Annotated in this window: 38 protein-coding genes; 17 read left to right on the plus strand and 21 right to left on the minus strand. The window is 69.8% G+C overall.

Annotated features, from left to right (window positions below):
- Positions 1-30: 30 nt before the first annotated feature.
- Positions 31-804, minus strand: a complete 774-nt coding sequence (locus ACWGDX_RS33425) for a ribosome-inactivating family protein (RefSeq protein ID WP_453631722.1) — start codon at positions 802-804, stop codon at positions 31-33.
- A 494-nt stretch (positions 805-1,298) separates the two neighbouring features.
- On the minus strand, positions 1,299-1,727 hold the full coding sequence (locus ACWGDX_RS33430) for a hypothetical protein (protein WP_453631723.1): 429 nt from the start codon (positions 1,725-1,727) through the stop codon (positions 1,299-1,301).
- Positions 1,728-2,129: 402 nt separating this feature from the next.
- On the opposite strand from ACWGDX_RS33430, the gene ACWGDX_RS33435 reads away from it, so the two are divergent.
- Together ACWGDX_RS33435 and ACWGDX_RS33440 are read left to right on the plus strand one after the other, a co-directional pair.
- The gene (locus ACWGDX_RS33435; RefSeq protein WP_453631785.1) at positions 2,130-2,366 is read left to right on the plus strand and encodes a hypothetical protein; all 237 of its coding nucleotides are present in this window, start codon (positions 2,130-2,132) and stop codon (positions 2,364-2,366) included.
- A gap of 266 nt (positions 2,367-2,632) precedes the next feature.
- Entirely contained in the window at positions 2,633-4,666 is a 2,034-nt protein-coding gene (locus ACWGDX_RS33440) for a serine/threonine-protein kinase (protein ID WP_453631725.1), read from the plus strand.
- 288 nt (positions 4,667-4,954) lie between these two features.
- Here ACWGDX_RS33440 and ACWGDX_RS33445 read toward each other — a convergent pair whose 3' ends face one another.
- A complete protein-coding gene (locus tag ACWGDX_RS33445) occupies positions 4,955-5,350 on the minus strand; it encodes an Imm7 family immunity protein (protein WP_453631727.1) in 396 nt (131 codons plus the stop codon).
- Positions 5,351-5,435: 85 nt separating this feature from the next.
- Positions 5,436-5,867 (minus strand): DUF4240 domain-containing protein, encoded by a 432-nt coding sequence (locus ACWGDX_RS33450; protein WP_383032668.1) that lies wholly within the window; start codon positions 5,865-5,867, stop codon positions 5,436-5,438.
- An 835-nt stretch (positions 5,868-6,702) separates the two neighbouring features.
- Between ACWGDX_RS33450 and ACWGDX_RS33455 the strand changes: the two genes are divergently transcribed.
- The 3 genes from ACWGDX_RS33455 (at position 6,703) to ACWGDX_RS33465 (ending at position 8,762) form a co-directional block, all read left to right on the plus strand.
- Positions 6,703-7,839: a PQQ-dependent sugar dehydrogenase gene (locus ACWGDX_RS33455; RefSeq protein ID WP_453631729.1), complete on the plus strand. Its 1,137-nt coding sequence runs from the start codon at positions 6,703-6,705 to the stop codon at positions 7,837-7,839.
- A 216-nt stretch (positions 7,840-8,055) separates the two neighbouring features.
- Positions 8,056-8,364 (plus strand): winged helix-turn-helix transcriptional regulator, encoded by a 309-nt coding sequence (locus ACWGDX_RS33460; protein WP_453631731.1) that lies wholly within the window; start codon positions 8,056-8,058, stop codon positions 8,362-8,364.
- Positions 8,365-8,492: 128 nt separating this feature from the next.
- Positions 8,493-8,762, plus strand: a complete 270-nt coding sequence (locus ACWGDX_RS33465) for a hypothetical protein (RefSeq protein WP_363083595.1) — start codon at positions 8,493-8,495, stop codon at positions 8,760-8,762.
- Positions 8,763-8,936: 174 nt separating this feature from the next.
- Here ACWGDX_RS33465 and ACWGDX_RS33470 read toward each other — a convergent pair whose 3' ends face one another.
- From ACWGDX_RS33470 to ACWGDX_RS33520, 11 genes are all read right to left on the minus strand, one after another.
- Complete coding sequence (locus ACWGDX_RS33470) at positions 8,937-9,692, minus strand: endo alpha-1,4 polygalactosaminidase (protein WP_453631781.1); 756 nt, start codon at positions 9,690-9,692, stop codon at positions 8,937-8,939.
- A gap of 186 nt (positions 9,693-9,878) precedes the next feature.
- The gene (locus ACWGDX_RS33475) at positions 9,879-10,541 is read right to left on the minus strand and encodes a spherulation-specific family 4 protein (protein ID WP_453631733.1); all 663 of its coding nucleotides are present in this window, start codon (positions 10,539-10,541) and stop codon (positions 9,879-9,881) included.
- Positions 10,538-11,464 carry an NAD-dependent epimerase/dehydratase family protein gene (locus ACWGDX_RS33480; RefSeq protein WP_453631735.1) on the minus strand — a complete coding sequence of 309 codons (927 nt, stop codon included), beginning with the start codon at positions 11,462-11,464 and terminating at the stop codon, positions 10,538-10,540. Before ACWGDX_RS33480 ends, ACWGDX_RS33475 begins: the two co-directional genes overlap by 4 nt.
- Positions 11,465-11,471: 7 nt before the next feature.
- The gene (locus ACWGDX_RS33485; RefSeq protein ID WP_453631737.1) at positions 11,472-12,185 is read right to left on the minus strand and encodes a nucleotidyltransferase family protein; all 714 of its coding nucleotides are present in this window, start codon (positions 12,183-12,185) and stop codon (positions 11,472-11,474) included.
- Positions 12,186-12,422: 237 nt separating this feature from the next.
- A complete protein-coding gene (locus tag ACWGDX_RS33490; RefSeq protein ID WP_365901071.1) occupies positions 12,423-13,424 on the minus strand; it encodes a GDP-mannose 4,6-dehydratase in 1,002 nt (333 codons plus the stop codon).
- Positions 13,425-13,653: 229 nt separating this feature from the next.
- The gene (locus tag ACWGDX_RS33495; protein WP_453631739.1) at positions 13,654-15,048 is read right to left on the minus strand and encodes a hypothetical protein; all 1,395 of its coding nucleotides are present in this window, start codon (positions 15,046-15,048) and stop codon (positions 13,654-13,656) included.
- Positions 15,045-16,667, minus strand: coding sequence for a GT4 family glycosyltransferase PelF (gene pelF / locus ACWGDX_RS33500; RefSeq protein ID WP_453631741.1), 1,623 nt, complete (start codon positions 16,665-16,667; stop codon positions 15,045-15,047). Before pelF ends, ACWGDX_RS33495 begins: the two co-directional genes overlap by 4 nt.
- A 94-nt stretch (positions 16,668-16,761) precedes the next feature.
- Entirely contained in the window at positions 16,762-18,996 is a 2,235-nt protein-coding gene (locus ACWGDX_RS33505) for a hypothetical protein (RefSeq protein ID WP_453631743.1), read from the minus strand.
- A gap of 424 nt (positions 18,997-19,420) precedes the next feature.
- The gene (locus ACWGDX_RS33510; RefSeq protein ID WP_453631745.1) at positions 19,421-19,957 is read right to left on the minus strand and encodes a hypothetical protein; all 537 of its coding nucleotides are present in this window, start codon (positions 19,955-19,957) and stop codon (positions 19,421-19,423) included.
- A 293-nt stretch (positions 19,958-20,250) separates the two neighbouring features.
- Positions 20,251-20,724, minus strand: coding sequence for a hypothetical protein (locus tag ACWGDX_RS33515; protein WP_453631747.1), 474 nt, complete (start codon positions 20,722-20,724; stop codon positions 20,251-20,253).
- 214 nt (positions 20,725-20,938) lie between these two features.
- A complete protein-coding gene (locus ACWGDX_RS33520; protein ID WP_453631749.1) occupies positions 20,939-21,364 on the minus strand; it encodes a peptidoglycan-binding domain-containing protein in 426 nt (141 codons plus the stop codon).
- A gap of 400 nt (positions 21,365-21,764) precedes the next feature.
- Here ACWGDX_RS33520 and ACWGDX_RS33525 point away from each other — a divergent pair, with 400 nt between their 5' ends.
- The gene (locus ACWGDX_RS33525) at positions 21,765-22,664 is read left to right on the plus strand and encodes an alpha/beta fold hydrolase (protein WP_453631751.1); all 900 of its coding nucleotides are present in this window, start codon (positions 21,765-21,767) and stop codon (positions 22,662-22,664) included.
- Positions 22,665-22,809: 145 nt separating this feature from the next.
- On the opposite strand, the gene ACWGDX_RS33530 is transcribed toward ACWGDX_RS33525, so the two are convergent.
- Positions 22,810-23,763 (minus strand): SMP-30/gluconolactonase/LRE family protein, encoded by a 954-nt coding sequence (locus ACWGDX_RS33530; RefSeq protein ID WP_453631753.1) that lies wholly within the window; start codon positions 23,761-23,763, stop codon positions 22,810-22,812.
- A 289-nt stretch (positions 23,764-24,052) separates the two neighbouring features.
- Here ACWGDX_RS33530 and ACWGDX_RS33535 point away from each other — a divergent pair, with 289 nt between their 5' ends.
- From ACWGDX_RS33535 to ACWGDX_RS33550, 4 genes are all read left to right on the plus strand, one after another.
- A complete protein-coding gene (locus tag ACWGDX_RS33535; protein WP_453631755.1) occupies positions 24,053-24,547 on the plus strand; it encodes a MarR family winged helix-turn-helix transcriptional regulator in 495 nt (164 codons plus the stop codon).
- Between the two features lie 382 nt (positions 24,548-24,929).
- A complete protein-coding gene (locus ACWGDX_RS33540; RefSeq protein WP_453631757.1) occupies positions 24,930-25,658 on the plus strand; it encodes an SDR family NAD(P)-dependent oxidoreductase in 729 nt (242 codons plus the stop codon).
- A 115-nt stretch (positions 25,659-25,773) separates the two neighbouring features.
- Positions 25,774-27,024, plus strand: a complete 1,251-nt coding sequence (locus ACWGDX_RS33545; RefSeq protein WP_453631759.1) for an MFS transporter — start codon at positions 25,774-25,776, stop codon at positions 27,022-27,024.
- Between the two features lie 99 nt (positions 27,025-27,123).
- The gene (locus ACWGDX_RS33550) at positions 27,124-28,938 is read left to right on the plus strand and encodes an ABC transporter ATP-binding protein (protein ID WP_453631761.1); all 1,815 of its coding nucleotides are present in this window, start codon (positions 27,124-27,126) and stop codon (positions 28,936-28,938) included.
- 15 nt (positions 28,939-28,953) lie between these two features.
- Here ACWGDX_RS33550 and ACWGDX_RS33555 read toward each other — a convergent pair whose 3' ends face one another.
- A complete protein-coding gene (locus tag ACWGDX_RS33555; protein WP_453631783.1) occupies positions 28,954-30,087 on the minus strand; it encodes a M20/M25/M40 family metallo-hydrolase in 1,134 nt (377 codons plus the stop codon).
- Positions 30,088-30,390: 303 nt separating this feature from the next.
- On the opposite strand from ACWGDX_RS33555, the gene ACWGDX_RS33560 reads away from it, so the two are divergent.
- Positions 30,391-31,275: a LysR family transcriptional regulator gene (locus ACWGDX_RS33560; RefSeq protein WP_453631763.1), complete on the plus strand. Its 885-nt coding sequence runs from the start codon at positions 30,391-30,393 to the stop codon at positions 31,273-31,275.
- A 129-nt stretch (positions 31,276-31,404) separates the two neighbouring features.
- Here ACWGDX_RS33560 and ACWGDX_RS33565 read toward each other — a convergent pair whose 3' ends face one another.
- A complete protein-coding gene (locus tag ACWGDX_RS33565) occupies positions 31,405-33,915 on the minus strand; it encodes a SpoIIE family protein phosphatase (protein WP_453631764.1) in 2,511 nt (836 codons plus the stop codon).
- Positions 33,916-34,187: 272 nt separating this feature from the next.
- Between ACWGDX_RS33565 and ACWGDX_RS33570 the strand changes: the two genes are divergently transcribed.
- Positions 34,188-36,686, plus strand: a complete 2,499-nt coding sequence (locus ACWGDX_RS33570) for a SpoIIE family protein phosphatase (protein WP_453631766.1) — start codon at positions 34,188-34,190, stop codon at positions 36,684-36,686.
- A 105-nt stretch (positions 36,687-36,791) separates the two neighbouring features.
- Here the strand turns inward: ACWGDX_RS33570 and ACWGDX_RS33575 are convergent, their stop codons facing one another.
- Entirely contained in the window at positions 36,792-37,673 is an 882-nt protein-coding gene (locus tag ACWGDX_RS33575) for a helix-turn-helix domain-containing protein (RefSeq protein ID WP_453631768.1), read from the minus strand.
- Positions 37,674-37,918: 245 nt separating this feature from the next.
- Here ACWGDX_RS33575 and ACWGDX_RS33580 point away from each other — a divergent pair, with 245 nt between their 5' ends.
- The 3 genes from ACWGDX_RS33580 (at position 37,919) to ACWGDX_RS33590 (ending at position 40,808) form a co-directional block, all read left to right on the plus strand.
- Positions 37,919-38,548 carry a hypothetical protein gene (locus tag ACWGDX_RS33580; protein WP_453631770.1) on the plus strand — a complete coding sequence of 210 codons (630 nt, stop codon included), beginning with the start codon at positions 37,919-37,921 and terminating at the stop codon, positions 38,546-38,548.
- Positions 38,549-38,562: 14 nt separating this feature from the next.
- Positions 38,563-39,399, plus strand: coding sequence for a L,D-transpeptidase family protein (locus ACWGDX_RS33585; RefSeq protein WP_453631772.1), 837 nt, complete (start codon positions 38,563-38,565; stop codon positions 39,397-39,399).
- Positions 39,400-39,575: 176 nt separating this feature from the next.
- Positions 39,576-40,808, plus strand: a complete 1,233-nt coding sequence (locus tag ACWGDX_RS33590) for an FAD-dependent oxidoreductase (protein ID WP_453631774.1) — start codon at positions 39,576-39,578, stop codon at positions 40,806-40,808.
- A 123-nt stretch (positions 40,809-40,931) separates the two neighbouring features.
- Here the strand turns inward: ACWGDX_RS33590 and ACWGDX_RS33595 are convergent, their stop codons facing one another.
- The gene (locus ACWGDX_RS33595; RefSeq protein ID WP_453631776.1) at positions 40,932-41,375 is read right to left on the minus strand and encodes a hypothetical protein; all 444 of its coding nucleotides are present in this window, start codon (positions 41,373-41,375) and stop codon (positions 40,932-40,934) included.
- Between the two features lie 176 nt (positions 41,376-41,551).
- Between ACWGDX_RS33595 and ACWGDX_RS33600 the strand changes: the two genes are divergently transcribed.
- A complete protein-coding gene (locus ACWGDX_RS33600; RefSeq protein WP_453631777.1) occupies positions 41,552-42,088 on the plus strand; it encodes a hypothetical protein in 537 nt (178 codons plus the stop codon).
- A 173-nt stretch (positions 42,089-42,261) separates the two neighbouring features.
- Positions 42,262-42,705, plus strand: a complete 444-nt coding sequence (locus ACWGDX_RS33605) for a PAS domain-containing protein (RefSeq protein ID WP_363085383.1) — start codon at positions 42,262-42,264, stop codon at positions 42,703-42,705.
- A 78-nt stretch (positions 42,706-42,783) separates the two neighbouring features.
- On the opposite strand, the gene ACWGDX_RS33610 is transcribed toward ACWGDX_RS33605, so the two are convergent.
- Positions 42,784-43,155, minus strand: coding sequence for a MerR family transcriptional regulator (locus ACWGDX_RS33610; protein WP_453631779.1), 372 nt, complete (start codon positions 43,153-43,155; stop codon positions 42,784-42,786).
- Positions 43,156-43,239: the final 84 nt, after the last annotated feature.

Raw genomic sequence — 43,239 nt, forward strand, 5'->3', positions numbered from 1 at the left:
GCGGGTCAGGCGCTACTTTCGAAACACGCCCTAGGACCTCGGCTCGCCGTGCCGGGCCCCGTCCATCAGGATCAGCTCGGCTTCGGCCTGGGACACGGGACTTCCCTGATAGGTCAGGGAATCCGTTCCTCCGCGCACTTTCTTCGACAGTTTGGCCCAGTTCGTTATTGCCTCTTCGAAAGGCTGGGTCTCTTTTCTGGCGACTCCTGGAAGGTTCATCGGGAGGGGGGTCGACTGACTCCATCCACTTGACCACAACCCCAGGAAATTCCGATAGAACCCATCGAACCGGGCCATCTCCGCCGTCATCCTGGCAAGCGTATGGAATGCCTTTTCCGCCTTTGCCAGGTCCTTCTCGTCCGGGGCTTTACCTGAACGCTCCTCCGCCTTCACCACCTTGAACAGATAAGTATGGAGGACTTTCAGCTGGGCCGTCAGCTCCGCCTGCCCCAGCTTGACTTTCGAGACTTCTGTGCCATAACTGATCGAAATGGTGCCATTTCCGCTCCGCCTTGTCTCCTGGGGGACCACACCCCCTTCGGCGGCAAAGTATCTGCTTTCACCATTGTGATCGATCGCCCACCCCTGAAGGTAAAGATCCTCCTTCTGGAAATAGAGCTTGACCACAAGACTTCCCTCGTCCTCGGGCAGCTGGAAATCGACCCGAAAGAGGCGCTCATCGAATTTCTGCCTTGCGTTGTACTGACTGAATCTTTTACGCAGGAATAAGATCATGCTGTTGAAGCGAGCCCTGACAGGCACTTCCATGTCGCATTTATGTATGTCCTCGCCGCCGAGGGTCATTGCGCCCTCCCCCTCCCGCCCCACCGGTCCGCCACAGGCTCGCGGCCTCTCGGCGGGCAGCGCAAGCCCGCCGCTCAGGTGGACGGGAGTTTTCAGACATGCGCGGAGCGTGAGGCTTGCGCCAAAGGTTTTCGCCGGGTCCGATTCCCCGGACGGAAGCGAAAAGGCCGCGAGGCCGGCGCCGGGGGAGGGAGGCGAACCACCGATTCCGATTGCCCGGTGCCCGTGCGGGCCAAGGGCTCCGTACCCGTATCCGCCCTTGTTTCTCCTTCTCGCGGTCGGGTCGGCCGCGTCCGTCTCGCCGCGGGTTTTCCTCTCGCGGAGTGACTCCGGTGGGTCGGCTCCTACGGCATGACCCGCCCGGCGGTGCCCAGGCCCCAGGCCGCGCCGGTGCCGCACGGGAAACGTTTCGAAATCCCGGGAAGTGGCCGAACGGCGGTCCTTGTCCCCGCTCCTTGAATCTTGTTCAGCCGGATTGGAGTGAGCGGACTCGCTCAGCAGGCGGCGAGCCGCATGGCGCGCGTCAGGTCCCGGCGGTACGACCATTCCTCTTTGGGTGACGTTCGGAGGACACCTCGAAAGAATTCGATCGCACCCATACGCAACTCGCTCTGGAATTCCGCCCTTGCCACCACGGCGGAGCGCGGCATGTCAACCCCGCCCACCCCGATCAATATGCGACCGCCGGACATGGACCTCATGCGGACGGTATACGGGCGCTCGGGATAACTCAGCAGGGCTTCGTCGTTCCGCTCCAAGTCCTCCAATGCGGCAACGAAAAACGACCAGAGAGCATCGATGGTGTCAGTCATATCCCGGTCGAGCAGTTTCACGCCGTCCGCCTTGAGTTCGACCAGCCCATGAATATATGCATCCCGGGAAAATTCGCCATTAAAATCCTCGATGGCTACCGGACGCCCCATTGAATCAAAAACGTGCGATCGAACACATATAGCCACAATGATCCCTGATTTTGAGTTACTGATCAGAAATTTCTTAACGTTGCACCAAATAATGTACTCCTGGGGGCGGAGAGTCAGCTGGTGCTCTGAGCGGGAGGGGTCGCCGGGTTTGCGGGGAGGGCGGACGACATGCGACGACTTCCGACGACGGAGATCCGCCCCACAGGATCTTGAGCCCAGGCATTGATGTCGGAGGGCGACGATGGAACAGCCGCGGATACGCCTCGGCAGCGATGATGCGTGGCTGGAACTGGCTCGGGCCGGTGGAGCAGTTGGCAGATCACCGCAGACTGGAGCTCCTGCCTGACTGCTGACTTCGCCGTGGATCTCAGCGCTGCGGAGGCTGCGGACTTCGCAGCGAGGATGCTCTCTCACCTGCGCACTCCGTCGGGTGTGCGCTTTTCGGCGGCGGTGACTTCGGGCCGCGACAATCCGCTGACGCTGAACGCGGAGCCAGTCGGGGACGGTTTTGCCTTCTTCGTGCGCCTGACCCCCAACGGCGACGACACCGTCTGTCACTTGCAGATGGAGATCGATCCGATCGCCACGTCGGAACTCCGTGAGGCGTTCAACGCGCTGCACACGGCGCTGGCGGTGTGACCGCCCGGAGCGTTTTGGTCAGGCCGCGGTCGTGCGTGGGCGTCCGGGGTGGAGTTGGCGATGGTGAACTGCCTCAGCGGTCCGAAGCGCGCCTCGATCGGGTTCGCCCACGAGGCGTAGGCCGGGGTCTTGAGACGGCCCGCTCCAGCAGGGCGAAGTGCGGATAGCATCCGCCGTCAGACTGGAGGAACTGGCCGGGCGTATCCCGAAATGTGCTTTGTCCAGCCCCTCCTCCCAACTCAATCACATGGAAGGGAACAACCCCTGTGAGCGTTATCGGCTCCGGCGGGCGGGTCCTGCCTGCCCGTCCAGGCGACCCGAAGAAGGTGGGCCCCTACCGGATCATCGGCCGTCTCGGCTCGGGTGGTATGGGAACCGTCCATGCCGCGCTGGACCCGCAGGGTGCGCGGGTCGCGGTGAAGGTGATCCACCCGGCGCAGGCCGAAGACCTTGAGTTCCGGGCCCGGTTTCGCCGCGAAGCCGCCTTATCCTCCCGTGTCACGGGCCCCTGTCTGATACCGCTGCTGGCGGCTGATCCGGAGGCAGCGGCCCCGTGGCTGGCTACCGCGTACGCACCGGGTCCGACCTTGAACCAGCACCTGACCGCTCACGGTCCCCTCGCCGGCGGCGGCCTCTACGCCTTCGCGACCGGCACAGTCCAAGCATTGGCCGCGATCCACCAAGCCGGTGTGGTGCACCGGGACGTGAAGCCGCAGAACGTCATCCTCACCCCCGCCGGTCCCCGTGTTCTGGACTTCGGCATCGCGCACGCTGCCGACGGCACCTCCGTCACTCGCACCGGCGTGATGACCGGAACACCGGGTTGGATCAGCCCCGAGCACTACCGCACGGGCACCGCCGGACCAGCCGGAGACATGTTCGCCTGGGGCGCGCTCGTCGCGTACGCCGCCACCGGAAGGTTCCCGTTCGGCACCGGAGCCCCGGACGTGGTCGCGTACCGCGTCATGTCCGAAGCCCCCGACCTCGACCGTCTCCCTGAAACGCTGCGGGAGATCGTGGAGCAGGCTCTCGCCAAGGACCCCGACGCGCGGCCGACCGCCCAAGAGGCCGCCGAGAAGTGCGCCGGCCTGCTGGCCGCCCAGGCCACGCAAGTTCTCCCGGCGTTGGCCAGGATGGAGCCGACGCTGGTCGGCGACCTCATCGAGGCTGAGTGGGAGATGCCCACCTTGGACGATCCCACGTGGTACGTCCCTCGCCTGTCGTCCCGGAAGCGCACGGTCATCGCCGTCATCACCGCCGCGGCCGTCATCGGCGGCATCGCAGGGGGCACCCTCGCCTTCCCCTCGAAGGGCGGCAGCGCGGGCAGGACCACGACGGCCAGGCCCACACTGCCGGTCAGCGCCAGCCCCTACCCGGTCAGCGCCGACCCCCACCCCACCTCGGTCGCGCAGTCCACCGGCACTCCAACGGCCCGGTCGGTCCAAGACGCGCTCGCCTCGGTGCCCAACCCGGCCTACACCCGCTCCGACGACGAGACCCAGCCGGAGCCTGGTGAGTGGGCGATGAGCACCCGCGCTGAGACCTCGGAGGAGAAGGCCGCAGCGCAGGAGATTCGGGACCTCGCCAAAGCGATGCTCGCTACCAAAGGCTGGGAGGAGACGATTCCTGAAGTCAGCTTCGACCGCGAGGCGCAAACCGTGGTGGTCACCGCCGGTCCCATTCCGCAGATACCTGAAGATCACCAGGACGTGTTCCGTCGCGTGGGAGAGATGGCCGCCTGCACGGTCAACTCCCGCCGCCTGAGAGATCAGCCTGCTGCGTGGCCGTACGGGCGGTTCTCTGTGTACTGGCTGTACGGAGAGCAGGGAGGCGACGAGTCGATCCTCGGATTCGGGGACGCCGCCGACGGCTGCACCCGCGAGATCGCCGGAAGATGGCAGGGTGACGATTTCGGCCTGGCAACCGCCGGAATCCCGAGCAGCGACAAGGAGGAAATCCGCGTCGCAGACGCCACCGTGAAGTTCCTGTATGGCGCGTGGGATGCCAGGGCCGCCGACGCGGGGTTGGAACCTCTCGGTACAGGCACCGTCCAGCTCGGGTTCGACCCGGTGGAACAGGCGATGTACGTGTGGGCGCACGAGGACGGCTACGGGCCGCTCGGAGGCCGCGCACAGCAGTCCCACCTGACCGATGTGGTGGAGAAGACCGGCTGCGAGAAGCTGCTTGCCGAGGCGAATGCGAACAGCGGGTGGCGGTATACCCGCTACGTCGTCGCCATGTACTGGGGGAACAACGGCGAGACGCAGATCATCGACTCGGGAAGCTGCCTCAAGGACTGAGCCCCCGCACCTTGCTTGCGAAGGACTCGTACCAGGAAACGCACCTGCTTTGGCCTTGCCGTCCACTGCTGCGTCAGAACCGAGTCGCTGACCCTTGCCGGATGCCGCCCGCATCGAATGGATCAACAACGGGTGTGCCGCCCACCCGTCCAACGAGACCGCGGCGGTGGGCCTTTGCCGAGATGCCACGTCAGAGAGGTGGAGGTGCCCAGAGCGGTCCGGCCTGTACGCAAGAGCGTGCTCAGATGAGGCAGCCGATCGGCCGAGCTGACCGGGGCGGTCCTCGTGCTATCCCATGAAGGGATCTTCAAGCGTCGGGATGCATGGCGACAGCAGGGGCTCGGTGTGCTGGGTCACGCTTCCGCGGGCCAGCCTCAGGACGCGGACCTCGTTGCCATGGGCGGGATCTTCGTCGTCGCGCAGGTGGAGGAGGCCGTAGGAGCCCGGAGCGATCGTGCCGACATGGCTGAACAGGTCGAGGATCTCGGGTGAGGTGCGGTGGTTGGAGAAGCCTCCCATGTGGAGGAAGGGCTCGCCGTTCATCCATCGGAGGTCGAGAAGGTAGGGGCCGGCGATCTGCTGGATGTGGTGCTGGAGACTCTCGACGATGTCCGCCAGCCGGCCGTCGTCCTCGTCGTCCGCGGCACTGTCACGGATGGTGATCCAGCCGTGGTATTCGAACATAGCGGGAGCCTATCGGCGCGTCACGGAGCGCGGCCAAGTGTGGGCCTTGGACGTCGTTTCTCTGGTGTGATGGAGGCTGTCGGGGCTATGCGTCGGTCCATCCCGCGGTGTTTGAGTAGGACTCGTAGGAGTAGCGGGTGTTGCGGTCCCACTCTTCACCCGTGATGCGCCTGTACGCCTCGTCCGGCACGTAGAGCAGGCTCTCTGCCCAGATGAGGTCTCGGACGTAGGGAGTGAACAGTTGCGGATCACGGATCAGTGCTTCGTAGGCGTCACGGCCGGCTGCCACGACCGCTGCGCGGGTGTACAGGAAGCTGTCGCTCGACAGGTCGTGCCCGTACTCCTTGCGGTCCAGTCGGTAGAGCGCCCACGACAGCTCTTCGGCGAATCCGATGACCGTCGCCGGCGGGCCGGCTGAGAGACGGCTTGTCAGTGCCGCTGCCAGTTGTTCGGCATCCGGGTCGGGCGTTGACGAGGTGCAGTCGTCGATGAGCTGCCAGAAGGCGTTCTCGTTCATGCCGCAGAGCATGACGGATGGCTGTGACAGTGACCGGGCGGCGCCTGCTCGTCGCTCGTGGCGTCATCGTTTGTAGAATTTTGGTGGCTGATGGTGGCCGATGACCAGTTGCGTCAGGCTCGCTCGGTGACGTGGAACTCCATCCACTCGACGCCTGGGACGGCGGAGCGAGAGCCTGCGTTCGAGGCCGCGACACCTTCGAACTCGTTGCCTGGTCCTGGAGTTCCGAGGCTCCAGGGTGTCGCTGTCCTCCATGCGTACTGAAGAGTGGCGAGGAGTGCGGTCTCGGGGTGGAGCACTGAAGTGGGGAGACCAGCCGCATCTCGGCAAGCTCGGGGGACTTCCAGTACCGCTCGTAGCTCTCGATCTGAACGGCGCCGTCCAACTGAGTCCCAAGTCGCCTGGCCACACGCTCGGCACCGCGGCGGTCGGTAGCGCGCACGTGACAGCGCCACCAGATCGTTTCGAACATGCGAGAGACCATAGGCGTGTCACGCGTGGGAAGCTGCTTCATTTCATGAGGCGGCGGTGGCGGATGAGGGCTGCCTCTATGCCGGCGAAGGCGAGGAAGTTTTCGGCCTTGTGTTCGTAGCGGCGGTGGTGACGGCGGCAGCCAGCCAGGACACCGTCCTCTCGACCACGCACCGATGACGGCCGAGACGGGCAGGGTTGGAGCATTGGTCTACGCCAAGCCGCCCCTGTCCCTGTATCCTCATCCGTGGCCAGCGGCACACAATCCCCCCACCCCGGTTGCGTGCTGGCACGGGCTGACGCCCATGCAACTCCGCCCCAAGCAGCTGGGTTCCCCCCATTCGCCGCCTCCAGGAGGGTCACGGTGAAAGTTCGCACCAGAAGCTCGGCGATCATCGGCACCATCTGTCTCGTTGCTTCCCTCACCTTAGCCACGGCGTTCGCAGACGAGCCCGCCGCCCCACGTCAGGCGGCGGAGGTCACGCTTGAGCAAGTGGCCACAGCTCAGAATCCGATCGCCGGCGCGGCCGGGCCCGGTGACACGGTCTGGATAGCCGAACGCGCGGGCACCGTACGGGTCCTGGACGAGGACGGGCTCGGTGAGCCCGTCCTCGACATATCCGACGAGACCACCACCGACGGCGAACGCGGCCTGCTGGGCATCGCGTTCGACAAGGAGTTCGCGCACTTCTACATCTCGTTCACGGACCTCGAAGGCACCAGCACCGTAGACGAGTTCGCCGTGCAGTACGGCAGCATCCAGCCGGAGACCCGGCGCACCGTCATCACCCAGACGCAGCCGTACTCCAACCACAACGGCGGCGACATCAAGATCGGCCCCGACGGCTATCTCTACATCGCGCTCGGCGACGGCGGTTCGGGCGGCGACCCGCACGGCAACGGGCAGAACCTCGACACACTGCTCGGCAAGCTGCTGCGGATCGATCCGAGCGGCGGCGAGCCGTACGCGATCCCGCCGGACAACCCGTTCGTGGACGACCCGAACGCGAAGGACGAGATCTGGGCGTACGGGCTGCGCAACCCGTGGCGCTTCTCCTTCGACGCGGGCACGGGCGACCTGCTGATCGGCGATGTCGGCCAGACCGCCTGGGAGGAGATCGACTGGGCCCCGGCGGACAGCGACGGCGGCGAGAACTACGGCTGGTCCGGGATGGAGGGCAACCATCCCTTCCGGGGCGGTACGGAGCCCGCGAACCATGTGCCGCCGGTCCACGAGTACGACCGTAACGGGCTGGGCTGCTCGGTCACCGGCGGATACGTCTACCGCGGCGACGCGATCCCGGACCTCAAGGGGCAGTACGTGTTCAGCGACTACTGCGACGGCACCGTCCGTACTCTGCAAATAGAGAACGGCGAGGTGACCGGAGAGAGCGACCTCGGAGTCAACGGCGGCGAGGTCATCTCATTCGTGGAGGGCGGTGACGGCGAGCTGTACGTGCTCGCCATCGGCGGCAGCGTCTTCCGTATCGACCCGGCGTAACCACCACCACTGCTGGATGAAGGAACCACAGGTCAGGCCCGGTGCTGAGAGATCAGCACCGGGCCTGATCCGCGTCGCGGCAAGCGTCGGCACGTGTCGGCGAGCGTCGGCACGCGTCGGCCCCTGTCGGTAGGTTCGATTTGCGGACTCACCTCTCTGCGTTACCGTTGCGGGGTGAGTCGAAAAAGCGAACCAACGAACCTGGGAGCGCCCCGGGTGTGCTCCATCGCTGACGCACTTGACGTCGTGGGCGAGCGCTGGACGCTGCTCGTGCTGCGCGAGCTGGGCTTCGGCGTCCACCGGTTCAACGACATCCAGACCAACACCGGCGCCCCGCGGGAGACGCTCGTGCTGCGCCTGCGCAAGCTCGAAGACGCCGGGCTCATCGAGCGCCGTCAGTACTCGGAGCGCCCGCCCCGCGACGAGTACCTGCTCACCGCCGCCGGCAAGGACCTCTCACCCGTCCTCCGCTCCCTGCGGCAGTGGGGCGAACGCCACGTGACGCCGGTACTCCGCACTTCCTGAGCGGCCCGCCCGCCCGCCGTCAGTGCCGTCGCGCGGGGTCCGGCGTACGGCCTCGGCCTTCAGCCGGTGCTCGCTGGTCCGCCGTGATCGCCGGGGGATTGTCGGTGGCGGGTGCGATGCTGCTTGTCATGGATGAACTGCTGCGGCGGCGACGGGTGTACGGAGCCGACCACGACGATCCGGATCCGGGGCCCCGGCCGGGACATGTCTACCGGGAGCTGGTCGCCGGGCCGCTGGACGGTCTGCTGCTGGATGTCACAGGCTGGAGCGAACGACGGCTCCGGGAGGGCGCCGCACTCGACACCGAGATCGGCTCGTACGGATCCGGCGGCCATGCCCTGTACGGACCCAGACCCACCGACCCCGACCGCTGGGACTGGCAGGGCGACACCCCCTGACCGTGCCGCCCCGATCGTGCTGCCCGTGCTGCCCGTACTGCCCGTACGACCTGTCGTGCGGGGCAGTCGTACGGGCTGTGGTCCCTCTCGTCGTCCCCATGCCGTCCCTCCGCCATTGCCCTGCCATCCCTCTGCCGGGCCCCCGGCGCGGTCGGCGCGGTCGGCGGGCCCGGGTCAGCAGGGCTGTCTCCACGTGTCGAGGCTCAGGTTCTTGCGCATGGAGGAGAACCCCAGACGGCGGGTCTCCGCGCAGAACTCCCCGTTGGGCAGCGCGTATTCGACATGGAGGACGGCCTTTCCGGCCCGCACGAAGGGGGTGAGCAGTGCGCACTCGTCGTACTGCGCGCACTCCTCGTTCACGGCGAAGTCGAAGGTGCCCACGAGCGCGGGCACCTGCGGCAGATCGTTCTTCAGACCGACCGACATGCCTCGCTGGTGCGCGATCCGGGCGATCATACGGTTGTAGGCGAGCTGATGGGCGGCGCGGAGCGGGAATCCGGTGTCATTGAGATAGCCGTCGAGCAGATCGGGCTCGACGGCGTCGAAGCCCTTAGCACGGCACATGTCGAAGCGCTTCTCCATCAGCGGACCGAGGATGTCCAGCCGCCGGATGTCGAGCCAGCGCTCACCGTCCCAGCCGTTGGCCCGGCCGAGCACGGAGGCGGGGAAGGCAGCGCGGTCCGGACGGAAATCCTCCCAGGCACCGGCGTTGATGTAGCAGATGACCTTCCGCCCGTCCCGGTGGAGGCGCGCGACATCGGCGGCGGTGTTCTCGAATCCGTCGATGTCGTACACGGGCACATCGGGTCCGGGATCCACACGCCCGTCGAGCTGCCATTGCCAGGGAGTGCCGGGCCGGGGCGACCAGCGCTCCGCCGGAGTCCGCCGCTCGCCGTCCGCCGAGCAGCCGTTCACGAGCAGGAGAAGCACAAGGAGCACGGAACCCACCAGGACGTTTCGGGGAAGTCCCGTCCGACTCACGACGCCCGCCTCACAATGCCGCGCACTCGCGCACGCGCCGCGTTGTGCGAGTCGTCCAAGTACACGCGGTTCATCGACCACACCGATCCTCCGCCTCGCGATGCTCCCCCCCCCGCCGGGCGCGAGGAGGACGGGTCATGGTGCCTCCCCGAGCAGAGAGAACGGGGGAGCCGCCCACGGATTGGGCAGTTCCCCCGCGACCGGGCAGGAGACGGCCGCGCCACGCTCCCGGGCGGTGCGTACGGCGAGACGGGTCAGGGCGGGCGGCACGCCGTACACGAGATGGCAGAACCGCTCCGGCGGATAGCGGGAGGTCCAGCGCGGACGGACGAAGGAGGACAGATAGGTCGTCCAGTGCCCCTCGAACGTGACGACCAGATCGGCGGTACGGGCATAGCCGCGCGCCGGATGGACACCGGGGTTGAGGACGACCGTGGCCGCTCCCCGGCGCCGTGCGGCACGGACCAGCCGGCGGCAGCGGCGCAGATCCGCGGCCCCGGCGGGCGCGCGGTCCAGGAAGCAGCCGTCGACGCCGTACCACTCACGGTGGCGGTCGAGATCGTCCCGTACGGCGGTGCCCGGCCGCTCCCCGTAGTCGAGATCGACATATCCGAGGACGCGTGTGCCCGCCTCCCGCAGAGCGCGCGCGGCGGTGACGAAGGACGGATCGGGTGAGTCTCCGGGCCCGTCAGCGGGATTGAGCACCACACCATGGATACGGCCGGCCGCCGAGGCCAGCAGACGCCAGGCGGCCGGATCCTCGGCGGGATGGATGTAGAGCGGTACGAGCAGGGTCATCGGACCCGGTCCCCGGCCGGGGCCGCCGCCGGCCCGCCGCGCGCGGAGGCCCACAGGGCGGTGAGGGAGTCCTCCAGCGTGTACCGGGGAACCCAGCCGAGCGACGCGGCGGCGGCGGTGATGTCCGAACACTGCCAGGGCACGTCCGAGGAGCGCGGCGAACCGTCCCGCGTCTCCTCGACCCGTCCGCGGAAGCCGGCCGCCCGTACCAGACCGTGCACCAGCTCACGGACCGGCAGGGCCCGTCCGCCGCCGATGTTCAGTACGGGAGGCAGCGGCCCCGGCGCGGTGGTGGCCAGGACGACCGCGCGGGCGATGTCCCGTACGTCCACGAAGTCACGGTACGCCGAGAGATCGCCGAGACGGACAACGGCGCCGGGATCTCCGCCCGCCTGCCGGAACTGCTCGACGATACGGCCGGGCAGTCCGGCCGGCGGAGCCCCCGGCCCGACCGGGTTGCCCACGCGCAGGACGACGGAGTCCAGCCCGGAGGCGGTGACAGCGATGGTGCCCGCGAGCTTGGTGGCGCCGTAGGGTCCCGTCGGGCGGGTGGGGGACTCCTCGGTGACCAGCTCACCGTGCGCGCTCGGACCGTACTCGGCGGCGGACCCGAGGTGAACCAGCCGGGCACCGGGGGCCGCCGTACGCAGCGCCGCGCAGAGCACCGCCGGTCCCCGGGCGTTGACCTCGGCGAGTGTCACCGCGTCACCACCGACGGCTCCCGCGCAGTTGACGACCGCGTCCGGGGCGAACGAGGCGATCCGCTCCGCCAGTTGGCCGGGGCTGATGGCGGCGAGGTCGAGTGCGGGCCCCGGGACGGTGGCCCGGCCGCCGCCGAGCAGCCGCACGCCGGGCAGGGCGCGAAGCTGTTCGGCGGCGTGTCCGCCCAGGTATCCGGTGAGGCCCAGGACGAGGATGCGCATGGAGTGCTCAGGCTCCCTTGAGCAGGAGGGATTGGTAGGTGGTGAACTCGGCGTTGGCACGGTCGTAGTCGTCGGGGCGGCCGATGTCGAGCCAGTATCCGTCGAATTCGTAGGCGTGCGGTGGATTGCTCGATCTCAGCAGGTCGAGGACGAGTTCGTCGAAGCCGAGCGGCAGCCCGGGTGTGTAGGCGTCGAGGGTCTCCCGGCTGAGTCCGTACGCCCCCATCGAGACCCGGTAGTCCACGCTGGGCTTCTCGGTGAAGCCGACGACCCGTCCGGCGTCCGTGGTCAGGACGCCGAAGTCGATGTGCACCTTGCGCGCGTAGGTGGTGATCGTCAGGGGCGCGCCGGAACTCCGGTGGCGCAGCAGGACATCGCGGTAGTCGAGGTCGGTGAGGATGTCGCCGTTCATCACCAGGAAGGTCTCGGGCAGCCGGTCCCGCATCGTCAGGAGCGGGCCCATGGTGCCCAGCGGGCTCTCCTCGCTGGAGTAGTCCACATGGAGTCCCCAGCGGGAGCCGTTGCCGACATAGGCGCGGATGATCTGTCCCAGATGACCGATGGCGAGGGTGCAACTGGTGAATCCGGCGGCGGCGAGCTGGCGGAGGACGATCTCCAGAATCGCGTGCTGGTCGCCGATCGGCACCAGGGGTTTGGGCAGTGCCGTGGTGTAAGGGCGTAACCGGACGCCCTTGCCTCCGGCGAGGATCACTGCGTGCATGGGATGTCTCCCTTGTCTGGGGGCGGCCGGCGGCGGCCACCGGTGAGGGTTGTCGTCCGGAGTGGTGTGCGAGACGGACGTGTGAAGCGGGCGTGTGAAACGGACGTACGGGACGGGTCCGGGAAGCGGGCGTGTGAAATCGGCGTACGGGACGGGTGTACGAGACGGGTGTACGGAGTGCCGGGCGGAGCCGTGTACGGGACAGGGGCAGGGCCAGGGCCAGGGTCAGGGGCAGCGTCAGACGTTGTAGATCCCGGCCTTGTAGCGGGCGAGGCTCGCGGGATCCCTGAAGAAGTCGGCGGTACGGGCCAGTCCGCTCTCCAGGTCGTGCTCCGGCGCCCAGCCGGTGGCCGCACGCAGCCGGCCGGCGTCCGCGACCAGACGCATGACCTCGGAGTCGGCGGGGCGGATACGCCGCTCGTCCTCCCGTACGGCCAGTTCGGCGTCCATGACCTTGCCGATCAGCCGGACCAGATCACCGATCGAGATCTCGTCCCCCGTCCCCGCGTTGAAGGTCCGGCCCACGACGGCGGCGGCCGGGGCTGTCCCCACCGCCAGAAAGGCACGGACGGTGTCGGACACGAAGGTGAAGTCGCGGGTGGGGCGCAGATCTCCGAGTGTGACGGTCCGTGAACCGGCGGCGACCTGACCGATGACGGTGGGAATCACGGCCCGCATGGACTGACGTGGACCATAGGTGTTGAACGGACGCAGCACGACCACCGGAGTGCCGAAACTCGCGTGGTAGCTGTCGGCGAGCCGGTCACCGCCCGCCTTGGAGGCCGCGTACGGGGACTGGGTGTGGATGGGATGGTCCTCCGTGATGGGCACGGTGCGCGCGGTGCCGTACGTCTCGCTGGTGGAGGTGTGCACCAGCCGGGGCGTGCCCAGGGCGCGGACCGTCTCCAGCACATTGAGCGTGCCGGTCACATTGGTGTCCACGTAACTGTGCGGTGCCTGGTACGAGTAGGGGATCGCGATGAGCGCGGCCAGGTGGTACACGGTCTCGGCGCCCTCGGCCAGCGCCCGTACGGAGCCCGGGTCACGGACGTCTCCGAGCACGATCTCCACCTGGTCGAGGACATCGGGCGGAAGGCCGTCCAGCCAGCCGTAGGAGGAGAACGAGTTGTACTGCACCATGGCCCGGACCCGGTGTCCGGACGCCACGAGCGCCTCGGTCAGATGTGAGCCGATGAAGCCCTCGGCTCCGGTGACGGCTACGAGCGGTACGGAAGTCAACGGGTGTCTCCTCGCGTTGTCTGCGGTGGTGGACGTGGTCGTGGACGTGGTCGTGGACGGTGGGGGAGGGCGGTGGAGTCCCGGCCTCGGGTGTTTCTCACGGTGGCCCGTGCGGTGGCCGGTGGCCGGTTCCTCCTGCGTGGCGGGGGTGGCGGGCGTGGTGGGCGTGGTGGGCGTGGTGGGCGTGGTGGCGGTGAACGTGTCGGCCCGGCGGGCACGGCCGGTCGGATCAGGCGTGCGCCGTCGGTCTGCCCAGCAGCCGCAGCGCGCAGCCGACGAGCAGGAGCGCCGCGGCGCCGCAGGACAGGGAGAGCGTCAGGGGCCCCGGCGGACCGTGCAGGAGATCCGCGGCGGTGAGACCCGCCGCCACCGCGCAGCAGATCGCCGCGGGCGGCCGGCCGATTCCGAACGCCTGGAGCAGCAGGGCCGTCCACAGCGTCGCTCCCAGCGCGACCAGCGGTACGGGATCCGCCCCGGTCAGCAGCGCCCCGGGTATCAGCGGCAGCACATAGGCCGTCAGACAGACCGCCAGGACGGCCGCGGAGCGCAGCCGGAACCCGCGCGGTGTCACGGTGGCGCGCAGGGCCGCCACCGAGAGTCCCCGGTAGCGGTACAGCAGCCACTCGGCGGGGCCCATGCTCACGGTCAGGACGACCACCGCGAGGGGGTGGCCGCGCCCCACGGACAGCACCAGCACCCCGGCCGCCAGACCGAACAGACCGTACGGCAGGGAGGCCGCCGGGGAGGGCCGTCGTACGCCGGGCACAGGAGGTGCCTTGAGCGTTCCCCGTACGGCACGGGCCGCCGCCCCGGTGGCCAGTACCAGGGTGAGCAGGGGAAGTACGGTGCGCGGCAGGGGACCGGGTTCCCACCAGGGCAGCGCCGCCGCCCCCGCGGCGACCGGCACGAGCGCGGCCAGCAGGACGCGCTCCCTGCCGAGCACCAGCAGGACACCGGCCGCCGCGAGATAGCACGACTGCGCCGCGGCGAAGAGCGCCGCGGGACCGGGCCCGGCGATGGCGGCCCCCACCGCCGACGCCAGCAGCGCTCCCGCCGGGGCGCCGGTGAGCAGCACCCGGCCGGCCTCGTGGGGGCCGACGGCGAGCCGCAGATGGGTCCGGTGCCCGAGGGCCTGGCCCCATGCCCAGGAGACCAGCGCGGCGGCGATCAGCCCCTGGGCCGCGTGCCCGCCGTGCCCCAGCGGAGGCACCAGCAGATAGGCCAGGGCCGGCAGGGCGAACAGCGCTCCGCGCAGCGCGCACCGGACATGGTCGGGCGCCCAGGGATCGGGCGGCAGAGGCGGCTCGGGGAAGCTGCGGGGCACCTTGCGGAACAGGTCCTCGGCGAGCGAGAACAGATCCGGATGCCCGTACTGATGCTGTATCCGCTCGCCGGTCAGCCCCTCGGACTCGAGCAGCGCGGCCACCTCGTAGGCGTGCACGGCGGGCCCTATCCGGTCGGCCAGTTCGGCCGCCAGCCGGTCCACCGGATCGTCGGTGCGCGAGCGCCGCCCGACATGGCCGGTACGGGGCAGGCGCAGTGCCAGCGTCGTGTCCTGCGCCAGTCTCAGGGAGAGTGTGTCGTCCTGCCCGCCGTCGGGCTCCAGGGATATCGGGCCGCTCATCCCGCTCTTCCTCCGAGCTCGGCGACGGCCGGCTGTCCGGCCGGCGCGGGAGCGGTCCGGTCCGGCGCGCGGTCCGGCACTCTCCCCGCCGCCGGGTACGGGAGGGATGACACCGCACGGGGGAACGCCCCGGGCAGGGCGGGATCCGCGGCCCGCGGCGCGGCCGGGGCGGAGGCGCCGCGCGCGGACAGTTCCAGATAGATGGCGCGGAAGGTGTCCACCGTCTGCCGGAGGGTGAACTGCTCGATCACCCGCAGCCGTGCCGCCTCGCCCATCGCGGTGCGGCGGGGTGCGTCGGCCAGCAGCTCCAGCGCCGCCGCCGCCATGGCGGCGGGCTCGCGCGGGGGGACCACCAGACCGGTCGGACCCACCGCCTCGCGCACCCCGCCGACATCGGTGGAGACGGTCGCCCGCCCGCACGACATCGCTTCGATCAGGGTGAAGGGGAACCCCTCGCTGATGCTGGAGAGCATCACCACATTGCCCGCCGCGTAGGCGTCCTTGATGTCGTCGACCCGTCCCTCGAAGGTGACCGCGTCACCGTGACCGAGGGAGGCGGCGAGTTCCTCGCACCGCTCCCGGTACGCCTCACCGCCGCGCGGGGTGCCCCCGAAGAGCCGCAGCCGCGCCTGCGGCAGCTCCGCGCGGACCCGCGCGAACGCCCGTATCAGGGTCTCCAGATCCTTGATCGGGTCGACACGGCCCGCCCAGCTCAGGGTGGGCAGCGGCGGTTCCGGTCCGGCGGGCGGGAACGCCGAGGGATCGACCCCGTTGTAGACCGTGCGGATCAGCCGGGGGTCGGCTCCGCCCTGTTCCTCCCAGAGCCGGTTGTAGCGGTTCCCGGGGGTGATCAGCGCGGCCCTGCGGTACGTCTCCTCCGCCAGCAGACGGAAGAAGCCCAGCAGGACCGCCTTGACGGGCCATCGGTAGGGGGCGGTGCGGTAGCCGAGATAGCGCTCCCGCAGATAGACACCGTGTTCCGTCAGAAGCAGCGGGACACCGTGGAGTTCGGCCCCGGCCAGGCCCGGCAGTGCGGCGACGCCGCCGCTGACCGCGTGGCTCACGCCCCGCTCCGGCGGACGCGCGGCGAGAGGACGCAGCGCGTGCTCCAGGAGCCCGGTGGCGGTGACCGCGTCGTACAGCGTGGGGCGTGCTTCCCGTACGGGCAGCCCCGGCCGGTTCCACACGGCCGTCAGTATCCGTACCGCGCGGTCGTCGCGCAGGACGGGGCTGAGCGCTCCGTCCCGCGCGGCGCGCGCCATCTCGTAGAAGGCGGGCGCGAAACCGCTCTCGGCGGCCGGGTCGAGCAGCGCCGTCAGGAACCGTTCGTAGGCGGCCGTCAGCCGGCGCAGCGCACGGCCGCGTGGCATGGCTCCGTCGGGGGCGGGCCCCCACATGGGGACCGTATCGAGGCGGGTCACCTGTGCGGGCAGCTCCCACACGGCGCTCTCGCGGCCGGTTCCGGTCACCGCGACGACATGGAAGTCCATGTCGGGCATACCGCTGACGAGTTGGTCGCACCAGACGCTCACGCCACCGTGACTGTGAGGGTAGGTGCCTTCGGTGAGCAGGGTGACGCGTGCCGCGTCGGGACGCGGCGCGCGGTGACGCAGGGGCATGGAGGCGCTCCACGGCGAGAAGGATGCGGAGGCGTGACGGGTCCTGCCTGCCGTACGGCGGACAGGACCCGGTGCCGCGGGAGACGTGCCGGGATCAGCGCCCGGTGCCGGGCGTTACGGGACGCAGGACACCGGCGGGCACCGGCAGACGCGGCGCCGTCGGCAGCGGTGGCTCCGCCGCGCGTGGCGTGGTCCGTCCGGCCGGTGCGCCCGCGCGGTCCGGTGCGCCCGTGACAGCCGGTGTGTCCTCGCCGCCGGACGCGGCCGGGCCGCCTGGTGCGTCCGGGGCCGGCGCCGGAGCCTGGGCCAGTGCGAGGGTGACACGGTCCTGGCCGGCCGCCCGCGAGACCCAGCCGGAGGCGGTGCCCGCGTACGGCTGCCCGAAGCCGGTGGTCCCGGCCGGGAGGCTCTGCACGGTCCCGGACGGCATGGTGGCCGTGACGGCGACCTCTGCCGGTGCCTGTACGGACACGGTGTCGCCGATCCGATAGCCGGTGACGGTGCCGTTCGCGACGGCGGTGTTCCAGAGGGTCCGGCGGCGCAGCTCCTCGCCGATGTCACTCATCCGCAGATTCACCAGAGGCGTGTTGTCGGCGTGGAGAGCCGCGTACTGGTCGAGGACTCCGTCCAGGACCGGGAATCCGATCCGGTCCTCGGCGAGGTTGGACTGGTGCATGAAGTGCGGACGCGGGTCGTTGGCGAGGACATGCCCCAGGGCGATCCTCGTCTCCAGCGGCACGATGTACCCGCTGTAGCCGGCCGCGAGATCCAGGGGGGCGCCGAGACAGGTGGTGTTGGCGAGGTCCTCGCACAGACCGCTGCCGCCCTGCGCCCTGCTGGTGTAGAGCCAGTTGTACTCGTCGACCTGCTCGGACGTGCGGCCCGCGTTGTAGAAGATATTGATCGGGTACCGGGCCACGGTGAGGGCGGGGCCGACCGCGCGCTGCCCGGGGTCACGGGAGTTGTCGGACGCGAGCCAGGCGATGCCGTTGTCGGAGAGGGCGGGAGCGAGGTTGGGGTTGTCGTCGGGCTGCTGGGGGAGCACCTTCAACCCGGAGTGCTCACCGGTCACCAGCTCGTCGTCGCCCAGCGCGAGTCCCGCCCGTTCCCCCCACTGCCGGTTGTCGGATATCTGCTGGGATATGTCCGTACGGCTGACATAACGCGTGCTGCCGTCGGCGTTGGTGGCGCACTTCCACGGCACGACGTCGACGTTCTGCTCGCAGCCGAGGAACGCGTGGTCGTAGGTGTGGTTGAGCCAGCGGAAGTCGGCGCGCCTGGCCAGGAATTCGTCGGCGACGGGATCGGCCCCGCCGTTGTCCGCGCGGTGCTGCTCGCTGCCGCCGCCGTTGTACGCCAGATCGAGCGCGAAGCCGCGCCGCCGTGACCAGTCGGAGACGTTGCGCACATCGTCGACCGACATCCGGATGGGGTTCTGGGTGCCCTGGCCCGGCGGGCAGTCCACGTCACCGGGAGTGCAGTTGAGCAGGGGGTCCCAGCGGTCGTCGGCGCCGAAGACGTCGTCCACATGGACGGCGAAGTAGTTCCGGGAGGCGCCGAGGCGTACCTCCTGGGTCATCCAGTCCACGATGCCCCGGGCCAGCAGCCTGAACTGCTGCTGATACTGGTTGTATACAAAAGTGACCACCAGTTCCCGGCGGCCGTCGTGCCGGTACTCCCCGACGAGGGAACCCCTGGCCGTGGAACCCGGGATCGGCGCGTCGACATAGGTGGTGAAATCGGCGCCCGCGCGGGGCCTGGACAGATAGGCGTAACTCTCCCCGACGTCGGGCGCGTTGTCCTCGAAGGGGACCGCGCCGTCGAGATAGGCGAAGGGGCCCGCGCTGCCCGCGGCGGTCACCTGGGCCCGCACCCCGTCCACGGAGCCGCTGTAACCGCCGCTGGTGGGAACCTCCAGCCCGGCCTGGGGCCGCGCGTAGGTGTACGCGTCGACCTGGGGGATCGCGTACGTCTTCTCGTAGGCGGCCAGGGCGGCCATCTCGGCGGAACCGGCGGCGAACGGATTGTCGTTGGGCAGGACGACGGCCTGGAACTTCGCCCGCGGCCGGCCGTCCACCGTGTCGGCCAGGAACGCCGGTCCGATCACGGGCCGGTCGGAGCGTCCGAGATCCACGAGGGTGTACGGCGTACCGGCGGTGTCGAGTTCGGCGGCGATGGCGGCCGTGGCCGGACCGCCGTCGGTGACGACCAGGACGCGCAGATCGATACGGGGCGCCGGTTCCTCGGCCATCGCCGGCGCCCCGGGTAAGGCGAGCGCGAGCAGCAGTGCTCCGGTGGTCAGTGCGGTCGTGCGGATGCTCCGCTTCATGCGGTCGTGTCCCTCCCCGGCGGGTCCGGCCGGCTCTCCCGACCCACCGGACCCCTTCCCCCAGCACGGCGCCGGCCCTCGCGGGGAGGACCGGCGCCGCGCTCTTATGTCTCATATGGTGATGGATGCGTGCGGGTTTCGTGCGCCGGTTGTGAAACATGACGGAAAAACGCGGGCGATCTCGGCGTCCCGTCCGCCCCGCGACGGCGGTCCGGCATGACCGTGATGGTCCATTCGCCGTGCCCCGCCCGCACGGCGCACCGCGATGGCAGTACGGGCGACCGGCGCGGTGCGCCCGCGCTTCCCGGTGGAACGTTCCTTCTCCGGGCGTCTTGTTCGGCGGGATTGCGGTGGTGTTGGCGCTGTGTTACGGCGACGGCCGCGCTACCGGGTGCGGTACGGGCGGGCCGCCGGGCGGAGACGTTCAGGAGCGGGCCGCGGCCGACGCCGGGGGCGTCGCGCAGTTCACCCGCGTGGTCGGGGTGGTGTAGGTGCCGTCCTTCACATTCTGGCCGTAGTTGTACTCGTAGTACAGGTACGAATAGAAGGCGATGTCGGCGTTGCAGCCGGAGTTCGCGGCGATCTCGTAGGCGAGGGTGACGGTACGAGTCGCTCCGGGCGGCAGCGGAATCTCGTAGGTCACACCGAGTGCGGTGGTGCCGGTTCCGGTGCAGGCGACGCCGTCGGCGGTGCACGACGTGAAGGCGTACCTCAGATCCGTGCGCTGGGAGGTGGTCCAGGTGGGCTGGACGGACTGGTAGACGAACCAGATGTCGGTGGCCTGGTTGTTGGTGAGCGTCATCGTGATGTTGACCGTGGACCCCGGGACCGTGGTCGGCTGGTCGACGGAGAAGGCCAGGTCGGGGGTGTCGGCGGCGGCCGGCTGGGCCAGGCCGAACAGGGCGACGGTGAGGGCGACTAAGACGGAGAGACCGAAACGTCTCAGGTGTGTGATTCGCATGGCGGGGAGGCTAGGAGACGGTTCGGTCCCCCGTCTGCCCCACGACGCTCCGGCTGTCCCGTAGGCGGCTCGAACGACACGCCCGCGCTCCGCGCCCGGCAGCCCCCGTGCCGGCTCCCGGCTCCCGCGAACGCACCGGGTAGCGGCGTGGCGACTGTGTGTGCGGACCGCTGGAGTCCGGAACGGGGGCAAGCCGACGAGAATGGCGCATTCCGTGCGCCCGGCGGGGGGGGCAAGGCGAATGGCCCGGACAGGTCGGTCCGGGCCATTCGGGTGGTGGGGGAAAAGGTCGGTCAGTCGCCGGTGTTGGTCGCCCAGACGGGCCTGTTGGCGTTGTTGTAGACGACGACGTTGCCGTCGTCCTGCACGGCGAGGTAGTGGCCCTTGCGCCACGTTCCGGCGGCCCAGAGGGGCTGGCCGGCCTTGTTGTAGACGACGAGGTTGCCGTCGCTCTGCATGACGAGGCGGTCGGCGTTGGGGTAGACGTTCGGGGCCTGCCAGACGGGACGGTTGTTCTTGTAGAGGACGACATTGCCGTCGCTCTGCACGCGCAGGATGGCGCGGCCGTTGCCGGAGGTCCACGCCTGGTTCTTGCCGAGGGTGGCGGGCGCGTAGAAGCGCGAGTCGCTCCGCAGGGCCTCTTGGGTCTGCGTGCTCCGGACGGTATGGCTGCTTCCCGCGGCGTCGGCGGCGGGAACGGCGGCCAGGACGGGCAGTGCTGCGAGGGCGAGCGCGGGGAGGCCGCGCCGCACGAGATTTTTGATCACAAACCCGGATTTAGGCAGTTCGCATGGGTCTGCGACACCCCTGCGGCCATGAACTCACCCGTACGGCTCAGCGATTTCATCGCTGAAACGACTCTGCGTCTGCCGCACCGCCGAGGATGTCGATGATCTGGCGCCCGCCCGAAACGCGTCGCCGACGCCCGGGGGCGATGTGCGCGGCCGTACCGCGTACGTCGACCCCCGGGCGGTGATGATCTCAGCGCCTGGCGCAGCCCTGGGCGTAGCCGTGCCACTTCATCTTGGAACTGGTCTCGGGGCCGAAGACCCCGTCCTGGCCTGCTCCGGACTGCTGCTGCGCGTACAGGACGGCGGCCTTGGTCTTCGCCCCGTAGTCCCCGTCCAGGGTGAGGCGGGTCTTGTTGGCGGGCGCCAGATAGCAGTGGTTCAGCGTGTTCTGCAAGGCCACGACCGCCACGCTCTGGTTCCCCGGGCCGAGTACGCAGTTGGTGTTGTTGGTCTCGCTGCCCTTGGTCGGGACCTCCGCCCATCCTCCGTTGGTCAGCCGGAAGTGACTGAACGAGTCGCAGCTGACGGCCGCCGATGCCGGAGTGGCCATGGTCATGGTTCCGGCGGCCGAAGCCAGGGCGATCATTGCCGCCGCGGCGGCTGTACGAATGCGCATGATTAACCCCCTGTTGAAGCGGGCGTCCGCCCCAGCCGGCGCGAACTCCCCCCGTTTTGTGGGAGTTTTACACACTCAACGGTGGAATTCGACCTTCCATACGGATGCGTTCGAATTCGGGTCGGGCGATCTTGCCGACGGGCGCGAACCGATGGGTCCCGGTAGCGCACCGAGCAGGACGTGGAGCCGGGCATCGTGGGCAAGCGGCGGGGACCGGCCCTGAGCGGTGCGCGCCGATGGGCATTGTTCGGGTATTCGCACGGAGCGTAAACTGGCCGTTGTGGATTGATTCCGCGTGCGTTCGGCGAGAAGGGCGTTGCCTGACCCGGCCGTATGCCATGTGTCGTGCGCGGATTCATTCGGGACTATTTCCTCGGGGGCCGTATGACTGGAGGAGCATATGTCCACAGCTACCCCGACCCGTGAACAGCCGGCCACCCACTTTCACACCGAGAACATCGACGGCGTGAACGTGTTCTACCGTGAAGCGGGCCCCGAGGACGCGCGCGCCGTGGTCCTGCTGCACGGATTTCCCACCTCGTCGCGCATGTACCGAAATCTGATGCCGCGGTTGTCGGACCGCTACCACGTCATCGCGCCCGACTACCCGGGGTTCGGACACAGCGACGTACCCGACCGGGAAAGCTTCACCTACAATTTCGACCATATCGCCGACATCATCGACAAGCTGCTGGACCGGCTGCGCATAAGGGAGTTCACGCCCTACATGATGGATTTCGGCGGATCCATCGGCTGGCGTCTCGCCGTCAGGCACCCCGGGAGAATCAGCGCCGTCGTTCTCCAGAACGCTCCTCTGTACCCGGAAGGCGGCGGCGACGGGTTCTGGAAGGATCTCATTCCCTACTGGGGCGACGGATCCGATGAGCATCGCGATGCCGCCCGGTCCTATGTGACGCCGGAATGCACCAGGGACCAGTACCTCGACGGGGCACACGATGCCTCCCTGATCGACCCCGACTGCTGGTTGATCGACCAGGCGCTGCTCGACCGTCCGGGCGTCGACGAGATCATGCTGGACCTTCTGTACGACATCTCGAAGCAGGAGGCCGTCTTCGGTGCGGCGAAGGAGTTCCTCCGCGAGGAGCGGCCCCCGGCGCTGATCGCTACCGGCGCCAACGACGAGGTGTTCCCCGAGTCCAGCATGCGGCACTTCCTGGACGATCTCCCCGACGCCGAGTTCCACGCCCTCGACACAGGTCACTTCGCGCTGGAGGAGAAAGGCGCGGAGATCGGAAGTCTGATGCGGTCCTTCCTCGACCGGACCTTCCCGGACGCGTAGTTCCGCTGTGTTCGCGCCGGGGTGTGTGCCGGCCTTCGCGGCCATCGGCCGCAGTCCTTGATCAGGAGGCCACGGGTCCGGATCCCGCTGAGTGACCCAGCTGAGTGACACGGAGACCCCCGGAGAAAACCGGGGGTCCCGGGCGTCAGAGGGAGACGGCGACGGCGTTGAACGTCGTTTCAGGCGTCTGGGGGCTGGTGAAGCGGGCGTTGACGAGGTAGAGGCGATCGCCCCGGCGGGCGGCGGTGGTGGGGACGTCGAAGCGGGGGTCGGTGATCGTGCGGCGCAGGGTGGCGGAGCGCGCCTTGGCGTCGAGGCCGAACACGCTGATGAGGTTCAGCCGGTTCTGTACGACATACAGTGTGCGGCCGACGCGGAAGAGACCGTCGCCGTTGGCGACGTCCGCCGCGCCGCTCAGCGCGATCTCCGTGGCCCGACCGGTCCTCAGGCTCACCTGGTACAGCTTGCCGGGCGTGCTGCTGACGACGATCAGCCCTCGGCCGTCGGGGGTGCCGACGATGCCGTTGGCGTTGTTCACATCGGGTGTCTGCACCCAGTCGCCGCCGAGCGGCAGGCCGCGGATCTCGCCCCGGTGGCCGCGCGGTATGCCGTAGAGCACACTGTCGCGTGAGTCGGTGAACCAGGCGCGGTCGCCGAGCAGGATGACATCGTTGATGAAGTGGCCGGTGCTGTCGGTCAGTTGATATGAGGCCACGAGCTTGCCGGTGCGGGAGTCGACGACCCGCGCGGATCCACCGCCCCCTCCGGCGATGTAGAGCAGGCCGTCATGATCCAGCTTCAGCCCGATGGCCGCCGATCCGGTGGTGCCCTGATGGATGAACCCGCCCTCCCCGGTGCGCAGATCCGTGCGGTAGACGGCGCCGTCGGCGCGCGAGCCCATGTAGGCGTACGGCTTGGCGCCGATGGTGATCCCCTCGGGGAGGAAGCCGTTCGGGAGCGGGAACTCGGTCGGCCACGCGGCGGTCCGGGCGGTGGGAGCGGCGTTCGCCGTGCCTGCGCCGGTCGCCGCCGCCAGCGCGGCGAGGGCGGCGCCGCCGAGAACGGCGCGCCGGGACGGTTGGAGCTGGTTCCTGACCATGGTTCGGGGCCTCCGTGAAGAGTGGGGGTGGAAGTCTGCGAACTCGGTAGCTCAGCGAACTCGGCTTCGGCCCGGCTTCGACTCCGACCCGGTGCCGAGTTCTCCTCGTTGTTCTCCTCGTTCGTAACGGACCGTCACCTGCCGGAGTTCCCGGTCCGACCCCCGCCGTCCCCCGCGGCGACATCGCGACGCACACCTGTGGCCGGAGCGGCCTGTGACTTTTCAGGGTCCTTCATCTGTGAAGCGTTATGCTGTAAGGTGGAGATCCAGAGAGGCGGCCGGAGCAGCGATGGCGGAGATGAAGAACAGCCGCGTGACGGCCGGTGTCCCGTCCGTGACGGTCGTTCCGGGAAGCATGCTCAGTTTTCACCTGAAGCGCGCCGAGCAGGCGATCATCGCCCGCAAAGCGCACGGTGTTCGCGATCTGGATCTGACCGAGCCGCAGTGCAAGGTCCTCGGGTATCTCGCCGGAGGGGTCGCCAAGTCCTGCACCCAGCTCTCCCGTGAGGCGCTGGTCACCTCGCAGACGATGACCGGCATCGTCAAGAACCTGGAGGCCAAGGGTCTGGTCGAGCGGCACAGCTCACCGGATCATGGACGGGTCATGCTGGTCTCGCTCACCCCGGCCGGTGTCGAGCGCGCCGCCGTGGCGAGCGGCTTCTCCGAGCGGGTCGAGCGCGGACTGCGCGAGGCCATGTCGGACGAGGACTATCGCAGGCTCGTGGAACTCCTCGACCGTGTCGCGCGGCTCGCCCCCGACGTGACGGCCACCGCCGAGGCCTGACGTAACGGTTTGCGGCAGCGGGGAGGGCTCCGTCGGGTGACACCGCCCCGACGGAGTCCTCCTTTTCTTACGTGATCACGACAGGCACCGGCGGTCCGGGCCCCTGGCACCGTCGGCCAGGTCGCGTCGGTGTTTGATCTCCGGCCGCACGCGGTCCGGCCACCGGGAATAAGGGCGTCATCCTCCGCCGTTCCCTCCAAACGTTGAAGGAACCTTCAATGAGTCGCTGCTGGTGTCTATAGCAGGGTCCTACATTGAAGTAGGATACTGGCGGTGGACCGCTCGGCCGGAGCCACCTGCTGCCCGCCGGGACGACATACGCCCGTCTCGCAGACCGATTCGCAGACCGATTCGCAGACCGAAAGGCAACATGACCATGGGAATGTCCGGACTCACCGCTCTCGTCACCGGCGCCACCGCGGGCATCGGCCGCGCCGTTGCCGTACAGCTCGCGCGGGAGGGGGCCGAGATCGTCGTCCATGGCCGTGACGCCGACCGTGGTGCCGATGTCGTCGCGGAGATCGAGAAGGCGGGAGGAACCGCGCGCTTCGTCCGCGCCGACCTCGCCGACTCCTCGGACGTCCTGCGACTGGCCGAGGAAGCCGGTGACATCGACGTGCTCATCAACAACGCCGGCGTCTACAAGTTCCTGCCGACATCCGAAATGACCGACGAACTCTTCGACCTCCATATGGACCTCAACACCAAGGCCCCTTATGTCCTCGTCCGCGCCCTGGCCCCCGGCATGGCCAGGCGCGGACGCGGATCCATCGTGAACATCAGCACCATGGCCGCGTCCGTGATCACGCGCGGCACCGGGATGTACTCCGCCTCCAAGGCCGCCCTTGAGCAGCTCACCGAGGTCTGGGCCGCCGAGTACGCGGAGCAGGGCGTCCGCGTCAACGCCGTCGCACCCGGTCCCACCCGCACCCCGGGCACCGACGACATGGACGCGGCCACTCTCAAGGCCGTGGCCGGCACGACCGCCATGCGCCGTCTCGCCGAACCGGAGGAAGTCGCCGAAGCCGTCGTCTTCCTCGCCTCGGACCGCGCCAGCTACATCACCGGCGCCGTCCTCGACGTGATCGGCGGCCGTCCCGCCATCGGCTGAACCCCGGGAACACCCGGCCCTGGGCGGTGCGCACCTGGCCACGGCCGTCCAAGGGGCACCCCCGTCCAAGGGCGGGCCCCGCACCACTCACACGAACCGTTGAAAGGCCACGTCCGTGCCACCGGCCCTCTTCGCCCTGGCCCTCAGCGCCTTCGGCATCGGCACCACCGAGTTCGTCACCATGGGCCTGCTGCCCAATGTGGCGGCCGATCTGCACACCAGCGTCCCCACCGCCGGCAACCTGGTTTCCGCCTACGCCCTCGGTGTCGTCATCGGGGCGCCCCTGCTCGCCGTCATCGGCGTACGCATGGCCCGCAAACACCTGCTCGTACTCCTTATGAGCATCTTCGTGGCGGGCAATCTGCTCTCCGCGCTGTCGCCGGACTTCGGCTGGGCCCTGGCGGGACGCTTCCTGTCCGGCCTGCCCCACGGCGCCTTCTTCGGAGCGGGCTCCGTCGTCGCGGCGCGTCTCGCCCCCAAGGGGCGCGAAGGCCGGGCCATCGCCACCATCCTGCTCGGCCTGACCACCGCCAACATCGTCGGCGTTCCCGCCGCCACCCTGCTCGGCCAGGATCTCGGCTGGCGCGCCACCTTCCTCGTCGTCACCGCCATCGGTGTCCTCGCCGTCGCCGGCCTGGCCCTGCTGATCCCCTACGAGCCCGTCGAGCCCGGACAGAGCCTGCGCCGCGAACTGCGCGCCCTGCGCAAAGCGCAGGTCCTGCTCGGCCTCGCCACGGCCGTGTTCGGCTTCGCGGGTGTCTTCGCCGTCTACGCCTACCTCTCCTCCATCACGACCCATGTGATGGGGCTGGGCGAAAGCTCCGTCCTGTGGGTACTGGCGCTGGCCGGCGTCGGTATGACCATCGGTGTCGCCGCGGCCGGTCCTCTCACCGACCGCGCGGCACGCCCCACCGCCTACGCCGCTCTCGCCGGTCTCGCCCTCGCGCTGACCGTCTTCCACTTCACCGCGCACATCGTCTGGATCGCGCTGCCCATGGTCGTCGTCCTCGGGGCGACCGGCTTCCTCATGACAGCACCGCTGCAGACCATGGTGATCCGCTACGCCGCCGACGCCCCCACTCTCTCCGCGGCCTCCAACCACTCCGCCTTCAACCTCGCCAACGCCGGAGGCGTCTGGCTGGCGGGCGCGGGTGTCGCCGCCGGCTGGGGCTGGATGTCGACCGCTCTTGTCGGCGCCGTACTCGCCACGGCGGGTCTGGCCATCGCACTGACCGCCGGATACCTCGACCGCGGGCCCGGCACCACGGCTCCCGGGCCGGACCGTCCGCTCCGTACGCGGGTTTCCGGTGGCCGAGAAAAACGCGTGGACCGCGCGGGCGCTGTCACGGGACACTCAGGATCTTGACCTGACCTCCCCGTACTCGCGCGTACGTGTCGCCGCGAGCCGCGTGGGGGGTCCCGCAGAGGCATGTGGCGGGCTGCCGCACGACCACACAGGGTTGGTATGGGATCTCCTGAATCGGGTGAGGTGCCGGGCAGGGGCCCGGTACTTCTCGCACTTCGTTACTACGGACGGGAGTTGGCCCGGCTCCGGCTGGTGACCGTGCCCGCGATGCTGTTGCCGGCGCTGGGCAACATCGGCATCAACTACATCGCGCCGCTGGTCGTCGCGAAGCTTGTCGGCCGGATCGCCGGCGACGACGGCATCACCATCGGCTCGACACTGCCCTACGTCCTCGGCTTCGCCGTCGTACTGCTCCTCGCGGAGACGCTGTGGCGTATCGGTCTGCACTTCCTGAACCGTCTCGACGCCCTCGGCATCGAGCACCTGTACGTGATCGGAATGGACGAACTGTTCGCCAAGGACGCCGCGTTCTTCCACGACAACTTCGCCGGGTCGCTGACCAAACGGGTTCTGAGCTTCGCCTCCCGTTTCGAGGAGTTCGTCGACACCCTGACGTTCTCGGTCGTGGGCAGTCTCGTGCCGCTGGTGTTCGGATCGGTGGTGCTGTGGCGCTACGAACCGCTGCTCGTCGTCGGGCTCCTGGCGATGATCGCGCTGACGGGGCTGTGCGTGGCCCCTCTCATCCGTCGCCGCCAAGCGCTTGTCGACCAGCGCGAGGAGGCGATCGCCCGGGTGTCGGGCCATGTCGCCGACAGCCTGATGAACATGGACACGGTTCGGGCCTTCGCCGCCGAGGACCGCGAGGCCGCCGAGCACCAGACCCGCGTCGCGGAGTCGCGGCGGCTCACGCTGCGTTCGTGGGACTACGGCAATCTGCGCATCGACACGCTGGTCGCGCCGATGTCCGTACTGACCAACGCGATGGGCCTGCTGCTCGCGGTCGCTCTCGGCGGGGGTGAGCACGGCGTGGAAGCGGTCGTTCTCGCCTTCACCTACTACAGCAACGCGACGCGGATCATGTTCGAGTTCAACCAGATCTACCGCCGTCTGGAGAGCTCGATGACGGAGGCCGCGCAGTTCACCGAACTGCTGCTGACACCGTCGACCGTGCTCGACCCCGAGTCGCCGGAGCCGCTGCTGTCCCGGAGCGCCGATGTCCGCTTCGAGCGGGTGACCTTCGCCCACGCGGGCGCGGAGCCTCTCTTCGAGGGCCTCGACCTGGCCGTGCACAGCGGGGCGAAGATCGGCCTGGTCGGCCGGTCCGGCGGGGGCAAGACCACGCTCAGCCGGCTGCTGCTGCGGATGACGGACATCGACTCCGGCCGGATCCTGATCGGCGGTCAGGACATCAGCAGGCTGCGCCAGGCCGACGTGCGCGGCATGATCGCCTACGTACCCCAGGACCCGGCGATGTTCCACCGCACGCTGCGGGACAACATCGCGTTCGCCCGGCCGGACGCCACGGAGGCCGAGATCCGCCGCGCGTCCGAGGCGGCGCACGTCACGGAGTTCGCCGACGCGCTGCCGGACGGCTTCGACACCATGGTGGGCGAGCGTGGTGTCAAGCTGTCCGGCGGACAGCGCCAGCGGGTCGCCCTCGCCAGGGCGATCCTGCGCGACGCGCCGATCCTGCTGCTCGACGAGGCGACCAGCGCCCTGGACTCCGAGAGCGAGACCCTCGTCCAGGAGGCGCTGTGGCGGCTCATGGACGGGCGGACGGCACTCGTGGTGGCGCACAGGCTGAGCACGGTCGCCACCATGGACCGGCTCGTGGTCCTGGACCGCGGCCGGATCATCGAGCAGGGCACGCACCACGAGCTGCTCGCGTCGGACGGCGCCTACGCGAAACTGTGGCAGCGTCAGTCGGGCGGCTTCCTCGACGACACCCCCGAGTCGCGGGCGGATCTGCGCTGAGGCCCCGGCCGTATTTTAGGCGGAGCCCTGCCGGTCACGGTGGGGCCATCGCCGGGTCCGTGTGATGAGTTGAGCGAGCAGATGGGCGCGGGGGACCATCCGTGCCACCTCGACGTACTCGGTGTCCGCGTGGGCGCCACCGCCCACGGCGCCCACGCCGTCCAGTGTCGGGCAGCCCGCCGCGGCGGTGTAGTTGCCGTCCGAGGCACCGCCGACGGCGATCCCCCGCGGTGGCTCCTGGCCCAGTTCCGCGGCGAGCCGGGAGGCGAGGGCGAACAGTTCGGCGGACGACTCCGCTTCCATGGGCGGCCGTTGCCTGCCGCCCAGCACCTCCAGCCGGGCGCCGGGCGTCCGGGCGGTGAGCCCCCGCATGAGCTCGTCGATACGGTCCTGTGCCGCCGCGGTCGGCGCGCGCACATCCACCGAGACGCGTGCCAGCGCGGGAACCGTGTTGCGTGTGCTGCCGGCCGACAGCAGGGTGGGCGTGACGGTGGCGGGGCCAAGGGCGGAGTGGGCGGCACCGACGGCACCCGTCGAGGCCCCGAGGCCGGCGATGGACAGCACCTGGTGAGCGGCCTCGACCGCGGCGTTGACCCCCTTCTGGGGTTCGAGACCCGCGTGCGCGGCCCTGCCGCGTACCACGACCTCGTATCGCGACGTGCCCTTCCGGGCGGTCTTGAGCGCACCCTTCTCGTCACCGGACGCCTCCAGCACGAAGGCGGCCACGCAGCTCCGCGCGGTTCGCTCGATCAGCTGCCGGGAGGTCGTGGAGCCGACCTCCTCGTCCCCGTTGACCAGGACGCACACCCCGTCCGGGGAGGGCAGGGAGGCCAGCGCGTGGAACATCTGCACCAGGCCCGCCTTCATGTCCAGGACTCCCGGGCCGCGGGCGATCCCGTCGGTCACCGACCAGGGGTGGTGCCGGAGAGAGCCCAGGGGCCACACCGTGTCGTGATGTCCCATCAGCAGGACCCGCGGGGTGCCGAAGGCCCACCGCAGATGGGTCACACCGTCGATCACGACCGTCTCCGGCTCTGCCCCCAGCAGTCTTGTCCCCAGGGCGCCGACCACCTCCGCGCTGCGCGCCACCGCCGCGTGGTCGTTCGAGAAGGACTCGCAGAGCACGAGCTCCTCCAGATCGGCCAGCATCGCCGGCAACGCCAGCACACCGGATTGGGTCACCGGTCCCGTCCCCTCTCCATTTCCCTTCGTGACAGCACACTTCCCCCTCGGATCTCATCGGCCGTCGGAGCGGCGGAGCCCGTTCCCCGGAGTCCGTTCCCCCGGAGTTCTGCCGTCCCCTGGAGCCCTGCCGCGTGAACGACGTTAGGACGGGACAAGGCATTCCACCAGCGACTGGATCGCATGGAACCCATGCGCGTGATGCATGGGTTGGAGGAAGATGGGCGTGGGCGTGGGCGAAGGATGAAGGAACGGGGAGGCGGGGGAGACATGTTCGAGAGCGACGCGCTTCGGCTGCTGGTGGCCGTGGCGGAGACCGGATCGTTCACCAAGGCGGCGGTCCGGCTCAACTACACGCAGTCCGCGGTGTCCCGGCGGATCGCCGCGCTGGAGCAGCGGGCGGGCGGACCGCTGTTCGACCGGCTTCCCCGAGGCGTACGGCTGAATCCCGCCGGCCGCGCGCTGCACCGGCACGCGGCGGAGGTGCTGGACCGGCTGTCGCGGGCGGAGCGGGAGCTGGCCGTACTGCACGCCGGGCACGGCGGGCTGCTGCACATGGGCGCGTTCGCCACCGCCAACATCTCGTTGGTGCCCGCCGCCCTGCGGACGCTCCAGAACGCGAGGCCGGATGTCGAGGTCGTCGCGGTCGAGGGCCCGACCGACACGCTGATGGAGCGTCTCGCGGACGGGGCGCTGGACCTCGCCGTCGTCAGCGACTACCCGTCAGGTCTGCCGTCGGCCGACGGTGTCACGACGACCGTGCTCTGTGAGGACGAACTCTTCGTCGCCCTCCCGCGCGGGCACCGCCTGGCCGGAGCCGCGACGGTCGACCTGCGTGAACTGCGCGACGAGGCATGGCTTCACAGCGCGTACGGCGACCGTCCCACGATGCTCGCCGACGCCTGCGCACGGGCGGGCTTCACCCCCAGGAAGATCATCAGGATCGCGGAGTGGTCCGGGAAGTTCGGCTACGCGGCCGCCGGGCTGGGGGTGGCGCTGGTCCCCTCACTGGCCGCCCGTGCGGTCCCCGGCGAACTCGTCCTGTGCCGCCTCACCGACCCGGCCCTGCGCCGGACCGTCCATGTGGCGCTGCCCGCCGCCCCGCTACCGGCGGCACTGACACTGCGGGATCTGCTGAGCGACGCCGTCGACTGAGCCCGGCGCTGCCCCGGCCCCGTCTCAAGACCGGCACTGATCCGCCCGTGGCCCAGCACGATCCGAAGGAGAGGCCCTGGAACGAGGGGCCCTGGAACGCCCTGGAACGAGAGGCCCCAGAGCGAGGCCCTAGGAGGTCGGCGGACCGGTCGCGCGCTCGACGAGCGGCAGTTCGGCCCAGATGGTCTTGCCCCTGCGCCCGTAGCGACAGCCCCAGCGGTTGGTGCACTGAGCCACGATGAACAGTCCGCGTCCGCCCTCGTCGGTGTCGCCGGCCCGTACCAGCCGAGGCTGTGTGTTGCTCGGATCGGTGACCTCGCAGATCAGGGTCTGGTCCCGGATCAGCCGCAGTTCCACCGGTCCGCCCGCGTAGCGGATGGCGTTGGTCACGAGTTCGCTCACCACGAGTTCCGTGGTGAAGGCGACACCGGCCAGATTCCAGGCCGCCAACTGGTGCCCGGCCACGGCGCGGGCCTCGGAGACCGCGTCCAGATCCGCCGGGAACGCCCAGCTCCGCACACTGTCCTTCGGCAGTCGTCGCATACGGGAGAGCAGCAAGGTGACGTCGTCGCGCGACGGTCCCCCGCGGACGTCGCCGAGAACGGCCTGCCCGATGTCGTCCAGCGTGTCGTCCAGCGCCCGGTGCGAGTGCGTCTGGACGGCGATCTCGTCCTTGAGGCGTCGTATCCCGTCGCCGTCGGCATACGGTTTCAGACCGAGTATTCCGTCGGTGTAGAGAGCGAGGACGCTGCCCGCCTCGATCTCCATGGTGCTGGACTCGTAGGGGACGCCGCCGACTCCGAGGGGCGGTCCGGCGTCGACGTCGATCAGCCGGGCCGTGCCGTCGGGACCGACGAGTACGGGAGGCGGCTGCCCCGCGCTGGCCAGGGTGCACCGGCCGGTGACCGGGTCGTAGACGGCGTACAGGCAGGTGGCTCCCACGACATCGCGCGTGGCGGGCGGCGCTTCGGCCGCGAGCCGGTGGACCAGGTCGTCGACATGGGTGAGGACCTCCGCGGGATCCAGTTCCAGATCGGCGAAGGTCTGGATGGCCGTACGCAGCCGTCCCATCGTGGCGCTGGCGATCAGCCCGTGCCCGATGACATCACCGACGACCAGCGCCACCCGCAGGGACGGCAGCGCGATGGCGTCGAACCAGTCTCCGCTGATGCCGTGTCCGCCGTGGGACGGCCGGTAGAGGGCGGTGGTCTCGGCCGCCGGGGTGTCCGTGGTCGCCCATGGCAGGAGCCGTTGCTGCAAGGTCATCGCCGTACGGTGCTCCCTGGCGTAACGACGGGCGTTGTCGATGGCGAGCGCGGCCCGGGAGCCGATCTCCGCGAGCAGTTCCATCTCGGTGTCGTCGAACGGTCCGGGCTGCCGGGTGCGCCACGCCGTGATCGTGCCGAGCACCCGGCCCCTGGCGTGGAGCGGTGTCGCGACCAGATCGTGGGCATCCGGGGGAACGAGAAGAGGAGCCATCTCCCCCAGCGCGTGGATCACCTCGTCCCGGGTCAGCCGGACGGAACGGTTCTTCTGCAACTGGCGCAACTCGGGGCTCGGCGGCAGGGCGGGATAGACGGCGTCGGCCTGGAGCAGTTCCGGGGGCCACGGGCCGTCGGTGGAGGCGACCGCGACGCGGACCAGGTCCGATTCACCGCTGCCGAACACCTGCGGGGGTTCGCCGCCGGACAGGACGGGCTCGGACAGGTCGACCGTGACGATATTCGCCAGGTCGGGTGTGACGATGTCGGTCAGGGCGTGCGCCGTCCGCGTGATGTCGAGGGACATTCCCAGCCGGCTGGCGGACCGGTGCAGCAGATCGCGATGGCGGCGGATCCTGCTCTGCTCGGTGACGTCGACGACCGACACCATGAGTCCGGCCGGCTCTCCCCGGGCGTTCTCCATCCGCATCACGTTCAGTGACAGCGTCCACTCACGCTCACCGGGCTTCCGGGAGCGCATCCGTGACTGGTGCCCGAAGATGGGCGTACCTGTTTTGAGGACTTGCCGCAGCAGCACCTCGACCGCCGCCGCGTCGTCGACCCGCAGGACGGCGTCCAGCCGGTCGCCGGGAGTGAGCGGCGGGCCGCCGAACATCTCCGGGGTGATGTTCGTCCGCACCACGGTCAGATCGGTGTCGTGGAATGCCATGCCGACCAGTTCCTGCCCGAATACCGCGTGCAGGAAGGAGAACCCGTGTCCCCATCCGAGTGCCTGGCTGAGCGGAACGAGCAGTACGAGGCGGCCCCCGGAGCCGGCCAGTGGTGACGACCACAGGAAGACGTCCGTGTCCTTGCCCGGGGCGGACCGCGCGAGGACCGCGCGAGTGCCGGGGGCGCCGAACGCGGCGGGCCCTCCTGATTCCGGCCGGCGGTCTGCCGCAGGCCCGGTGTCTGCCATCCGCGCTTCCGGTCCGGTGTGTACCGACCGCGCTTCCGGCCCGGTGCCTTCCGCCGGTGGCGGCGGCGCGACCAGCAGATCGGCGAACGGCCGGCCTTCCACCTCCGCGAAGGTCATGCCCACGAGGCGCTCCGCTTCCGCGGACCACTCCATGATCCTGCCGTGTCCGTCCAGCACCGCGACGGCGGGGGCGGGAAGGCAGAAGCCCGGCTCGCCCATGACATCGGCATGCTCATCCATTGCGGCTCCCTGGTTCCCCGGCGGAGCGCTCTCCCCCTGTCTGGCTCCTACCCGGCCATATCGACCCATAAATATCTAGATCGGTTCGGTGGGGTGGTGCTCAGGGGGGACCGGATAGTCCGGATTTGAGCGTGATCAAATGTAGTACTGAATATTGTCTACAAATCATGCTAACGTCGGAATGATGAGTTTTGAGTGTGGGCTGCCGGCTGACCGGCTCGACCGTACGGCCGACGCGACTCCGGCCGTCCGGGAGGCACCTCGTAGGCGGGATGGCCACGGTGGACAGCACTGAGCGCATGGCGTTCGACGCCGTGCAGGGGGCGGTGCGGACGGACGGCACGGCGACCGCGGTGCTGGACGCGAAAGGGGTCGTGATCGGGTGGACGCCGGCCGCTGAGCGGCTGGTCGGCTACTCGGCCGCGGAGGTGATGGGCCGGCTCGCCGGGATCGTGCTGCTCCCCGACGGAGACGCGCCGAAGGCCTCGGTGTTCGCGGAGCGGTGCCGTACCCAGGGCGGCTGGTCCGGTTTCGCGGCGCTTCGCCATCGTGACGGCCGCAGGCTCGATATGAACCTGCGGGTCTCCCCGCTGTCCGGCCCGGACGGAACGGCGCAGTGGCTGGTCTCGGCGGGCGACGCGGCCGCGGTCTCGCCGGGAGCGGCGAAGGGACTGGTGCTGGAGTCGCTGCTGGCCCGCGCGCCGATCGGGATCATCGTCCGCGATCCGGAGCTCCGCTGCACCTGGGTGAACGACACCCTGGAACTGCAGGACGGCATCCCCCGCGAGGAGCGGCTCGGGCGCCGGCTGACGGAGTCACTGCCCGGTATCACCGAGGCCGTGGAGGCCGAGGCGGTGATGCGGCGAGTGCTGAACACCGGCACGCCGGTGGTGGACCTGGAGTTCCGGGCGTGGGTGCCGCTGGACCGGCACCGGGAACGCGCGTTCTCCGTCTCCATCTTCCGTCTGGAGGACGGAGGCGGCCATGCGCTGGGCGTGTGCGCCATGTGGACGGATGTCACCCGCAGGGAGCAGGCGCGCGAACGCCTGGCGATCCTCAGCGAGGCCAGCACGCGTATCGGCAGCACCCTGGACGTCATGCGGACCGGGCAGGAGCTGGCCGATCTCGCCGTGCCGCTCCTCGCCGACTTCGCCGCCGTCGACCTCGCGGAGTCGGTCCCGCTCGGTGAGGAGCCCCTGGCCCGGCTGGGGCCGATGGGCGACAGCGTTCCCGTGTTCTGCCGCGCGGGTGTGGCATCGGTCCGCCCGGGTGCCCCCGAGGCCCTGTGGGCACGGGGGGAGGCGGTCTTCGTCCCGGGGGATTCGCCCTTCACACGCGTTCTGTCCTCCGGGAAGTCCCATATGGAACGGGTCGTGGACACATCTCCCGGGTCGTGGCTCGGCCAGGACCCGGTACGGGTGGAGAGGATCAACGAGGTCGGGATCCACTCCTGCATGTATGTGCCGATCCACGCGCGCGGCACGGTGCTCGGCGTGGCGCTCTTCGCGCGTACGGAGGACCCGACGCCGTTCGAGCAGGACGATCTGATCCTCGCCGAGGAACTCGTCAACCGGGCCGCGCTGTCCCTGGACAACGCCAACCGGTACACCCGCGAACGCGCCACGGCCTTCGCGCTCCAGCGCAATCTGCTCCCGCAGCGCCTCACCGGCGGGACCGCCGTCGAGGTGGCCTCGCACTATCTGCCGGCCGACAGCCGGCACGGCGCCGGGGGCGACTGGTTCGATGTGATCCCGCTGTCCGGCGCCAGGGTGGCCCTGGTCGTCGGCGATGTGGTCGGGCACGGCATCAACGCCGCGGCGACCATGGGCCGGCTCCGTACCGCCGTACACACCCTCGCCGACATGGATCTGCCCCCCGACGAACTGCTGGCCCACCTCGACGATCTGGCCATCCGCCTCATCGAGGAGGACGCCGACGGCAAAGGCATGGCCACCGCGGTCCTGGGGGCCACCTGTCTGTACGCCGTCTACGACCCGGTCATCCGGCGCTGCACGATGGCGCGGGCCGGCCACCCGCCGCCCGCGATCGTCGACCCGCACGGCAAGGTCACCTTCCCCGACCTTCCCGCGGGAACCCCGCTCGGCCTCGGACTGGTGCCCTTCGAGGCCGTGGAGATGGAACTGCCCGAGGGAAGTGTGCTCGCCTTCTACACCGACGGCCTCGTCGAGAGCCGCGACCAGGACATCGACGCCGGGATGCGCCGTCTGAGCACCGTTCTGGCACAACCCGGCCTTCCGCTGGGGGATCTGCGCTCGGCCGTGGTCGATTCGCTACAGACCCCGGCGCCGTACGACGATGTCGCCCTGCTCCTCGCCCGGACCCGCACGCTCAGCCCGACCCAGACGGCCTCGTGGGAGCTGCCGCCCGATCCCGCCGTCGTCAGCACCGCCCGGTCCCTGGCCGTCGGGCAACTCGCCGAGTGGGGGCTGGAGGATCTGGCGATGACCACCGAGCTGATCGTCAGCGAGCTGGTCACCAACGCCATCCGCCACGCCGTCGGCCCGATCGGTCTGCGCCTGATCCGGCACCAGCTTCTGACCTGCGAGGTCTCCGACGGCAGCAACAGCCTTCCGCGTCTGCGCCACGCCAGGACCACCGACGAGGACGGCCGGGGCCTCTTCCTCGTGGCGCAGATGTCCCACCGGCGGGGCACCCGGTACACCACGGGAGGCAAGACCGTGTGGGCCGAACAGGAACTGACTCCGCTGTCCTCGTTCGACCTCGGCTCCACGGCGGCCCCGCAAGAGTGAACGTCCCCCGTCCGGCCGCTCCAGCCGCTCCGGGGGTGTCGTGCGGTGCCGTGCGGCCGTGCGGCGTCGTACGGTCACGCCGCCCCCTCGCGCCGCGCGGACGGACTATTCCTTTTCGCTGCTCGCCGACGGATCGGTGGTCGGAATCCCTTGCGCCGCCGTGCCGTCGGAAGCGGTAAGGCTTCCCAATATCGCCAGCAGTTCGGCGTTCCGGCTGCCGGGTTCCGCGTGGAAGGCCACCAGGATCAGGCCGTCCGTACCGCCGATGGTGAGTTTGTTGGACTGAAGATCCATGTCGCCGACCTGTGGATGGGAGAGCCGGCTGACGCGGCCCTTCTTCGGCTGTATGTCATGGCGTCCCCAGAGCTGCCGGAATCTTTCGCTCCGGACCGACAGCTCTCCGACGAGCTCCACCAGTCGGGGATCGTCGACATCAGGCCCGACGAGGGTTCTCAGACCGGCGACCCCCTCCGCTGTCGCCTCCTCCCAGTCCCTGCGCAACGCACGCTCCGCGGGATCGAGGAACACGGCCCGCAGAAGATTCACCCCGGGCGCGTAGTTCGGGGAAAGGGCCGCCGCGGGCGCGTTCACCGCCAGTATGTCCAGAAACCTGTTCTGCACATACGCGGGATTGTCGGGCCAGCCGTCGATCAGCTGGCGAATGCTTGTCGGCACCCGCTCCGGTTTCCGTGCCGTTCGTTTCCTGGGCACCGGCCGCGCCAGCCGGTGCAGATGGGCGGCCGCTTCGGCGTCGAGCCGCAGAACGCGCGCCAGGGCGTCGAGAACCTCCGGCGAGGGACGATGATCGCGGCCTTGTTCCAGCCGGAGGTAGTAGTCGCTGCTGATACCGGCCAGCATCGCCACCTCCTCGCGCCGCAGTCCGGGTACGCGACGCAGGCCACCGCCCGGCAGTCCCACGTCCTGCGGGCGAACCAGGTTGCGCCGGGCACGGAGGTACTCACCGATGCGGTTGTCGCTGCCGTCCATGACATCAACGGTAGCGACGGGACATGTTCCCCGCCTGGCCCTGTTACCCCCAGGAACGTCCCGTTGGTCCCAGGAGGGGAGGGATGCCCGCTGCCCGCGGCGGGAGCACGGAGGCCGGAGGGCGATCGGCAAGTCCTGCCGGTCCGAGGACCGGCAGGACCAGTGACCGAGGTCGTGACCGAGGTCGCAGGGAGATTCCCCGCCGCGGAGGCAACCTGACCGGCATCCCAACGTGTTCCAGAGGCGTGGGAGACCGAGGAGAGCGGCGGGGGCGGGACGCTGGGCCCGAGCGTGAGCGGTGGGAGCCGGAGGAGCGGGAGCTGCGGGTTCTGCTGGAACGGGCCGTGCCCCGGCTGCCCGCACCGGAAGGGCGGCTGCGTCGGGTACGGGAACGGGCCGTACGCACCGGGCGCCGACGGCGTACGGCGGGTGCCGCCGCGGCGGCCGTGACCGGGCTCGTGCTGGCGGGCGCCCTCCTGCCCGAGGCGCTGGGCGGCGGCTCGGAAGCGGTGTGGCCCGCCGCCCCCGTCCCCTCGGTGACCACACGGGACAACGCGCCGGACACCCGGGTCGGATTCTCCGAGGTGGCCGGTCCGACTCCGCGGCTGCCCGAACACTGGCAGGCACTCCGGACGCCGGCGGGCCTTGGACACAAGGCGCAGGCCAGGGGCTTCGCCTCGGCGCAGCGGCTCACCGCGTGCGAACAACCCTGCCCGGCCCGGGGACTGGACCGGTATCCGTCCTCAGGCTCGGGCCCGTCCTCAGGCTCGGGTCCGGACCCGGGCTCGGGTCCGGACCTGGGCGGGCGGGACTGTCCGCCGGTGCGGGCACTTCGGCGCGCACCAAGCTCCCCTGAACGTACGACGAACGCATGACGAAAGGTCCCTCCATGTCTGTCAGATCTGTCCGCGGAAGGCCGCGCCTGGCCGCCGCGTTGCTCGCTTCAGGCCTGCTGCTCAGCGGCTGCGGGGGCGCGACGGCCATCGGAGGATCCCCGCCGGGCGGGACGACCGCCGACGGGAAGGGCGTCGACGGCAAGAGCGCCGACGGGACGGACGGCGCCGGTTCCCTCGGTGGCGCCGCCGGCCGGTCCGCCCCCGAGCCGCGGACCTCCGAGCCGCGGACGGCCGAACCGAGGGAGATACCCGGACTCGGCCCGAAGACCCTCGCCGCCATCCCTCCGGGGACGACCCAGGCTGTCGTGGCGACCGGCTCGGGCAAGAACCGCAACACCGGTACCGTGCTGGTCTACGAGCGCGACCCGGTCACCGGCTGGACACCCGTCACCGACGTATGGCCCACCCACAACGCGAAGCGTGGCTGGACCGACGACCACGACCGGGGCGATCTGCGTACGCCGATCGGTGTGTTCGGCCTCACCGACGCGGGCGGGCTGCTGCCCGATCCGGGCACGAGACTCCCGTACGACCGGGGCCCCGCCTTCTCGGTCTCGGGCACCGGTTTCCAGGGCGAATCGCTCGCCGGGTCCTTCGACTACGTCGTGGCGGTCAACTACAACCGCGTACCGGGCAACACGCCGCTGGACTGGACCCGCCCGCTCGGTGCGGACAAGGGCGGCGGCATCTGGCTCCATGTGGATCACGGCGGCCCCACCGAGGGGTGTGTCTCGCTGCCGCGCGGGCGGATGAAGGAGTTGCTGCGGCGGCTGGATCCGGGGAAGAGGCCGGTGGTGGTGATGGGGGACGCGGAGTCACTCAAACGCTGAAGCGCCGAAGCCGCCGAAGCCGCCGGTCCGCCGGTCCGCCGGTCCGCTCGGGGCGAGGCGGCACAGGTCGGACTACGCCGGACCACGTCACGATCACGTGCGGCGGACCTGCCAGGCTTGGGGTTATATGTCCCCGTGTGATGGTTCCCGAGATCTCACCGAAGGGAGCGGGCGCGATGGAGCGGACCACGTGCTGTGTGGTGGGCGGCGGGCCCGCCGGAATGGTTCTCGGTCTGCTGCTGGCCCGAGCCGGTGTCGAGGTCACGGTCCTGGAGAAGCACGGCGACTTCCTGCGTGACTTCCGCGGTGACACCGTGCATCCGTCCACCCTGGCCCTGCTGGACGAGCTGGGCCTCGCCGAGCGGTTCGCCCGGCTGCCGCAGCGGCGGGTGACAACGATCCAGCTGCCGCTCGGCCCGGACCGCTCGCTGGTCACCGTCGGGAACATCGGCGCGCTGCGGGCCCCGTACAACTACATCGCGATGGTGCCGCAGCGGGACCTGCTCAACCTCCTCGCGGACGAGGCCGGGCGGGAGCCGTCCTTCTCCCTGCGGATGAACACCGAGGCCACGTCCTTCCTGGTGGAGCGCGGACGGGTCAGGGGGGTGCGGTACCGCACGCCCGAAGGCCGTACCGGTGAGCTACGGGCCTCGCTGACCGTGGCCTGCGACGGGCGGGGCTCGCTGGCGCGGTGGCGACCCGAACTGAGGCCGCGGCGGTTCACCTGCCCCATGGACGCCTGGTGGTTCCGGCTGCCGCGGCGGGACAGCGACCCGCGCGGGCTCGTGGTGAGCGCCGGCGACCGGCTTCTCGCCGTCACGATCGACCGCGGGGAGTACTGGCAGTGCTCCGCGCTGATTCCCAAGGGATCCGACGGCAGGCGCCGCGCGGCCGGTCTCGACCGGTTCATGGCCGAATTCGCGACCGCCGTCCCGTGGCTCGCGGACCGGGTGCACGCGCTGCGGTCATGGGACGAGGTGAAGCTGCTCGACGTACGGCTCGACCGCCTCAGGCGCTGGCACCGCCCTGGGCTGCTGTGCATCGGCGACGCGGCACACGCGATGTCGCCGGTCTTCGGGATCGGAGTCAACCTCGCCGTCGAGGACGCCGTGGCCGCCGCGCGGTATCTCGTCGAGCCGCTGCGCGAGGGCGCGGTCGGGCTGCGGGACGTACGCGCGGTCCAGCGCCGGCGGTGGCCCACCGCGGCCTTGGCGCAGGCGCTGCAACGGATCGCCCACGCACGGGTCGTCGAACCGGTGCTGGCCGGACGCCCGGCCTTCGGCGATCCCAGGAGGGCGCGGCGGATGACCGAGTCGCTGACCGCCTCACGGTGGCTGAACCGGGTACCGGCGTACTTCATCGCGTACGGCGCCGTACGCGAGCGTCCCCCGGCGGCGTCGGTGCGCTGAGCCGCGGCGCACGGGCCGGTGCCGCCACCAGTCGTCCCGCGCGCTGATCGCGCGCACCGCGCGGAACACCGCGGCGCGGGTCGTCGGGAAACGCGCTGCGGCTGCCATGAGATTCCTTCCGGGTCAACGCACTTGGTCTCCGCCCGGCGGCAGCCGCTCGGCCTCCGCCTCGACTCCGGCGGCACGCAGGCGCTCGACGAGAAGAGCTGTCTCCGGCATCGTCCCCACGAGCACGCCGTCCCTGATCCGCTGGAGCAGCCGTTTGGCATGGGCCGGGCCGCCGCCGAACTCGGCACGGAGAACCTTCATCACGATGGCCGGACGCGCCGGAGGATCGCCGAGGGCGACCCGGGCCGCACCGTGCTCTGCCAGCAGACGCCCACGCAGATCCTCGGGCATGTCGCCGCCCCCCGGCCCGCACTCGTACAGAGTCGTGCCACAGGAGGGGCAGTGGTGGCCGATGTCCCATTCCAGGGTGTGCCCGACCAACGCCTGAGCGCCGACGCACTCCATCACCGAGCCGCAGTCCGAACACCGCGACATGTACCGCACGGACTCGATCATCACGATGTGTTCCATCCCCCCACGCGTCGCTCGACACCCTCGGGCCGCCTTGTCCGACCCGGCTCATCCATATCCGGGGTGTTCGTTCCCCACGGCCGGTCGCCGTCCGGCGGACCCGGTGGATCCGACTGCTCCGCCCGGCGGTTGTGGACACAGGGATGTCGGCCATACTGCTCCCCGTGGAGCAACACACAGATCCCAGTATTCTGCCGACGCACCCGGCCGGGACCGATCCGGCGTATGTACCCGGGCTGCTGCCCTCGCACCCTGCCGGGGTGGACGAGGCGGACGAGAACGCCCCGGCCCCGGAGCCGACGGCGGTGGACACGCCGCCGGAAGACGCCGTTCCAGGGGAAAAGACCGCCGGCTCCGCCGAAGGGAAGGTGGCCGACAGCGAAGCGGTGACGCCCGCCGAGGAGGAACAGGAAGACGACGGACCCGTCTTCGAGGCGTCGGACCGGCGCGGAGTCATCCTCGCCGACCACGCCGGAATCAGGTTTCGGCTGGACGGCGAGGAGGCCGATTTCGACTGGGAGGAGATCAAGGCGGTGGAAACGGACGTCCCGCGGTTCGGGCGCCGTTTCGGCATCACGGTCTATACGTCCTCCCAGCGGTGGTTCCAGCACGATGTGGAGGGCTCGTCCAGGGAGCAGCTCAAGAAGTGGGCGGCCGAACTCGACGAGGTCCTCGACGCGCGGTTCGACACCGGGGCCTAGGGTCTTTCGGGCGGATCGAGCCGGCCACGCCCGCGCGGGCGTGGCCAGCTCGCGGCCCGAAGATTGGGCGGAACCAGCGCCCCGGGCGTCGTCTACTGCATACAATCGTTTCTGCCGGTGGATCGGCGCATCGATGGGACGATGGCGATGGATCACCCCAACGCGGAGGCGTCATGGAAGACTTGGACCCCGAAGTCGTACTCGGAATGGCGGCCAAGGCGCCCGACGGCCTGGTGATCATCGACCGTGAAGGGCTGATCCGCTACTGGAACCGGGGCGCCGAGAGGATCTTCGGTTACTCGGCCGCCGAGGTGGCCGGGCGCGATCTGGACGTGATCATTCCCGAGAAGCACCGGCAGCGTCACTGGGACGGATTCGTGGCGGCCATGGCCGCCGGCGCCAGCAAGTACGGGGATGACGACCTCCTGGCCGTGCCCGCGCTGACCGCCGACGGTTCGACCGTCTCGATCGAGTTCAGTGTGGTGCTGCTGACCGATTCCGACGGCAACGCGAGCCATGTCGGGGCGGTCATCAGGGATGTCACCGCGCGGCGGGCCCAGGAGAAGGAGATACGGCGGCGACTGCTGGCCGCCGAGCCGAGCGGTACGGCGTCCTGACCGGATTCTGACAGGCACAGGCACAGGCGGTCCGGCGCGAACGGCCGAGGGTACGAACGGCCGGGCCGGTGCCGTCCGTCAGTCGTTCCCGGAGGCGCGCCGCGCGAGGCTCTCACGGATTCCCGTCAGCCGGCCGATCTCGGCGTCGAGCACGGCGAGCCTGCGGCCGACGACGCCGGAGGCGGGGGCACCGGCCTCGACGGAACCGCACCGCCGCCCGGGGTTCTCGGAGAGAAGATGGAGGCGGTCGGCGCAACTGCGCAGATCCTCGACGGTGAGTCCGAGACCCAGCAACTCGCGGATGACACGGACCCGCTCGATCTCGGCGGGACCGTATTCGCGCTGGCCGGAGGCCGTACGGACGGGCGGGGGCAGCAACCCGCGCTGTTCGTAGAACCGCAGCGCCCTGGGCGTCGTGCCGGTCGCCGCCGCCGCTTCGCCGATCCGCATCCTTCGTCCCTCACTTCCGTCCTCCGTCGGCCCCCGGCTGACGGACGGGGCTAGGGCGTGTTTCGAAAGTCCCGCCTGGCCCGT

The sequence above is a fragment of the Streptomyces sp. NPDC055025 genome (assembly GCF_053608565.1).

Bases quoted from the DNA above. Each gene is read 5' to 3' on its own strand.
- ACWGDX_RS33435 (WP_453631785.1), top strand. From the start codon at position 2,130: ATGCTCTCTCACCTGCGCACTCCGTCGGGTGTGCGCTTTTCGGCGGCG.
- ACWGDX_RS33430 (WP_453631723.1), bottom strand. From the start codon at position 1,727: ATGGGGCGTCCGGTAGCCATCGAGGATTTTAATGGCGAATTTTCCCGG.
- ACWGDX_RS33590 (WP_453631774.1), top strand. From the start codon at position 39,576: ATGGAGCGGACCACGTGCTGTGTGGTGGGCGGCGGGCCCGCCGGAATG.
- ACWGDX_RS33450 (WP_383032668.1), bottom strand. From the start codon at position 5,867: ATGAACGAGAACGCCTTCTGGCAGCTCATCGACGACTGCACCTCGTCA.
- ACWGDX_RS33480 (WP_453631735.1), bottom strand. From the start codon at position 11,464: ATGCGCATCCTCGTCCTGGGCCTCACCGGATACCTGGGCGGACACGCC.
- ACWGDX_RS33520 (WP_453631749.1), bottom strand. From the start codon at position 21,364: ATGCGCATTCGTACAGCCGCCGCGGCGGCAATGATCGCCCTGGCTTCG.
- ACWGDX_RS33570 (WP_453631766.1), top strand. From the start codon at position 34,188: ATGGCCACGGTGGACAGCACTGAGCGCATGGCGTTCGACGCCGTGCAG.
- ACWGDX_RS33445 (WP_453631727.1), bottom strand. From the start codon at position 5,350: ATGTTCGAATACCACGGCTGGATCACCATCCGTGACAGTGCCGCGGAC.
- ACWGDX_RS33495 (WP_453631739.1), bottom strand. From the start codon at position 15,048: ATGAGCGGCCCGATATCCCTGGAGCCCGACGGCGGGCAGGACGACACA.
- ACWGDX_RS33610 (WP_453631779.1), bottom strand. From the start codon at position 43,155: ATGCGGATCGGCGAAGCGGCGGCGGCGACCGGCACGACGCCCAGGGCG.
- ACWGDX_RS33535 (WP_453631755.1), top strand. From the start codon at position 24,053: ATGGCGGAGATGAAGAACAGCCGCGTGACGGCCGGTGTCCCGTCCGTG.
- ACWGDX_RS33485 (WP_453631737.1), bottom strand. From the start codon at position 12,185: ATGCACGCAGTGATCCTCGCCGGAGGCAAGGGCGTCCGGTTACGCCCT.
- ACWGDX_RS33605 (WP_363085383.1), top strand. From the start codon at position 42,262: ATGGAAGACTTGGACCCCGAAGTCGTACTCGGAATGGCGGCCAAGGCG.
- ACWGDX_RS33555 (WP_453631783.1), bottom strand. From the start codon at position 30,087: ATGCTGGCCGATCTGGAGGAGCTCGTGCTCTGCGAGTCCTTCTCGAAC.
- ACWGDX_RS33560 (WP_453631763.1), top strand. From the start codon at position 30,391: ATGTTCGAGAGCGACGCGCTTCGGCTGCTGGTGGCCGTGGCGGAGACC.
- ACWGDX_RS33505 (WP_453631743.1), bottom strand. From the start codon at position 18,996: ATGAAGCGGAGCATCCGCACGACCGCACTGACCACCGGAGCACTGCTG.
- pelF (WP_453631741.1), bottom strand. From the start codon at position 16,667: ATGCCCCTGCGTCACCGCGCGCCGCGTCCCGACGCGGCACGCGTCACC.
- ACWGDX_RS33530 (WP_453631753.1), bottom strand. From the start codon at position 23,763: ATGGTCAGGAACCAGCTCCAACCGTCCCGGCGCGCCGTTCTCGGCGGC.
- ACWGDX_RS33565 (WP_453631764.1), bottom strand. From the start codon at position 33,915: ATGGATGAGCATGCCGATGTCATGGGCGAGCCGGGCTTCTGCCTTCCC.
- ACWGDX_RS33465 (WP_363083595.1), top strand. From the start codon at position 8,493: ATGGATGAACTGCTGCGGCGGCGACGGGTGTACGGAGCCGACCACGAC.
- ACWGDX_RS33585 (WP_453631772.1), top strand. From the start codon at position 38,563: ATGTCTGTCAGATCTGTCCGCGGAAGGCCGCGCCTGGCCGCCGCGTTG.
- ACWGDX_RS33550 (WP_453631761.1), top strand. From the start codon at position 27,124: ATGGGATCTCCTGAATCGGGTGAGGTGCCGGGCAGGGGCCCGGTACTT.
- ACWGDX_RS33475 (WP_453631733.1), bottom strand. From the start codon at position 10,541: ATGACCCTGCTCGTACCGCTCTACATCCATCCCGCCGAGGATCCGGCC.
- ACWGDX_RS33510 (WP_453631745.1), bottom strand. From the start codon at position 19,957: ATGCGAATCACACACCTGAGACGTTTCGGTCTCTCCGTCTTAGTCGCC.
- ACWGDX_RS33525 (WP_453631751.1), top strand. From the start codon at position 21,765: ATGTCCACAGCTACCCCGACCCGTGAACAGCCGGCCACCCACTTTCAC.
- ACWGDX_RS33540 (WP_453631757.1), top strand. From the start codon at position 24,930: ATGTCCGGACTCACCGCTCTCGTCACCGGCGCCACCGCGGGCATCGGC.
- ACWGDX_RS33425 (WP_453631722.1), bottom strand. From the start codon at position 804: ATGACCCTCGGCGGCGAGGACATACATAAATGCGACATGGAAGTGCCT.
- ACWGDX_RS33575 (WP_453631768.1), bottom strand. From the start codon at position 37,673: ATGGACGGCAGCGACAACCGCATCGGTGAGTACCTCCGTGCCCGGCGC.